45 protein-coding genes (2 of these 45 only partly in view) are annotated in these 57,671 nt (G+C 67.4%); 19 read left to right on the top strand and 26 right to left on the bottom strand.

What is annotated here, in order from left to right; genetic code table 11:
* Both AC56DV_RS02910 and AC56DV_RS02905 read right to left on the bottom strand, forming a co-directional pair.
* Positions 1–1,008: the 5' portion of a M1 family metallopeptidase gene (locus AC56DV_RS02910; RefSeq protein ID WP_496312797.1), read on the bottom strand. The gene continues 1,404 nt to the left of window position 1, outside the view; 1,008 of the gene's 2,412 nt are visible here — the first part of the coding sequence; the start codon lies at positions 1,006–1,008; the stop codon falls past the left edge of the window.
* 134 nt (positions 1,009–1,142) lie between these two features.
* Complete coding sequence (locus AC56DV_RS02905; protein WP_496312796.1) at positions 1,143–1,604, bottom strand: MarR family winged helix-turn-helix transcriptional regulator; 462 nt, start codon at positions 1,602–1,604, stop codon at positions 1,143–1,145.
* Between the two features lie 132 nt (positions 1,605–1,736).
* Between AC56DV_RS02905 and AC56DV_RS02900 the strand changes: the two genes are divergently transcribed.
* The 3 genes from AC56DV_RS02900 to AC56DV_RS02890 all read left to right on the top strand — a co-directional run bounded on the left by AC56DV_RS02900 (position 1,737) and on the right by AC56DV_RS02890 (position 5,336).
* Entirely contained in the window at positions 1,737–2,018 is a 282-nt protein-coding gene (locus tag AC56DV_RS02900; RefSeq protein WP_496312795.1) for a hypothetical protein, read from the top strand.
* Positions 2,019–2,115: 97 nt separating this feature from the next.
* Positions 2,116–3,213 carry an HD domain-containing phosphohydrolase gene (locus AC56DV_RS02895; RefSeq protein ID WP_496312794.1) on the top strand — a complete coding sequence of 366 codons (1,098 nt, stop codon included), beginning with the start codon at positions 2,116–2,118 and terminating at the stop codon, positions 3,211–3,213.
* Between the two features lie 107 nt (positions 3,214–3,320).
* Positions 3,321–5,336 carry a CHASE domain-containing protein gene (locus tag AC56DV_RS02890; RefSeq protein WP_496312793.1) on the top strand — a complete coding sequence of 672 codons (2,016 nt, stop codon included), beginning with the start codon at positions 3,321–3,323 and terminating at the stop codon, positions 5,334–5,336.
* Here the strand turns inward: AC56DV_RS02890 and AC56DV_RS02885 are convergent.
* Both AC56DV_RS02885 and AC56DV_RS02880 read right to left on the bottom strand, forming a co-directional pair.
* Positions 5,327–6,142: a sugar phosphate isomerase/epimerase family protein gene (locus AC56DV_RS02885; RefSeq protein ID WP_496312792.1), complete on the bottom strand. Its 816-nt coding sequence runs from the start codon at positions 6,140–6,142 to the stop codon at positions 5,327–5,329. The genes AC56DV_RS02890 and AC56DV_RS02885 overlap by 10 nt on opposite strands.
* Entirely contained in the window at positions 6,143–6,982 is an 840-nt protein-coding gene (locus AC56DV_RS02880) for a phytanoyl-CoA dioxygenase family protein (protein WP_496312791.1), read from the bottom strand.
* 106 nt (positions 6,983–7,088) lie between these two features.
* On the opposite strand from AC56DV_RS02880, the gene AC56DV_RS02875 reads away from it, so the two are divergent.
* Positions 7,089–8,009 carry a LysR family transcriptional regulator gene (locus AC56DV_RS02875; RefSeq protein WP_496312790.1) on the top strand — a complete coding sequence of 307 codons (921 nt, stop codon included), beginning with the start codon at positions 7,089–7,091 and terminating at the stop codon, positions 8,007–8,009.
* 4 nt (positions 8,010–8,013) lie between these two features.
* Here the strand turns inward: AC56DV_RS02875 and AC56DV_RS02870 are convergent, their stop codons facing one another.
* Both AC56DV_RS02870 and AC56DV_RS02865 read right to left on the bottom strand, forming a co-directional pair.
* Positions 8,014–11,508 (bottom strand): ATP-binding protein, encoded by a 3,495-nt coding sequence (locus AC56DV_RS02870; protein ID WP_496312789.1) that lies wholly within the window; start codon positions 11,506–11,508, stop codon positions 8,014–8,016.
* A 36-nt stretch (positions 11,509–11,544) separates the two neighbouring features.
* Positions 11,545–12,639, bottom strand: coding sequence for a M29 family metallopeptidase (locus tag AC56DV_RS02865; protein WP_496312788.1), 1,095 nt, complete (start codon positions 12,637–12,639; stop codon positions 11,545–11,547).
* 151 nt (positions 12,640–12,790) lie between these two features.
* Between AC56DV_RS02865 and AC56DV_RS02860 the strand changes: the two genes are divergently transcribed.
* Positions 12,791–13,246 (top strand): hypothetical protein, encoded by a 456-nt coding sequence (locus AC56DV_RS02860; protein WP_496312787.1) that lies wholly within the window; start codon positions 12,791–12,793, stop codon positions 13,244–13,246.
* 28 nt (positions 13,247–13,274) lie between these two features.
* On the opposite strand, the gene AC56DV_RS02855 is transcribed toward AC56DV_RS02860, so the two are convergent.
* Together AC56DV_RS02855 and AC56DV_RS02850 are read right to left on the bottom strand one after the other, a co-directional pair.
* Positions 13,275–14,777: a choice-of-anchor X domain-containing protein gene (locus AC56DV_RS02855; protein ID WP_496312786.1), complete on the bottom strand. Its 1,503-nt coding sequence runs from the start codon at positions 14,775–14,777 to the stop codon at positions 13,275–13,277.
* Entirely contained in the window at positions 14,774–15,898 is a 1,125-nt protein-coding gene (locus AC56DV_RS02850; protein ID WP_496312785.1) for a hypothetical protein, read from the bottom strand. The genes AC56DV_RS02855 and AC56DV_RS02850 overlap by 4 nt, the downstream gene beginning before the upstream one ends.
* A 203-nt stretch (positions 15,899–16,101) precedes the next feature.
* On the opposite strand from AC56DV_RS02850, the gene AC56DV_RS02845 reads away from it, so the two are divergent.
* The 7 genes from AC56DV_RS02845 to AC56DV_RS02815 all read left to right on the top strand — a co-directional run bounded on the left by AC56DV_RS02845 (position 16,102) and on the right by AC56DV_RS02815 (position 26,260).
* Positions 16,102–16,581, top strand: coding sequence for a cache domain-containing protein (locus tag AC56DV_RS02845; RefSeq protein WP_496312784.1), 480 nt, complete (start codon positions 16,102–16,104; stop codon positions 16,579–16,581).
* Positions 16,582–16,759: 178 nt separating this feature from the next.
* Complete coding sequence (locus AC56DV_RS02840; protein ID WP_496312783.1) at positions 16,760–18,355, top strand: hypothetical protein; 1,596 nt, start codon at positions 16,760–16,762, stop codon at positions 18,353–18,355.
* Positions 18,352–19,908 (top strand): hypothetical protein, encoded by a 1,557-nt coding sequence (locus tag AC56DV_RS02835; protein WP_496312782.1) that lies wholly within the window; start codon positions 18,352–18,354, stop codon positions 19,906–19,908. Before AC56DV_RS02840 ends, AC56DV_RS02835 begins: the two co-directional genes overlap by 4 nt.
* Before the next feature lie 36 nt (positions 19,909–19,944).
* Complete coding sequence (locus AC56DV_RS02830; RefSeq protein ID WP_496312781.1) at positions 19,945–20,406, top strand: hypothetical protein; 462 nt, start codon at positions 19,945–19,947, stop codon at positions 20,404–20,406.
* Positions 20,407–20,429: 23 nt separating this feature from the next.
* Positions 20,430–24,107, top strand: a complete 3,678-nt coding sequence (locus AC56DV_RS02825) for a tubulin-like doman-containing protein (RefSeq protein WP_496312780.1) — start codon at positions 20,430–20,432, stop codon at positions 24,105–24,107.
* Positions 24,108–24,330: 223 nt separating this feature from the next.
* Positions 24,331–25,527, top strand: coding sequence for a hypothetical protein (locus AC56DV_RS02820; protein ID WP_496312779.1), 1,197 nt, complete (start codon positions 24,331–24,333; stop codon positions 25,525–25,527).
* A gap of 13 nt (positions 25,528–25,540) precedes the next feature.
* Positions 25,541–26,260 (top strand): hypothetical protein, encoded by a 720-nt coding sequence (locus tag AC56DV_RS02815; protein WP_496312778.1) that lies wholly within the window; start codon positions 25,541–25,543, stop codon positions 26,258–26,260.
* Positions 26,261–26,303: 43 nt separating this feature from the next.
* Here AC56DV_RS02815 and AC56DV_RS02810 read toward each other — a convergent pair whose 3' ends face one another.
* The 6 genes from AC56DV_RS02810 to AC56DV_RS02785 all read right to left on the bottom strand — a co-directional run bounded on the left by AC56DV_RS02810 (position 26,304) and on the right by AC56DV_RS02785 (position 33,484).
* Positions 26,304–27,842 (bottom strand): cryptochrome/photolyase family protein, encoded by a 1,539-nt coding sequence (locus tag AC56DV_RS02810; protein WP_496312777.1) that lies wholly within the window; start codon positions 27,840–27,842, stop codon positions 26,304–26,306.
* A 232-nt stretch (positions 27,843–28,074) separates the two neighbouring features.
* Positions 28,075–29,442, bottom strand: coding sequence for a hypothetical protein (locus AC56DV_RS02805; protein ID WP_496312776.1), 1,368 nt, complete (start codon positions 29,440–29,442; stop codon positions 28,075–28,077).
* On the bottom strand, positions 29,439–30,269 hold the full coding sequence (locus tag AC56DV_RS02800) for an ABC transporter ATP-binding protein (protein WP_496312775.1): 831 nt from the start codon (positions 30,267–30,269) through the stop codon (positions 29,439–29,441). The genes AC56DV_RS02805 and AC56DV_RS02800 overlap by 4 nt, the downstream gene beginning before the upstream one ends.
* Complete coding sequence (locus tag AC56DV_RS02795; protein ID WP_496312774.1) at positions 30,262–30,657, bottom strand: GntR family transcriptional regulator; 396 nt, start codon at positions 30,655–30,657, stop codon at positions 30,262–30,264. The genes AC56DV_RS02800 and AC56DV_RS02795 overlap by 8 nt, the downstream gene beginning before the upstream one ends.
* Before the next feature lie 78 nt (positions 30,658–30,735).
* Positions 30,736–31,134 carry a DUF6404 family protein gene (locus AC56DV_RS02790; protein WP_496312773.1) on the bottom strand — a complete coding sequence of 133 codons (399 nt, stop codon included), beginning with the start codon at positions 31,132–31,134 and terminating at the stop codon, positions 30,736–30,738.
* 109 nt (positions 31,135–31,243) lie between these two features.
* A complete protein-coding gene (locus tag AC56DV_RS02785) occupies positions 31,244–33,484 on the bottom strand; it encodes a molybdopterin-dependent oxidoreductase (RefSeq protein ID WP_496312772.1) in 2,241 nt (746 codons plus the stop codon).
* Between the two features lie 112 nt (positions 33,485–33,596).
* On the opposite strand from AC56DV_RS02785, the gene AC56DV_RS02780 reads away from it, so the two are divergent.
* Positions 33,597–33,899, top strand: a complete 303-nt coding sequence (locus AC56DV_RS02780; protein ID WP_496312771.1) for an apolipophorin — start codon at positions 33,597–33,599, stop codon at positions 33,897–33,899.
* 104 nt (positions 33,900–34,003) lie between these two features.
* Here AC56DV_RS02780 and AC56DV_RS02775 read toward each other — a convergent pair whose 3' ends face one another.
* From AC56DV_RS02775 to AC56DV_RS02760, 4 genes are all read right to left on the bottom strand, one after another.
* Positions 34,004–36,103 (bottom strand): GGDEF domain-containing protein, encoded by a 2,100-nt coding sequence (locus tag AC56DV_RS02775; RefSeq protein ID WP_496312770.1) that lies wholly within the window; start codon positions 36,101–36,103, stop codon positions 34,004–34,006.
* Positions 36,104–36,375: 272 nt separating this feature from the next.
* Positions 36,376–38,166 carry an ABC transporter ATP-binding protein gene (locus AC56DV_RS02770; RefSeq protein WP_496312769.1) on the bottom strand — a complete coding sequence of 597 codons (1,791 nt, stop codon included), beginning with the start codon at positions 38,164–38,166 and terminating at the stop codon, positions 36,376–36,378.
* Complete coding sequence (locus AC56DV_RS02765) at positions 38,156–39,928, bottom strand: ABC transporter ATP-binding protein (RefSeq protein ID WP_496312768.1); 1,773 nt, start codon at positions 39,926–39,928, stop codon at positions 38,156–38,158. The genes AC56DV_RS02770 and AC56DV_RS02765 overlap by 11 nt, the downstream gene beginning before the upstream one ends.
* Positions 39,929–40,032: 104 nt before the next feature.
* Positions 40,033–40,803, bottom strand: a complete 771-nt coding sequence (locus AC56DV_RS02760; RefSeq protein WP_496312767.1) for a phasin family protein — start codon at positions 40,801–40,803, stop codon at positions 40,033–40,035.
* Between the two features lie 230 nt (positions 40,804–41,033).
* On the opposite strand from AC56DV_RS02760, the gene AC56DV_RS02755 reads away from it, so the two are divergent.
* The 4 genes from AC56DV_RS02755 (at position 41,034) to AC56DV_RS02740 (ending at position 45,155) form a co-directional block, all read left to right on the top strand.
* Positions 41,034–42,302, top strand: a complete 1,269-nt coding sequence (locus tag AC56DV_RS02755; RefSeq protein WP_496312766.1) for an amidohydrolase family protein — start codon at positions 41,034–41,036, stop codon at positions 42,300–42,302.
* Positions 42,303–42,375: 73 nt separating this feature from the next.
* A complete protein-coding gene (locus AC56DV_RS02750; RefSeq protein ID WP_496312765.1) occupies positions 42,376–42,891 on the top strand; it encodes a GNAT family N-acetyltransferase in 516 nt (171 codons plus the stop codon).
* Between the two features lie 19 nt (positions 42,892–42,910).
* Positions 42,911–43,429 (top strand): GNAT family N-acetyltransferase, encoded by a 519-nt coding sequence (locus AC56DV_RS02745; RefSeq protein ID WP_496312764.1) that lies wholly within the window; start codon positions 42,911–42,913, stop codon positions 43,427–43,429.
* A gap of 103 nt (positions 43,430–43,532) precedes the next feature.
* The gene (locus AC56DV_RS02740; protein WP_496312763.1) at positions 43,533–45,155 is read left to right on the top strand and encodes a methyl-accepting chemotaxis protein; all 1,623 of its coding nucleotides are present in this window, start codon (positions 43,533–43,535) and stop codon (positions 45,153–45,155) included.
* Here the strand turns inward: AC56DV_RS02740 and AC56DV_RS02735 are convergent.
* Positions 45,130–47,781 carry an alpha-amylase family glycosyl hydrolase gene (locus AC56DV_RS02735; RefSeq protein WP_496312762.1) on the bottom strand — a complete coding sequence of 884 codons (2,652 nt, stop codon included), beginning with the start codon at positions 47,779–47,781 and terminating at the stop codon, positions 45,130–45,132. The genes AC56DV_RS02740 and AC56DV_RS02735 overlap by 26 nt on opposite strands.
* Positions 47,782–47,901: 120 nt before the next feature.
* On the opposite strand from AC56DV_RS02735, the gene AC56DV_RS02730 reads away from it, so the two are divergent.
* Both AC56DV_RS02730 and AC56DV_RS02725 read left to right on the top strand, forming a co-directional pair.
* Entirely contained in the window at positions 47,902–48,858 is a 957-nt protein-coding gene (locus AC56DV_RS02730; protein ID WP_496312761.1) for an alpha/beta hydrolase, read from the top strand.
* A 265-nt stretch (positions 48,859–49,123) separates the two neighbouring features.
* Complete coding sequence (locus AC56DV_RS02725; protein WP_496312760.1) at positions 49,124–51,850, top strand: TonB-dependent receptor; 2,727 nt, start codon at positions 49,124–49,126, stop codon at positions 51,848–51,850.
* Between the two features lie 53 nt (positions 51,851–51,903).
* Here the strand turns inward: AC56DV_RS02725 and AC56DV_RS02720 are convergent, their stop codons facing one another.
* From AC56DV_RS02720 to AC56DV_RS02690, 7 genes are all read right to left on the bottom strand, one after another.
* Positions 51,904–52,134, bottom strand: coding sequence for a hypothetical protein (locus AC56DV_RS02720; protein ID WP_496312759.1), 231 nt, complete (start codon positions 52,132–52,134; stop codon positions 51,904–51,906).
* A complete protein-coding gene (locus AC56DV_RS02715) occupies positions 52,131–52,691 on the bottom strand; it encodes a hypothetical protein (protein WP_496312758.1) in 561 nt (186 codons plus the stop codon). Before AC56DV_RS02715 ends, AC56DV_RS02720 begins: the two co-directional genes overlap by 4 nt.
* 127 nt (positions 52,692–52,818) lie before the next feature.
* A complete protein-coding gene (locus AC56DV_RS02710) occupies positions 52,819–54,657 on the bottom strand; it encodes a M2 family metallopeptidase (protein WP_496312757.1) in 1,839 nt (612 codons plus the stop codon).
* A 28-nt stretch (positions 54,658–54,685) separates the two neighbouring features.
* Entirely contained in the window at positions 54,686–55,039 is a 354-nt protein-coding gene (locus tag AC56DV_RS02705) for a DUF3325 domain-containing protein (protein ID WP_496312756.1), read from the bottom strand.
* A complete protein-coding gene (locus tag AC56DV_RS02700) occupies positions 55,036–56,649 on the bottom strand; it encodes a PepSY-associated TM helix domain-containing protein (protein ID WP_496312755.1) in 1,614 nt (537 codons plus the stop codon). Before AC56DV_RS02700 ends, AC56DV_RS02705 begins: the two co-directional genes overlap by 4 nt.
* Positions 56,650–56,656: 7 nt before the next feature.
* Positions 56,657–56,968 (bottom strand): DUF3649 domain-containing protein, encoded by a 312-nt coding sequence (locus AC56DV_RS02695; RefSeq protein WP_496312754.1) that lies wholly within the window; start codon positions 56,966–56,968, stop codon positions 56,657–56,659.
* 4 nt (positions 56,969–56,972) lie between these two features.
* Positions 56,973–57,671, bottom strand: the 3' end of a protein-coding gene (locus AC56DV_RS02690; RefSeq protein ID WP_496312955.1) for a TonB-dependent siderophore receptor. The gene runs 1,422 nt beyond the window's last position; the window shows 699 of its 2,121 coding nt (coding positions 1,423–2,121); the start codon falls outside the window, past its right edge; the stop codon is at positions 56,973–56,975.

Below are 57,671 nucleotides of genomic sequence, written 5' to 3'. Positions count from 1 at the left end.
GTCCCAGATGAACTTGCGGCTGGAGGCCCAGGCGAAGTCGCGCACGTTCCTGGCCTTGAAGCGCCAGGTCTTGGTGGCGGTGCTGACCGATTTCTCGGCCGCTTCGGCCTCGGCCTGGGTGACGATGACCACCGGCTTGGCGCTGGTGCGGGCGCGCGCCAGGCGTTCGCGCTGGGCCGGGCTGAGCACCTGTTCCGGGTTCAGCAGCTCGCCGGTGCTGGCCACCACGTGGTCGGCCGGCACGGTCAGGCTCACGTCGTAGTCGCCGAATTCCAGGGTGAACTCGCCGGAGCCGATGAACTGCTTGTGCTGCCAGCCGGCCACGTCGTAGTAGGCGGCCATGCGCGGGAACCACTGCGCCACTTCGAACAGGGCGTTCTTGTCCTGCTCGAAGTACTCGTAGCCGGCGCGGCCGCCCAGCACTTTCTGCTCGTTGATGTTGTACTGCCAGTCGATGGCGAAGCTGAATTTCTCGCCCGGCTTGAGCGGGGTCGGCAGGTCGATCCGCATCATGGTCTGGTTGATGGCGGTGTTCAGCGGCTGGCCGGCGGCGGTTTTCACGGCGCCGATCTTGAAGCCGCCGTCGAACTCGCGTCCGGCCAGGATGCCGCGCATGCCTTCGAACTTCATGCCATCCTCGGCGCCCTTGGCGCGGGTCCAGGCCTCGCGCGAGGGCGCGGTGAGCATGCGGCGCGCATCGGAGTCCGGCTTGTAGATGTTCTGGTCCAGCTGCACCCACAGGTAATGCAGGGTGTCCGGCGAGTTGTTGTGGTAAGTGACCTGGCCGCTGCCGGTGATGGCGCGCTTGGCCTCGTCCAGGGAAGCGCGGAGGGTGTAGTCGGCGCGCTGCTGCCAATAGGCGTGGCCGGGCGCGCCGGAAGCGGTGCGGTAGGGCGTGGCGGTCGGCAGCAGTTCGTCGAGCTGGCGGAATTTGTCGTCGAAGGCATCGGCGGCGTGGGCCGACAAGGAGAGGCACAGTGCTGCAATACTGATCGGCAAACGCTTCATCTTCCGCTATCCCTGTTTTCTAATGAAAAAGTTAAGCGGTTATTCTAGAACGCCTATTTGCTCAGTTGTAATTTCATTTGTAAATTAGCTGATACATTGAAAGTTGCCCAAGGACGAAGCGGCGGGGCGCAAGCTCAGGCGTTTTTCATCAGGCTGTCGCGCAGGGCGGTCAGCTGTTCTTTCATGCCCATCACCTGGTCCAGCGTGCAGTTGGTGGCGCCAAGGATCTCGGGCGGCAGCTTGGCCGCTTCGTGGCGCAGCGCGTCGCCGTGCGGGCTGAGCGCGATGATCACTTGCCGCTCGTCGTTCGGGCAGCGGGTGCGCGTCAGCAGCTCGGCCTGCTCCATGCGCTTGAGCAGCGGCGTCAGCGTGGCCGAGTCCAGGAACAGGCGCTCGCCCAGCTCGGACACGGTCTGTTCGTTCTGTTCCCACAGCACCATCATCACCAGGTACTGGGAATAGGTCAGCCCCAGCTTGCGCAGTAGCTTGCGGTACAGCTTGTTCATGGCCAGCGAGGTCGAGTACAGGGCGAAGCAGAGCTGGCCGTCCAGGCGGGGCACCTGGCGCAGGGGGGTGTCGGTCGTAGTGGTATCCATGTGCACAGTATAGATAGTGCGCTATTTAATTGCAAGCAAACGCTCATAAAAAAGTTTCGCTTGTCAGTCAATCACGATTTGGCTAAGGTGAGAGAGCCCGCTTCCCCAGAAAGCGGCGAGGGGATGACGCTAATGAAACGGACACCGGATTTGCGGGGCGACGCCCCGTCCTTGTTGTTGGTTGAACTCGATCCCGTGACGGTGATCGACGGCGAGCGCTTCGACGACACCTATCTGGCCGGCGACGTGGCCGCCGTCGGCAGCATGCGCGAGTTCTGCCCCGCCTGCCGGCAAGGCCAGCTGCAGCTGGTGCCGCGCCAGGACAACGTCCGCATCGCCCACCTGTTCTGCTTCCACTGCACGCGCTGCTTCGGCGCGCTGTTCGAGGACGGCACCCCCGCTTTGTGTGAATAGTCTGTCGTCCTGCGCAGAATCGCCTTGCGCAGTTGTCCTGCTCATGGCCTGCTATCATGCTGGTTGGTAACTATCAGCTCCATAGAGGACGCAGTCCATGAACGACAACAACAAGGCCATCCTCCTGATCGCCGACGCGGTGCCGGACAACCTGCTGTGGCTGAGCGGCCTGCTGCAGGACCGCTACGAGGTCAAGCTGGCCGCCGACGGCCCGTCCGCGCTGCGCATCGCCCAGCAGGTTCCGCGTCCCGACCTGGTGCTGCTGGACGCCAACCTGCCGGACCTGGACGGCTTCGCCGTGTGCCGGCAGCTCAAGCGCAATCCCGACACCGCCGGCCTGCCGCTGCTGCTGCTGGTGCCGCATGGCCAGCACGAACTGGAGCAGCGCGGCCACTGCGACGGCGCGGCCGACGTCATCAGCCATCCGCTGATCGCCGAAACCGTGCTGGCGCGCGTGGCGCTGCAGCTGCAGCTGAAGCGCTCGGCCGAACTGCTGGCGCACCAGCGCCTGCACCTGGAAGAACTGGTGAGCGAGACCACCACCGAGCTGACCCTGATGGTGGACGCGGTGATCTGGGCGCTGGCCACCCTGGCCGAAACGCGCGACCGCGAAAGCCCCAACCACATCCACCGCGTGCAGCGCTACGTGGTGGCGCTGGCGCGCGCGCTGCAGCGCCACCCGCGCTTCGAGCACGAGCTGAGCAACCGCAATATCGATTTCCTGTACAAGGCGGCGCCGCTGCACGACATCGGCAAGGTCGGCATCCCGGACGCCATCCTGCTCAAGCCCGGCCGCCTCAGCCCCGAGGAGTTCGAGCAGATCAAGCTGCACACCGTGTACGGCCGCGACGCCATCGCCGGCGTGGAGCAGCACCTGGGCTTTTCCAACGACTTCCTGCGCTTCGCGCGCGAGATCGCCTATTCGCACCAGGAGAAATACGACGGCTCCGGCTACCCGCAAGGGCTGGCCGGCGACGCCATCCCCGTCTCCGCGCGGCTGATGGCGGTGGCCGACGTGTACGACGCGCTGATTTCCAGGCGCGTCTACAAGCCCGCCTTCACGCATGAAACCGCCATCGAGCTGATCCGCCAGGGCAGCGGCGAGCATTTCGATCCGGACGTGGTGGACGCGATGCTGATGGCCGAAGAGCAATTCATGCAAATCGCATCGGAATTCCGCGATCCAGTGCAATAACTGTTGCTTGGATGTATAGCTTCTGTTTCTGTAGCCACATGGCTATGCTATAGTCGATTCAGCCCTGCGGCCAGGCTGTATGGTCGCGCCCCTTGTCGAGCATGGACATGCATTTGCGCATCCACGGTTATCTGGCGTTCGTTGTCGGCATCTGCATCACCGTGTGGGTGTGCCTGTTCGTGTCCGATGCCCAGCAGCACAACCTGCGCACCACCTTCCAGCGCGACACTGACAAGATCGCGCGCGACACCGCCGTCCGCCTGCAAACCTATTTCGACACCCTGCTCAGCATCAAGGGCATGTACGCCGTGCGCGGCGGCCAGGTCAGCCGTAGCGAGTTCAACCGCTACGTGCACGAGCTGCGGCTGAGCGAGCGTTATCCGGGCTTCCAGGCCATCCAGTTCGTGCGCGCGGTGCCGGCCGCCGGGCTGGCCGGCTTCGCCGACGGCGTGCAGGCCGACACCAGCCTGCTGCCCGAAGGCTACCCCCAGTTCAACATCCACCCGGCCACCGTGCGCGACGTGCACTACATCATCGAATACAACGAGCCCATGGTGGGCAACGAGAACGCCTTCGGCCTCGACCTGGGTGCGCTGCCGCCGCACCGGCGCGCGCTGGAAATGGGGCGCGACAGCGGGCAGATCATCGCCACCGAGCGCATCACGCTGGTGCAGGACGCCAGCGGCCAGCCCGGCTTCGTGGCGCGCGCGCCGGTCTACCGCAACGGGCCGATCGAGACGGTGGAGCAGCGCCGCGCCGCGCTGATCGGCTTTGTCGCCATCGTGTTCCGGGTCAACAACCTGATGCGCGAAGTGATCGACACGCCGCTGCTGGGCCACATGTCGATCCAGATCCACGACGGCGGCTATCTGCGCGACGACAGCGTGCTGCCGCGCACCATGGACACGCTGATGTACGACAGCGCCGGCAAGATCGGCAGCGGCGAACGGGCCACGGCCTTGCCCGGCCTGAGCACCAAGGCCAGCCTCAACGTGGGCGAGCGGCGCTGGCTGATGGAATTCAACGGCCATGAAGGCACGCGCTACAGCACCGGCAACTTCCGCGTCGCCATGATCGCCGGCGCCGGCACCCTGATCAGCGGGCTGATCGCGCTGCTGCTGATGGCCTCGCAGCGCAACAGCGCGCTGGCCGAACAGCTGCGGCGCGACATCGCCGAACGCCAGAAGACCGAGGCGGCGCTGGTGCACACCCAGCACGGCCTGGAGCGCAGCCTGGACGAGCTGGCCGCGCAGAAAGCCAACGCCGAGCTGGCGCACCGCGACCTGACGCTGGTGCTGGCCACCCTGAAGCAGGCGCAGGCGAACTTGATCACGTCCGAGAAGATGGCCTCGCTGGGCGCGCTGGTGGCCGGCATTGCGCACGAGCTGAACACGCCGATCGGCAACAGCCTGCTGACGGCTACCGCGCTGAGCGACATGGTGGCCGACTTCGACCGCAAGCTGGCCGAGGGCGGCATCAAGCGCTCGGCGCTGGACGCCCACCTGCGCGACGCGCGCACCGCCTGCGCCATCATTGCCGGTTCGCTGGGCCGGGCGGCCGAGCTGATCACCTCGTTCAAGCAGGTGGCGGTGGACCAGACCAGCGGCCAGCGACGCCGCTTCCGGCTGGCCGGCGTGGCGGGCGACGTGCTGGCGACCTACGCCGCACAGCTGCGGCGCGCCAATTGCCAGGTTCTGCTGGAGGTGCCGGAGGAACTGGAGTTCGATTCCTATCCGGGCAGCGTGAGCCAGGTGCTGAGCAACCTGATCAACAACGCCATGCTGCACGCCTTCGAAGGCCGCAACAGCGGCACCATCCGGCTGCGCGCCGAGGCGCTGGACGGCTCGCAGGTGCGGCTCGAATTCAGCGACGACGGCGTGGGCATGTCGGCGCGCACGCTGCACCAGATCTTCGATCCCTTCTTCACCACCAAGATGGGGCAGGGCGGTTCCGGGCTGGGCATGAATATCGTGTACAACATCGTCACCGGCGTGCTGCACGGGACCATCGCCATCCAGTCCGAGCCCGACCGGGGCACCACCGTGACGGTGGTGCTGCCGCTGGCGGTGCCGGCGCGGGAAGGCGGGGATGAGGGCAGCGCCGTGGCCGGCGCTCAGGCGTAGCGGGCGCGCAGCAGCTGCAGCATGGCCACGTTCAGCTGCCACTGGTCCACGGTCGGCTGGCCGGTGTAGGGCAGCGTTTGCAGATAAGGCGCCGGACCGAATTCCGGCGTCATGGTCAGCAGCGCGGCGCCGGCGGCGCGGCGCAGTTCCACGATGCGGTCCCACCATTGCAGGTGCGCCTGCAGCGCGTCCGCCGCTTCCGGCGCGCGGAAGTCCGCCACCTGCGGCCCCTGCGAGTGGCCCACGCGGGCGTGGATGTGGCGCACGTGCGGCAGGGTGGCAGCCAGCGTGTCCGGCTGGTCTTCCAGCAGCGATTCGCAGGCGCAGCACCAGTGCGACAAGTCCGCCGTCAGCTGCAGCTGCGGCAGCCGTTCCAGATAGGGCAGCAGCAGCATCGGATGCCCGCTGAAGCGGCTGCGGTGGAGCTCGTGCACGATGGGCACGCCGTGCTGCTGCGAGATGGCGTCCGCCAGCGCGATCAGCTCCAGGTTCTGCGCCTGGCTGTAGAAGTCCTTGCCGGTGTGGGTGTTCACCAGCAGCGGACGCGCGGCGCAGGCGTTGTGCAGCAGCTCGGCCAGCGCGGTCTTGTGCGCGTCGAACTGCGGGTGGAACACGGTTTCCCATTGCTGCGCGATCAGCGCCAGGCCGGCGTCCGCGATGCGGCGGGTCCAGTCCCCGCGCGCGGCCGCGTCCAGCGGCAGCGACATTTCAATGCCGTCGAAACCGGCCGCCCGCACCTTGTCGATGAAAGCCTGCGGCGCCAGCTCGTTGCTGCCCCAGTGCGGGGCGAAAATCTTGATCTGCATTTAAATGAATCCCCGCACCGGGAAATCGGCGCCGCGCTGTATCCAGTTCTGCGGCGAGTACGCGGTGCGCGCGTCGGTGGCGTGCAGCGTGTAGGCGTGGCGCGACACCGGCGAGCGGTTCGGCGCGCTGTAGTGCGGCAGCAGGCCGTGGAAGCACACCAGGCTGCCCGCCTTGCATTCCAGCGGCACGGCGGTGGAATCGTCCGGCCACGGCATGGCGTCCAGCTTCTCCACGCGGATATCGTCGCCGTTGCGCACGAAGCGCTCGCGCAGCGGCGTGCGGTGGCCGCCCGGCTCGGCCCACAGGCAGCCGTTGTCCAGCGTGGCGTCCTCCAGCGCGAACCAGAAGGTGGTGACGCTGATGGGCGTAGTGTCGAAATAGGTGGCGTCCTGGTGCCAGCGCACCTCGCCGCCGATGCCCGGCTGCTTGAAGATGTACATCGACTGCCACACCTGCGCCTCGGCCAGGCCCAGGTCGCGCGCCACCTGCGCCAGTTTCGGGTCGGCCGAGAAGGCGCGGAACACCGGGTCCAGGTCGTGCATGGCGTGGCCGATCTTGTTGATCGACAGTTCCTTGGCCTGCTTCAGCTGGCCATCCGGGCCGAAGGCTTCTTCCTCGAAGAAGCAGCGGATGGTGTTGTCCGAACGCAGGAAGTACTCGTCGGCCTTCTTTTCCTGGTCCTTGGTGGTGAAGATGCCCTGCGCCACGGTTGGATCGAATTCGTTGACAATCTTCGCGGCCCGTTCGCGCAGCGCGGCGATCTCGTCCAGGCTCTTGAAACCGGGCAGGACGATGTAGCCATCGCGCTGGTATTGCTGCTTTTGTGCTTCGGTCAACATGGCGGGTACTCCAGAAGAATAGGGATGCGCTATTGTACGGGCGCCCCGGCGGCGTCACAATCCGCAAACGGTTGACACATTGTCGCCAAAGTGGAGACAATGGGCCATGGATCAGCTCAGGGCAATGGAAATTTTCGTCGAGGTGGCGCGGCTGCGCAGCTTCAGCGCGGCCGGCCGCCGCCTGGGGCTGACGCGCGCCATGGTCAGCAAGCACATCATGCAGCTGGAGGACAAGCTGCAGGCGCGGCTGCTGCACCGCTCGACCCGCGAAGTGAGCCTCACCGACATCGGCCAGGCTTACCTGGAGCCGTGCATGGCCACGGTGGCGCAGGCGCAGGAGGCCGCGCGCGTGGTCACCCATGCCGGCGGCGAACTGGCCGGGCCGCTGCGCATCCAGGCCCCGTCCAGCTTCGGCAGCGCCTGGCTGGCGGACGCCGTGGCCCGCTTCAGCCTGCCCCATCCCCGGCTCACGCCGCTGCTCTACGTGGACGACGCGCTGCTCGACCCCATCGAGCACGGCTTCGACCTGACGATACGGGTGGGCGGCATCCCGGACAGCCGCGCGCTGTCGCTGCGCCCGCTGGCGCCGTGCAAGGGCGTGCTGTGCGCCAGCCCGGCCTACCTGGCGCGCGCCGGCACGCCGGAGGTGCCGGAAGACCTGGCGCAGCACCAGTGCCTGCATTTCAGCCACCTGACCGACGGCGCCACCTGGCATCTCGCGCAAGGGGAAGAGCGCAGGCCGGTGCGCATCAACGCCGCCTTCACCGCCAACAACGGTCTGGTGCTGCACCAGGCCGCGCTGCGCGGGCTCGGCATCGTCTACAGCACCACGTTCCTAGCGTGCGACGCGCTGCTCGACGGCACGCTGGTGCCGGTGCTGGAGGACTGGGAACTGCCGCTCAACTATCTCAGCGCGCTGTACCCCGCCAGCCGCCAGCCGTCGCCCAAGGTGCGCGCGCTGATCGATTTCCTGGTGGCCGAGTACCAGCCGGTGCCGCCGTGGGATAAAGCGTTGCAGACCCGCTGAGCGCCTACAGCAGCTCCCACAATTGCCGGAACTCGGCCCGCTCCAGCATGGCGCGCAGGCGGGCGGCGAGGTCGGGGGCGGTGGCGCCCAGGGGTTCGATGAGGCGCTCGATGCGGGCCAGGTCGAGGTCGGCCACGGCTTGCTTGAGCGCGCTGCGCAGCTCGTCCGGCAGTGGCGCCAGGTCGGCGGTGGACAAGGGCGCGTGCGCGGCGGCGGCGGAGACGGACAGCGGCTCGCGCAGGAAATGCAGGCCGAGCTGCAGTTCCAGCATGGCGAACAGGTCGTCCTGTTCGAGCGGCTTGCGCAGGAAGTCGTCGGCGCCCGATTGCAGCGCCTCGCGGCGTTCTTCCTCGAACGCGCTGGCGGTCAGGATCACGATGCGCGGCTGCTTCAGGCCGGGCTGCTCGCGGATGCGGCGCGTCAGTTCCAGGCCGTCCAGGCGCGGCATGCGCCAGTCCATCAGCACCAGGTCCGGCTGCAGCGCCAGGATGCGTTCCTGGCCTTCCACGCCGTCGCGCGCTTCGTGCAGGTCGAAGCCGAGCGGCGCGAGCAGGGTGTGCAGCAGCTTGCGGCCGTCGGCGTTATCGTCCACCACCAGGATGGTCCTGCCGCGCTCCGATGCCGGCAGGCCGGCCACGCGCTCGCGCGCCTGCGCCGGCGACAGCGCGCCGGGGCGCTGCTGCACCGTCAAGGTGAAGCTGAAGGTGGAGCCCTGGCCGGGCGCCGTCTGCAGCTGCAGGTCTCCGCCCATCAGCTGCACGAATTCGCGGCTGATGGTCAGGCCCAGGCCGGTGCCGCCCTGGCTGCCGGGATCGCCGGCCTGGATGAAGGGTTGGAAGATGCGGTGCCGGTCGTCCTCGGCGATGCCGGGGCCGGTGTCGACGACGGCGAAGCGCAGCCGCACCGTGTCGCGCTCGCCGGCGCTGCCGCGCACCGACAGCGTGACGCTGCCGCGCTCGGTGAACTTGACGGCGTTGGAGAGCAGGTTGAGCAGCACCTGGCGCAGCTTGGGGCCGTCGGCCAGGATCACCTGCGGCACGCCGGCCGCCTCCAGCTTGAGCGCGACGCCATTCTGGCCGGCGCGCAGGCGCAGCATCTCGAGCACCGATTCGAACAGGCCGTGCAGGTCCACCGGCAGCAGCTGCAGCTCGGTGCGGCCGGACTCGATTTTCGACAGTTCCAGGATGTCGTTGATCAGGGTGAGCAAGTGGTGGCCGGAGCGGTTGATCATGGCCAGCTGCTCCTTCTGCTGCGCGCCCACCACCGGGTCGTTCTGCAGCAGCTGCGAAAAGCCGATGACGGCGTTGAGCGGGGTGCGCAGCTCGTGGCTCATATTGGACAGGAACACGCTCTTGGCACGGTTGGCCGATTCGGCGCGGCTGAGCGCCACCGACAGCTCGGCGGTGCGTTCGCGCACCAGTTCCTCCAGGTGGGCGCGGTGGCGGCGCAGTTCGTCCTCGGCCTGCTTGCGCTCGGTGATGTCTTCCACGCAGCCCTCGATGTAGGCCAGCTGCCCGGTGTCGGGATCTGCCACCGGGCGCGCCACCACGTTGACGTACATTTCCTTGCCGTCGCTGGGGCGGCGCATCAGCACGGCGGTGCGGTGCGAAATGCCGCCGTTGCGCTCCAGCTCCTGCTGCCAGCGCACGCGCCCGGCGCGGTCGGCGTACAGGTCGAGCACGTTTTGCAGGCGTACCTGCTCGCGGCCCTGCACGCCCAGCAGGCGCATGCCGGCGTCGTTGATCTCGTCCAGCATGCCGTCGCGGTTGGTGCGGAACAGCGGAATCGGCACGTCTTCGTACAGGTTGCGGTAGCGCCGCTCGCTTTGCTCGAGCGAGCGTTCGCGCGCGGCCAGCTGGTCGGCCATGGCGTGCAGCTGGTCGAAGGAGTTCTGCAGCCGTTCGGCCATGTTGTTGAAGGCGTGCCCCAGTTCGCCCAGCTCGGCCAGGCCGCTGACCGGCACGCGCTGGCTCAGGTCGCCCGCCGCCATGGCGCCGCTGGCGCGCGCGATGCGGCGGATGGGCGCCGTCACCACGGCCGACAGCAGGCTGGCCGCCACCAGCGACAGCAGCAGGGCCAGCGCCACCACCATGGCGGACTGGCTGTTGCCGGTGCGTACGCCCTCCAGGTACCACGCTTGCGGCATGGCCGTCAGCAGCAGCCAGTCGTGGCCGCCGTTGCGGTCCAGGTAGGGCGTGGCCTGCATCAGCCAGCGTTCGCGCGACAGCGGTTTGCTGGTCAGCACGTCGAAGCTCAGCTGCAGTGGCGCGTGGATTGCCGCGTAGCTGCCGGCGCGCGTGAGCAGCGCCTCCAGCGCGGCCTGCACCACCGGATCGGCCGAGCCGCCGTCCGGCTGCGGGTTTGGCTGCATCTCCGGCCGCACCTCTGGCTGCGAACGCGCGACCACGCGGCCCAGGCGGTCGATGACAATGGCGCGGCCGTGGGCGGCCAGCGGCAGGCCCTGCAGCACGTCGCCCACGGCCGGCGCCGGCGCGTCGCCGCCGGCCGCCTGGCGCGCGGCCAGGTGCTGGTCCAGCCGCAGGTTGATGTTGTCGGCGATTTCCTGGTGCAGGCGCGCAGCCAGCTTGTCGGCCGAGGTTTCCGCGCTGCGCAGCGTCAGGAAGGCGGTAGCGCCCACCAGAAGCAGCACCAGCACGATGAAGGGCGCGGCCAGGAAGGCGGGAATCGGCACGCCGCCGGGCGACCCGGCAGGCTGCCCCGCCGCCCCGGCTCCGGCCCATTGCCAGTGCGGCTGGCCGAAGCGGCGCTCTTGCACGTGCTGCGGCAGCTCGGCCCAGAACATGCCGCTGCGGCGCGCCAGCGGCAGCGCCAGCAGCATGGCGAAGGGCGCCAGGACCCAGGTGATGAGGGTGGTGAACGCCAGCGCCGGCGTTACGCTGCGGTAGGCCAGCTCGGGCGTGAACTGGGACGAGGTGATATAGCCCCACAGCATCGGTTCGATGGCCATGAAGGCCAGCACGAACAACGCGTACGCGCCCCAGGTGCGGGCGCGGCGGAAGTCGGGATCGCGCCCGATCAGCTGGTGCGCCAGCCAGAAGCAGGCCGGATTGATGAAGTAGCCGAACAGCCAGTCGCCGAGGAAGGCCGGCGGCACCCCTTCCACCAGGTCGGACAGGCCGTAGGCGAAGGGCGCCACCAGCAGCGCCGGATAGCCGAACAGCACGATGCACAGGAACACCGACAGGTCCTTCAGCGATTCGAAGGTCTGCGCGCCCGGCACCAGCACGATGGCCGAGCCGAGGTAGCCGGTGACGAAGATGGCGGTGAAGGTGAAGATGGCGGCTATCATCGCGCGGCTGTTCCAGCACTGGCTGGTGCTGCCCAGCGCCCAGCGCCCGCCGGCGCGGAAGGTCACGCCGCCATAGGCGCACAGCATGAGCGCGAAGCCGATCAGGTAGCCCAGCCGGCCCCACACTTCGAGCAGGCTGAGCGGAATCTGGTTGAACAGCGCTTCCAGCGTTTTGATCACTGCGTGCATGAGCTCCGTTCCCGTGGTGTGTGCCGCGCCAGACCGCTAGACTTGCCAGGCGCCGTCGCGGTAGACGGTTTCCTGGTCCAGCCAGACCGCTTCGGTCACCGCGAACACGTCCACATGATAGCGCGCATCCTTGCGCTTGAACTGCGGTTTCTGGTACTGCCCGTGCTTGGCGCCCAGCGACAGGTGGATGCCGCACATGCGTTCGAAGGTGCCGATGTCGTTGACCAGGCAGTGGCGCGAGAACGCGCGGTTCATGCCGAAGCCCAGTTCGCGCAGCCACACTTCGCCCTCGTGGGCGCGGATGATGGCCAGCATGTTGTCGAACTCCGGCGTGGAATCGATGGCGCCGGTGACGCGGCCCTGCTCGACGATCATGGTGATCGGCTTGGCCGGGTGGTTCACGTGGAAGGAGGTGTCGCCGAACACGAACACGCGCACCTTGCCGCTTACCGCTTCCAGGTCCTGCGCCTCGGTGAACACTTCGCCGATGGGGAACTGGCCGCCGACGTTGTTCATTTCGCTGTAGTCGCCGATGTTGAGCTTGGCCGGCTCCAGCGGCGAATCGAAGCGCAGCAGCGCGCCGTCGCCGCTGTCCACCACGGCCGACTGCGCCGCGTCGATGCGCGCCTTCAGGGCGCGGCCCACGCCGCGGTAGTAGGCCGGGTCGTAGGCCAGCGAGGCGATGTAGTGCAAGCCCTGCCGGCCCGGCATGCGCGACAGGTGCACGTGCTCGATCACTTTCAGGCCGCGCTTGAACAGCTCGATGCGGATGCGGAACGCTTCCAGGCGGAAGCTGGTGGACTGGATCAGCACCACCAGGTCGTCCTGCCCCAGTTCGGCGAACGCGGCCAGCACGTCGTCCGGGGCCACGGTGTCGAAATCGATGAAGCGGCCGTCCGGCAGGGCGCGGCGGTAGGCGTCGGTCAGCGCCAGGTTCAGTTCGCAGCGCGTGTCGTGCACCACCAGCGCGCGCTGCGGCGGCGCGTATTCGATGGCCATGGCCAGCAGGTCGGCGACGTTGCGCGCGGCCTGCTCGGCAGCGTCGGCTGTGAGCCAGGCTGAGCCGCATTCGGGGTCTGACCCCGAATGCGGCTCAGTTTGCTTGTTCTGGAAGTCGGACAACTGTGTCATTTTTTAATCAGAAGTAATACTTATTGGAGGCACGAGCATTATATGCCCTGCAATTTCCTTGTACAGCGCTGGGGAGGCGCGTAAAATCGTTGCAATATAGCCGGACGGCAACTTATAGATCCGGTGTCACACTACAGGCCAGGAGGCAGCGATGAGCTCAGTGAAGGGAATGGATTTGCCGCTGGAACGGCCTGACGACGGCGACGGGCGGGCGGCGCTGTTCGTGCCGACCACGGCCATCAAGGAAGAAGTGCTGCAAACGGTGCGCAAGGGCGCAGCCATAGTCGGGTTCGGCAACCATGACCGCACCCTGACCATCTATTATGAAAGCAACCGCTTCGCCGAGCCGGCGCTGGCGAAATGGGAGCAGAAGGCGCGCAAATGCTTCGAGCGCCTGCTGGACAACCTGCCGACCACCAGCAAGATGGTCAGCAAGCCGGAGAATTTCGAGCAGGTGGGCTATATCAGCAGCAAGGGCATCGTGATCCGCCGCATGGACGCGCTGCAGCGCTGGCTCGAGTATTCCGACGCGATGGACAGTGCGCCGGGCGGCGAAACGGTGGCCTTCGCGCCGCCGCCGCCGCCCAAGAAGATCGTCGCCGAGTAAGCCCGGCCTATCTGCCGGCTTTCCTCCCCTACACCACCATGATGCTGGCCTGCGCCTTCAGCGGGCAGGGCAGCGTATCGTCGAACGTGATCTCGATGGCGCTGGCAACGAAGAAGCCGCCGATGTGCTGCGCGGCGATTTTCGGCGGCGTGCCCGGCTTGGTCAGGTTCACGTCCTGCGCGAACAGGAAGAGGCGCCACATGCCGTACACCGTTTGCCCGTACTTGAGCAGGATGCGGTAGGCCAGCTCCAGGTTCAGGCTGCCCGCGTAGACGCCGTCGTTGGCGCCGGGGTCGAAGCCCAGGCCGTCGTCGGTGAGCGGGATCACGAAATTCAAGCCCTGCGGCGCCTGGAAGATGGCGAAGGCGTACAGGTCGGTGCCGTGGAACAGGCTGCCGTCCTCGCGGTGGAACTTGGCGCGCACCCACAGCGGGCTGAAGGCCTGCACCTGCGGCGGCGCTTCCACGTCCACCGGGCCGGCGGTGTGGATATTGGTTTGCGTCTCCGTCACGCTGTGGTTGTAGCTGGCGCCGGTGGTGAAGCGCTGGTAGGTCCAGCTGACGTCGGTGGCGTAGGGCACGCCGGCGTTGGGCGCTTCCAGCATGGTCCATTCGGCCACCACGCGCTCGCCCACGGTCAGCTCGCCGGCGGCCGGCGGGGTGGCTTCCTGGCCGCGCCAGAACGGGTCGGCCGCGTCCGAGCAGGCCACGGCGATGGCCACCGAGGCGATGGCCGACGCCACCCCGGCCACCGTGAACTCCGGCTCGCCCGAGGCGGCGCCGTCCAGCGAGCAGCAGGTGACGCTGGGGTCGGTTTCCTCGATGCTGCCGCCCACGTTGAAGCTGGCCTTGCCCGCCCCCAGCGCCGCCGCGATGATGGCCACCAGCGCGGCGATGATGGCGATGATGATGGCGAGGATCTTCCACCACGGGTCGGCGAAGGGCAGCTCGCCGTGCACGCCGGCGAAGGGCGGGTTCGGCGCCCACACCATGGTCAGCCCGGTCGGTACCACGGGGCCGCCGCCGGGCGGGCAGATGCATTCCTTGCCGTCCGGCCCGGTTTGGCCCCAGCGCTTGCCGGGCAGGTGGCCTTTCAGGCCGGACACCGTCAGCGTGCCTTCCTGCACGGTGCAGGTGTAGCTGTTGCTGGCGGCGTCGAAGCGGGTTTCGGAGACGAAGATCTGCTGGATCGAGCGGCGCGAGGTGAAGCCGTCGGCGCGCGCCAGGATGCTCACCAGCGGCTTGCCGGGGCTGGCGTGCTGGAAGTCGGCGTCCCACATCACCTGCATGGCGGCGCCGGCCGGTATGCTGGCGAAATAAAAGGTGCGCGCCACCGGCGCAATGCCGGGATCGCCCACGCTTTCCAGCCACACGGTGACGTCGGTCAGCGCGCTGGAGGACATATTGGTGATGTGGGCGGCAATGCGCAGGCCGTAGATGGCGTTGTCGAAGATGCCGTCCGGCAGCATGATGTTGGTCACGGGTTCGATGGCGAACGGGCGCGTGAGCACCTGCAGTGGGGTAGCGCTCATTTTTTCTCTCCTTGGACCACGACGTAGCTGACGCCCCCCACCACCTTGCCCTGGCTGCGTTCGATGATGTGCACCAGCTGGTACTGGCCGGGGCGCAGGCCGTCCGCGCTGAAGGCGGCGTACACCGGGGCGGCCGTGCCGCGCCGCAGGTTCACGCGCAGGCCGCGCCCGCCGTGCTCGCCGTAGTCCGCGCCTTCCAGCCCGCCGCTGTCGGCGGCGCCGCCCGCCGCCCCAGCGGCCCCCATGTCGTCCTCGACCACGCCGGGTTCGTGGCCCAGCGTCTCATCGCCGCCCACCTCGGAACCCGCCGCATAGGTCTTGGCCACGCTCACAGCCAGCACCTGTTCGTGGTCCGCTTGCTGCCCGCCGCGCCGGCCCTGCCGGCCGTCCCCGCCGCCGTCCTCGTCGCCGTCCTGGCCCTGGTCGATGTCCTGATCCATGCCGCGGCCGTGCCTGTGCTTGCCGCCGCAGATCGGCTCCCTGCTCAGTTCCACGCGCACGGCGCGCTGCGGCGCGGGGCGCAAGTCCATCTTGTCCAGCCCCAGCAGCACCATCTGCCGCTGGTCCAGTTCGCCGCCGTATTCCACGCTGATGAAGGCTTCCTTGTCCTGCCTGGGCAGCGCGCGCACGCTGATCACCATGGCCGCCGCCAGCATGCTGGCCATCAGCACCGTGATGTTGCGCTGCGCGATCTGGTCGTGCGCGGGCGGGTCGAACACATAGCCATTGGGCAGCGGATCGGGGATCGGATTGCTGTCGCCCGGACCGTGCGCCACCGCCAGCAGGCACTCGTGCCCGCCGTTGACGATGACCGGCATCCACGGCACCAGGCACAGCACGTCGTGCCCGGCCGGGTCCAGGTCCAGGTCCACGAAGGCCGAGCCGATCGGATTGGCGGTGCCGATGATCACCTGCGCGCTCGGGTCGGCCCAGTAGAAATCGATGCGGGTGCCGTTGGCCAGGGTGTTGCCGCTGTTCACGGCATGCGCCCAGAGGTAGGTCGGCTGGCCGGCAACCGGCGTGCCGGGTGCGCCGTTCGGGTCGGCGCCGGGCACGACCCAGATATCGGTGCTGGCCCACCAGTATGGCGAGCCGTCGCGGATGATGATGTGAGCAGGCATGGCAGTCCTTTCGGAAGCAGCGCGGGAAGACCCCGCAGTCCAGCTTATGCCGCTGCCGATGCCGCGATTTGATGTAAATCAGACTCTGGCGTCTGCTTTGCGCAACCCGCTTGCGGAAGTCTTAGTGTTGCTGTAAGGCATGTGCTATGTTGGAGCTGACGGACAGCAACGATCTGTCCGCGCCTATCCCCAAGGAGACGTTTATGATGAAACATGCATTCCAGGTCTTGTTCGCCGCCGTGCTGGCCTTGTCGTTGGGCGGCGCCGCCCGCGCGCAGGACGCCCATCGCGGCACGGCCGACGAAGCGGTGGCCATGGTGAAGAAAGCCGGCGCGTATATGGAGAAGAACGGCCGCGACAAGGCGATTGCCGCCTTCAACGACCCCAAGGGCGAATTCATCAAGGGCGACCTGTACGTCTTCATGTTCGGCACCACCGGCGAGCAGCAGGGCGTGGCGCTGGCGCACGGCCAGAACGCCAAGATGGTCAACAAGAACCTGACCGAGCTGAACGCCGGCGGCGTGTTCCCCATCAAGGAATTCCTGAAGGTGGCCAACAGCCCGGCCGGCAAGGGCTGGGTATCCTACAAGTGGCCCAACTCCATCAGCAAAAACATGGAAGACAAATCGACTTACGTCGAGAAATTCGGCGATGTGCTGATAGGTGTCGGCATCTACAAGTAGGCTGCCCGAAAAGTTCGGCTAAAATCCGCGATACAGCGCAATACGCCCCAGTAAAATGGGGCGTATTTTTTATAGTGTCTTGCCCGAACCGCAAGGCGCTGCGTTATGATGCAAAGAACAACTTGAGCTCGCCCAGGCGGAGCTCAGGTTCCGCAAGCGGATTAATTCGAGCACATACATGGCATACAGGTGGGAGACTTCCGACAGCGTCTGGCTGGAGGATGATGAAAGTGGGCAATTTCAGCTGGCGTCCAGCCAGGGCTTAAGCCGCATCGAGTGGCAGGCGCAGGCGCGCAGCCGCCTGCCGGACGTGGCGCAGCTATTGGGCGCGTCGCTGCCTGCGGGTTGCGCGCACGCGGCCATTTATCCGCAAGGTTTTGCGTACTGCCCGGAATGCGGCGCGGCGCTGCACGTGTGCGCGCCGCCAGCGCAGCGCCTGCCCGCGTGGTGGGGGCCGAGCAGCGCGCCGCTGCCCGTGAACGAGGCGCCACTGCCCCGGCACGCGCCGCACGGCCTGCCGCTGACGGCGCTGCCGCTGGCCGCCAGCCTGGAAACGCGGCCGCCGGAGCCGGAGGTGGGGCAGGCGGAACTGAAGATCCCGGCGCCGCCGAATGCGGTCTGCATGTTCGCGGCGGCGGACTTCGGCTTTGCCGCGCAGCGCTTGCTGGCGCTGGCTTACACCCGCAATGTGCTGCAGTACTGGGACCCGGCCGCCGCGCGCTGGCACGTGATGACATGCGAGGACCACCTGGCGGATTTGACTTTCAGCGCGTCCGCGTACGCGTGGCTGCCGGCCCATGGCGCGGCGCGGCGCGGCGAAGTGGCGCTGGTGCCGTCCGGGCAGGGGCTGGTGCGGCTGGTGATCAATCCGGTCAGCGAGAGTTTCCATACCGAGGTGGTGCTGTCGGCCCGGCTGGCCAGTTCGCCCGGCATGGTGGGACGGCGCATCGCCTGCCTGATCGCGGCGCCTGCCGGCGTGCGCCTGTGGACGGCGGATGCGGACGGGGCGGATGGCGAGACGCTGGAGATTGCGGCGCAGGCCATCGCGCCCGATGCCATTCCGGACCCGGATGCGGATCCCGCAGGGCTGGTTGACAGCCCGCCGGGCGTTGCCGATGGCGCCATCCCGGCCGAAGGCTGGTCGCGTCCCCTGAGCTACGACGGAAAACTGATCTGGCTGCACGCGCAGGGCCACTTGCAATGGCGTCCCGGCAGCGCGCCGCAATGGCTGCCGTGGCCAGCGGACTGGGCGCCGCGCCTGCAGCTGGGCGCGCCGGCCCGCAGCCGCGACGGCCGCCTGTGGCAGATCGGCCATCACCATGGCCAGGGCTATTCCTTCCGCGAACTGGGCGTGGCGCAGGCGCAGGAGCACGCGCTGCTGGACGGCGCGCGGCTCGGCTTCGGCACGCTGCTGTTCCGGCGCGGCCACCAGGTCAAGAACGAACCGTGGGACGTGGAGAACGTGGAAGACCAGACCCGCGATTCGGCGCTGGTGCTGCCGCTGCTGGAGAACGTCAGCAGCACGCGCAGCCAGCCGACCGGGCTGGTGCTGCGCATGGAGCGCCCGCCGGCCAAGGCCGAGGACGCGCTGGGTGGCGCGGTGATCCAGCGCACGCTGATCGAATGGGTGGGCCAGCGCAACGTCATCCTGGACGAAGCGGTGCGCCTGTCGCATCCGGCCGACTGCCAGCCCTTCGTGTACGACAACTGCCTGTGGCTGCACCACCCGAGCTGGAACGAGATTCGCGGCTGGCATGTGAAAGCGCTGCCATGACGCGGCCAGCCTTGTTGCCACCCCTGCCGCCGGCGCCGCGCGCTGCGGCGCTGGCGTTGGCTTGCGCATTGACTTTGCCGGGCGTGGCGCTGGCTGCGCCGGTATCGCACGTGTTCCTGGTGCAGAACTCGGGCTGGATGGAGCCGTTCTACACCGACCCCGCCTCGCAGTACAAGGCGCTGGTGACGGAAGTGGTGCTGGCCGCCATCCAGCCCGGCGACGCGCTGGTGCTGGCCGCCTTCAACCAAAGCCTGCCCGGCGCGCCGTCGCCGAAAGCGCTGCTGGCCGCGCAGGTGGACGACAAGCCGCAGCGCGCCGCCGTGGCAGGCGCGCTGGCGCCGTTGACCACCGCCAAAAAGCCGGGCAGCAGTGCACTGGCCGACACCGACCTGGGCGAAGCAGTCAGCGCCTCCATCTCCACCGCGCTGGGCGGCAAGCGGGGCCTGATCTGGCTGTTCACCAACAACAAGAACAGCCCGAACAACGACCAGGCCACCGCGCAGCGCAACCGCGAATTCTATGAGCTGATCCACCACGGCGGCAGCATCAAGAAGGCGCTGGCCTTCCCGCTGCACATGCCGGTGCAGGGCCGCTACAGCGCCAACGGCATGATGATCTACGTGTTCGCCATCGGCGACGAAGGCGCGCGCGAGCTGGATGCGCTGCTGCGCACCGGCCGCCTGCAGAAAGTCATCACCGAGCCGCCGGCGCGCCTCAAGCCGCTCGACAAGGACACCGTGCGCCTGTTACCCGCCAAAGTGGAGAACGTCCCCGGCGTCACCTTCTCCACCCAGCCCAGCGGCACCCTGCGCGCCGATATCGACGCGGGCGTGTCCGCCGCCGCCGCTGCGGGCGCGGTGGCCGGCGGCACGCCGCACGCGCGCATCCAGTGGCGGCTGGAGAACACCATCTACCCGTACACCATCACCAGCGCGCGCCTGGCCGCGCGCTCGGTGCTGGCCGGCGCCGAGAAGCCCATCGCGCTGGGGGCCGACACCGTGAGCGGGCTGGCGCCCGGCAAATCGCAGCCGCTGGCGTCCACCATGCAGTTGCCTGTGGCGCACCTGCCCGGCAAGTGGTCGCTGGAAGCGGTGAAGGCCGCCGGCTCCGCCGCCGTGCTGCCGGGCGCCATCGAAGTGCAGCTGAGCGAGCAAAAGCTGGAACTGTCGCAAGCCTTCCGCGAGCGCATGGCCACGCTGTTCCCCGGCGATCCGCTGCCCGACATCTTCACCCCGCCCAGCCAGGTGCAAGGCTCGCGCGCCGTGCTGCCGCTGGAAGTGCGCATGCAGTTCGGCATCGCGCCCTTGCTGGCGCTGCTCGGCGGCGTGGCCGCGCTGCTGCTGGCGGGCGGTGCGCTGGTGCTTGCCGCCACGCGGCCGCGCAAGGTGCAGGTCACCGTGGAAGGCGAACTGCGCACGCTGCACGTCAAGGCCGGCAACAGCCAGCCGCTGTTCGACAAGGCCGGCAACAAGGTCGCCGTGCTGAACACCAGCTTATTTGGAAACACGCTGACGGACCTGCGCGAAGGCGCGCAAGTCCGCCTCGGCCGCTAATCGTCTACATCGAGACCACATCGAGGATCAACCAGAATGCAAAACAATACCGACCCAGGCTTCAAGATCCCCGGCAACCAGGCCGACCCGAACGCCAAGCCGCCCGGCGAACCGACGCTGTCGCCCGTGCCGCCTGGCGGCACCCCCGCAGCCACCGCCCCCGGCGCACCGATTGAAGTGGCGCCGGTCCAAGGCGCTCCCGCAACGGACACATCCACGCGCGACCTGGCCATCGGCGGCGCCGTGTTCCTGGTGCTGCTGATCGTGTTCTTCTTCGCCCGCAATGCCTATTCCAACCACCTGGTGCGCCGCCGCGTGGCGCCGTCGTCGGCCGACACGGCGGGCTGGCTGATGTTCTTCGGCCTGGCCTTCCTGAGCGCCGCCGCCGTGCTGGCCATCCTGAACGCCGGCAAGTTCCTCACCGTGGCCATCACCGGCACCCTGCTCGTTCTCGGCATCGCCTCGCTGGCAGGCGCGCTGATGACCGGCCGACGTTAAACCAAGAGCCCAGGGGAGCGACCATGGCAGAATTCCAGAATAACGGCAGCGGCAACAACAAAAAAGCAGAACTCAAAGTCGACCTGCGTCCCACGCTGTTCATCGGCGCGGGCGGCACCGGCATGGAAGTGATGATGCGCATCCGCCGCCGCATCCTGTCGGCGGTGTGGAACCGCCGCCATCCCACCCGCGTGGAAGCCATCGGCCAGTTCCCGGTGGCGCGCTTCCTGCACGTGGACCTGGACAGCGGCGCCATCATCGACGAAGGCAAGTCGCAGCGCACCGACCCGTGGTACGAGCTGGTGAAACTGAGCGACGAGGAACGCCTGGTCGAATCGATCGACCTGCAGCAATACCACGAGTCCGACGACAGCCTGGCGCGCTTTCCGCTGATCGAAAGCTGGATGCCGCTGCGGCCGAAGAAACTGCGCTCGCTGGGCATCGATCCCTCCAAGGGCGCCGGGCAGATCCGCGCCGTGGCGCGGCTCTACCTGTACGACAAATACCCCAAGCTGCGCGGCCGCATCAAGGGCGCGCTGAACTTCCTGAGCAGTAACGCGGGCAACGAGCGCAAGGAAAACTACCAGCGCCTCGGCCTGCAGGTGGACACCTCCAAGTTCCGCATCGTCGTCATCGGCTCCAACGCCGGCGGCACCGGGGCAGGCACCGCCATGGACCTGGGCTGGATCGCCAAGGCCATCGCGCGCCAGGAAGTGTCCGACAGCCAGGTGGACCTGGTGATGTTCATGCCCTCCGGTTACGCCAAGGCCAACAAGGAGCGCACCGAGGCCAACGCCTACGCCACCCTGATGGAGCTGGAAACGGCCATGCGCGACATGAACGCGCAGGTGCGCTGGGCCGACCCGGACAGCCTCACCGGCCGCGGCGCGCCGTTCGACGACGTCTATTTCGTCGACACCGCCAACCTGGCCAACAAGGCCACGCAGGACGTGAAAGACGTCTACCAGATGGTGGCCGACTCGCTGTTCGAGGATTTCGCCTCGGCCGACTTCGCCAACCGCAAGCGCTCGGTGGCGGTCAACCAGCAGCAGCACAAGCTGGGGCCGTTCAATCCGCGCGTGCCGGAGCAGCGCTTCGGCGACATGCGCCTGTCCTACTCCAAGGTGTATTCGGCCTTCGGCCAGGCCGTGCTGGACACGCAGCAAAGCCTGCGCGAAGACATCCGCGCCTACGAACTGGCGGCGCTGATGGTGAAGGCCTTCTTCGGCCTGCTGGGCCGCGACGGCAGCAAGGCGCGCCGCGCCGGCGACCAGGAACGCGACGTCTTCATGCGCGAGCAGATGGCCATGTCCGAGCATCCGTTCGACGAGTTCCCGGACTTCAAAAAGGGTACGGTGGACGTCACGCCGTTCCAGGAATACGCGCTCACCGACCAGCTGCTGATGGACAAGGACGAACGCTCGCTGCTGGAGCGCGTGGAGAGCAAGGTGCAGCTGGAGATCGACCGCATCATGGGCGACTACGAGCTGAAACAGTGGCGCGAGAAAGTGGCCGAGCTGCTGCCGCACCTGGAGCGCGACGCCATCCGCGAAGCCGGCGCCACCGCCGAGACCAGCGAGGACCGCCTGAAGCGCCACACGGCCGAACTGCTGCAGCGCCTGAAAGGCCGCGCGCGCGAGCAGCTGTATGCGCTGCTGGACGACCGCAAGCAGGGCGGGCTGGAATTCGTGCTGTCGCTGCTGGAGCAGATCAAGGGGCGCATTTCGCAGCGCGACCTGGTGCACATGGAACGCAACGGCAAGCGCTACCGCGACATCCGCGACGCGCTGCGCACGCGCCAGGTGGAGGAATCGCTGAACAACCTGTCGCAGGCGGCGGCCAAGATGTTCGGCAGCGAAGCGCAATCGCGCGAAGTGATGGCGCACCTGAAGCGCGACATCGCCGACTATCTGCGCTTCCACATGCTGGCGGTGGCGGCGGGGCAGTCGGTGGAGCTGCTGCGCTCCATGTCGGCCTGGCTGGGCGACACGCAGTCGGTGGACGAACATGGCCAGGCGGTATGGAGCGGCATCGCCGGCGAGCTGCAGGAAGGCCGCCGCTGCGTGGAAGCCATGCTGGGCGCGGTGGACCAGCGCATTGCGCAGCTGCGCGCCGACGCGCAGCACGAACACGCCACCTACATGAAGCTGGCCAGCGACACGGTGCCGGAAGCGGTGAAGCTTACCGGCGACATCAGCGTGTGGAGCGAGGAAGTGCTGCTGGAGTTCGGCGGCTCGGCGCGCCTGTTCCCGCAGCTGGGCGACGAGAAGCTGCGCTCCACGCTGCTGCTCAAGCTGTTCCGCCGCGCGCAGACGCAGCTGAGCAGCGAGCAGCTGGAGGAGGGGCAGTCGCCGCCGGACCCGCTGCTGGAGCGGCTGATGGCGATGTCGCCGCAGGAGCGGCAGCATACTTTCAACGAATGGATACGCAGCGCCATGCCGTGGGTGAACGCGCGCTTCTCGGCCGAGTTCACGCCGAACGCGGACCAGTTCAAGTGCTTCATCGGCGTGGGCGACGCGAACGCGTGGCGCAAGCTGGAGGCCGAGATCAAGGCGGCGGTGCCGACCGGCTTCTTCCACGGCGACCTGGTGAGCATCGTCAACACCGGCATCGGCGGGCGGGCGGTGTGCTACATCGAGCTGTCCGGCGTGCCGATGACGGTGCTGCGCGGGCTGCCGACGTGGCGCACCTCGTACCAGATCGAGAATCCGAAGATACCGACGCATCTGCATTTCGATTCCACGCGCTTCCGGCATCCCATCGCGCCGTCGATGGATGAGCTGAACCGGCTGGCCGACGACTACGAGTGGTTCCTGCAGGCGATTGCGCTGGGCGTGATCAAGCGCAAGGCGGACCTGGCGGACCGCGAGGCGCTGTTCCAGCCGCGCGGGCAGTATCTGTTCGAAGTGGAGCAGGGTTCGGGCGAGTGGCTGCAGATCGGGAACGAGTTCGCCATCCGCTCGAACGGCCTGCCGGCCTATTACCGCGACCAGGTGATCGGCGCGGTGCAGCAGCGCCTGGCCCGCATGGGCGCGCACCAGTTCGTGCTGCTGGCGGCGCTGATGCGCTACTACCAGCACCGCGTGTATCAGCCCAAGCTGGAAGTGGATGAAACCGGCGCGGAGCTGCCGTCGCCGTCGCTGCCGAATATCACGGCCAAGCGTCTGCATGACGCGTGGGTGAAGCGCGCGCAGGCTTTGAATGCGGGCCTGCATGACGCGCCGGCGGCGCCGGTGGAGCGCGCGCTGGAGGCGCTGGCGGCGTGGAGCGATCCGGTTGCCGGTTCATCCACCGACGCGTACAGCTGGGAAGTGCAGCATGCGGTGGACAAGCGCGTGCTCAAGCCGGAAATGCTGGCCAGCGACGCGGCTGCGGCGAGCGTGTTCGCGCCGGCGGTGGCAGCGGCAGCAGCAACGGCAGCGGTGCAAACTGCGCCTGCACCGGCGGTGTTTGCTCCTGCGGGCGGCGCGCCGGTGCGCTACAAGGTGTTCGTCAACAAAACGCAGCAGGGACCGTACACGCTGCCGGAACTGGCGCAGCGCATCATGGCGGGCGAGGTGGACGGCAATACCAAGGTGTGGAACATGCAATGGGTGCCGCGCGTGGACCAGTGGAAGCTGGCCGGCGAGATGCCGGACATCGCGCCGCTGCTCGGCGCCGCGATCCCGGACCCGCATGACGACATCCCCGATCCCGAATAAGGAAGGCTGAGTAGTGGACGTAGCGACGTACCGATGCATCAATAGCGATTGTGGCCGGAGCTTCCCGCGCCAGGTGAACTTTTGCCCGTTCTGCGGCACGCGGCAAGCCGCCGCTGCCGCCTCTGCCGTTGCCGCTAAGGCCGCGCCAACGGCGGCACCGACAGCGCCGCCAACAGCACCGCCAACGCGCCCGCCGCGCCCGGCAAATGTCGGCGCGACAAAGGTGGCGCAGGCCCCCGATGCGCGCGAAGCGGCTGCCTCTTATGCCAAGGCGGGGCAGGAGGTTGTTCGCAATCCTGCGCCGGCCGGCGACGCGCCGGTGATGACGCCTGAGCAGATCGCAGCGGCACAGGCACGCCTCAACAAACTGCGCGGCGTGCCGGCTGCAGGTGGTGGCAGCCCGGCCGGAGCAGGCGCTACGGGCAGCGCCGCCGGCGCCGGACATGTACCGCCCGTTGGCGGCGCACGCCCGCAAGCCCGGCCGCCGCTGCGCCAGCCGATCGGCATCGGCACCTGGGTGCTGGTCGCCATGATCCTGGCCGTGATCTGGTATCTTGCCAAGCCCGCCAACAAGGAGGAGCGCATCGCCGAGCGCGTGGAGCAGGCCGAAAAATACACCGCCGAATGCAAGCTGGACGCCGCGCGCGCCGAACTGGCCTCGCTGCGCACCGACAAGGCACCGGCCGCCCAGATCCGGCGCGTGAACGAAGCCATCAACGCTGCCGTCCTTGGCTGCGAAAAGAAACGCCAGCGCGCCAAGGCCTGGGCCGACCTGAAACCGGTGCTGGACAACGCGATGGAGAAAGCGCCCCAGGCCGGCGCGCTGGACACTGCCGACAGCCGCCTGTCCGCCTTCACCAGGAAATGGGGCGCCGACGACGAAACCCGCGACTGGGACCAGCGCATCGACGGCAAGAAAGCGGAGCGCCTGCTCGACGAGGCCGACGCCTGCCTGCAGCGCTCCGACCGCGCCTGCCTGGAAGCCAGGCTGCTGTCCGCCGAGCGCTTCAAGCGCCCCGAGCTGGAAGAGCGCATCCGCGCGCTGCGCGAATCGTTGTCGCGTTTGCTGGAAGCCACGGTGCTGGAACAGAAGGCGCCGCCCGCAGCCAGCCAGCCGCCCGCCATCGCCAACCAGCCGCCGCGCGCCGCCGCCGTTGCCCCGCCGCCGCCCGTCATCAGCACGGTCCCGCAGGCCGCGCAGACGGCCCAGCAGGCGCGCAAGATCCTGGCCGATGCCGAGCGTGAACTAAATCAAGGCAATTACAAAGGCGCCATGGACAAGGCGGAGATTTGTGCGACGATGATAGATGTCGGCAACCGCGAATGCCTGGGCCTGAAACAGCGCGCAGAGCGCTTGAACCGCGAAATGCTGCGCTGTGTCGCCAGCGGCGCAGACTGGATCAACGATCGATGCCAATAAACACGGAGGCGTCATGAAACGCATACTCAGCTTAACCGTTCCCAGCACCCTTATCGCCGCGCTGCTGGCCGGCTGTGCCGCGCCGGACAGCGGTGGCCGCCACGGCCAGCGCAACGACGGCAGGGACGGCGGCGCTAGCAACACCGGCAGCGCCGCGCAGAACGCCGCCACCGGCGCGGCCATCGGCGCCGTGGCAGGCTGCGCGCTGGCCGCCATGGCAGGCAAGAAGTGCGCGCAAGGCGCGGCCATCGGCGCGGCCATGGGAGCCGCCATCGGCTGGACCACCTATTCTGAAAAAGTCGCCAACGCGCAGACCGTCAACAACGAAGCGCGGCGCGAAGGCCTGGCGGTGCCCACCAACGAAATCCGCCTCAAGCAGTACGATGTATTTTCCACCGCCAGCGTGGCGCGCGCCGGCGGCGAGCCGGTGCAGGTGGTCGGCAACATCAAGCTGTACGGCCAGTCGCAGCGCGTGCCGGAAGTGGTGCAGAGCATGACGCTGGTAAAGACCAACGGCGAGAAAGCGTCCGACAAGCCGCAGATCGCCCGCGTGGAGCGCATCGACGGCGCCGGCCACTACCGCGCGGTGGGCGTCTACAAGATCCCGCGCGGCATGGAGCAGGGCCAGTACACCGTGCAAAGCGTGCTGCTGCTGGACGGCCGCGAGGTGGCGCGCCGCACCGCCATGTTCCAGGTGGCGCAAGCCGCCGCCCCCGCGCTGGCGCAGCGCTGACGCCGCCGCAGCAGCCGCCGCAGCCGCCGCAGCAGCGCCGGCGCTACAGCTCGTCCAGCCTGCCGCGCAGCGCATCCGCCTGCGCGCGCAGCGCCTGCACGGCGGCCGGCTCCATCTTGCGCAACTGCGGATACACCATGCCGATGCGCGGATTGCCCGCCAGCGTGGCTTCATTGCGCGCGAAAAAATCCCAGTACAGCGCATTGAACGGGCAGGCCGTTTCTCCGATGCGCGCTTTCCTGTCATAGCGGCAGCCCTTGCAATAGTCGCTCATGCGGTCGATGTAAGCGGCGCTGGAAACGTAAGGCTTGGTGGCTAACAGGCCGCCGTCGGCGAACTGGCTCATGCCCAGCGTGTTGGGCAGCTCCACCCACTCGAACGCGTCGATATACACGCCCAGATACCACTCATGCACCTGCTGCGGATCGAGCCCCGCCAACAGCGCGAAATTCCCGATCACCATCAGCCGGTGGATGTGGTGCGCATGCGCGTGCTGCAGGGAGTCGCCGATGGCGCTGGCCACGCAACGCATGCCGGTGCGGCCGGTCCAGAACCACTGCGGCAGCGGCAGCGCATGCCCGAACACGTTCTGCTGCGCATAGTCGGGCATCCGGCTCCAGTACACGCCGCGCACATACTCGCGCCAGCCCAGAATCTGCCGGATATAGCCTTCGGCCGACGCCAGCGGCACACGGCCCGCGCGCCACGCCCGCTGCACCGCGTCCACCACTTCGCGCGGATTGAGCATCTTGGTGTTGAGCGCAAACGACAGCAGCGAATGAAACAGCCGCGAAGCGTGGCTGCTCATCGCGTCCTGGAATTCGCCGAAGTGCGGCAGCGCATGCGCTACAAAGCCATCCAGCTGCTGCAAGGCTTCCTGCCGGTTCCGCGGCCATCTGAACTGCGCCGCGTGCGGCTCGCCGAAGCTGCGCGGGCCGGACGCCTCGATCTCGCGCCACAGCGCCGAGTGGTCGTGGCATGGGCGGAAGTCTTCAGGCTGCGCCGGCGTGCCGGGCCAGGACTTGCGGTTATCGTGGTCGTAATTCCACTTGCCGCCTTCGGGCTTGCCCGCCGCGTCCATCAGCACGCCGTGCTGGACGCGCATGGCGCGGTAAAAGTGCTCCATCAGCCATTGCTTGCGGCTCTCGAACAGCTGGGCAGCCTCGTCGTGCCGGGTGTAGAAGTGTTCGCTGTCCACCATGCGGCTGGGGATGGGCAGGTTGCGCGCATAACGCGCCAGCTGCTCATCCAGGCGCCACTCGTCCGGCATCTGGTACTCGAATTCGCTGGCGCCGAACTGCTCGATGGCGTGGTCCAGGTTGGAGGGCAGCGACTGGCGGTTGGCGGCGTCGCCGATCTTCAGGTAGTGCACGCGGTGGCCCTGCGCGCGCAGCTGGCGCGCCAGCTCGCGCATGCCGGCGAAGATGGCGATGATCTTTTGCGCGTGGTGCAGCACGTAGTCGGTTTCCTGCCGCACTTCCATCATCACGTAGAGGACGTCGTCGTGCCGATGCCGGAACCAGCTGTGTTCCGGGTTGAGCTGGTCGCCCAGGATCAGGCGCAGGGTGGTGGTGTGGAGCATACCCGGACTCTAGGCCACCCGCCCCGCCGCGTCCAGCCGCCGCCTGCAGTGCAGCGGTTCAAACGCGGGTCGGGAGCGGCGGGCTGCTTCAGGTAGGACAGCATCCTGCGCGCCGCCGGGCTGCGCAGCAAACTCCGCGTTCATCACGAGGGCCTGCACTGCACCAGCGGCACGATCACGATGGAGGGTGTCTTTGGTTTTTTGACAGCGGGCGCTGTCATGTGGATAGGCGTCAAGCGAATACTCCTTGGGGCTGCGCATTGCGCAGCAGTTTTTCGGGCGTCCAGCGGCGGTTGGCAAGCCAGGTGCATGCGGCCGCGCCGGCGGCCAGGAACAGCACGTAGCCGGGGCCGATGGTCCAGCTGAGCGTCTCGTGCCCAACATACAGCGCACCCAGCCCGGCGGCCACGGCGGCGGCCACCAGCACGGCCAGCGCGAGCGGGCGCAGCGTCCGCACCAGCACCGCCGCGCTGGTGATGAACACCAGTTCCAGCGGCAGGATGGCGACATTCAGCACGTTTGCGAGCGCTTCCGCCGGCGCGGCGCCCAGGCCGATCCGCGCCGCCAGGTAGACGGCGGCCACCAGCAGCATGGCGGCCGCCTGGAACGTCAGCGTGGACAGCAGGATGTGCGTGCCGATGCGCTTGCGCTGCAAGCCGCCGGGCAGCAGCAGCCCGCGCCAGTGCAGGTCGCGCACACCCAGCTTACCTGTGGTCATCATGCAGACGAAGAACAGGCCGATGGCGCGCAGCGGCGTGGCCGGGCTGTTCCAGTGCACGGTGAGCAGTTGCAGCAGGATGACGTAGAACAGGATCTCGCCGTTCATCAGCATCGCCACTTTGTGCAATGGACCTGCGGCCTGCGGCGCGTCATCCTCCGCCGGAGCCTGCGGCTGCCATTGCAGCACCGTGTAGCGCTTCATGAAAGCGGCGGCGCGGTTGCTGCGCCGGGCCGCCGGCGCCACGCTGGCATAGGCCGGCAGCTTGCCGCCGTGGCGCCGCCATGCGGCCCAGGCCAGCGCAGGCCATGCCAGCGTGAAGGCCAGCAGCAGCGCGGCGGGCAGCGCGGCGAACCAGGCCAGCGCGGCACCGGCGCCGCTGCCCAGCGCCAGGTACAGGATGGCGCCCAATGCCGCCGGCTTTGCGGCGCGCCGCCAGGCGGGCGGCGCCAGGCCCGCCTGCGCCATGGCGTGCAGCGCGGCAAAGCACAGCAGCAGCGACAGCAGCGCCGGACCCGCCAGCCAGAAGGTGCTGGATGCCGGCATGGCCAGCTGCACGGCGGCGCCGGTGCTGACCGCTGCCCAGTAGCGGGTGACGGTAATCAGCCAGCTGCGCAGCCAGGCGCGCCACAGGGCCGCGGGCGCGCGCTGCGCGCCAAGCACGCGGACCGCGTCGCGCAGCCCCTGCGCATGGTAGTGGGCAACCAGCACCAGGAACACGCAGCCGGCGCCCAGCATGATCTTGATGGCGGTGTCGGCGCCGCCGCCCGGGCTGCCCGATACCGTCAGCAGGCTGACCCAGTACACGCCCAGGCAGGCCAGCATGATCTTGGCGGTGGTCGCAGTCAGCGGCGGCACCACGGCGAGGGGGGCGGTTTTCATGTGTTCAATTCCATGAACAGTTCATCCAGCGCCAGCGCGCGGCCGGCGTCGGCCAGGTGCGGCGCGCGGCGGCTGTCGACCAGCACCTGGCCGCTGGCGCGGCTGCGCCACAGCACCGCGCCGGCGGGCGCTTCGCTGCCTGGCGGCGCCAGGCGGTAGTGCTCCAGCATCGCGTCCCAGCTGTCGTAGGCCTGCAGGCGGCCCTCGCGGATGAAGGCCACGTGCGACACCACGCGTTCCAGGTCGCTCAGGATATGGCTGGAAATCAGGATGGTGCGCTCGCGCTCCGGTTCGCCGCCGCTGAAAATGGCGCGCATGAATTCGCGCCGCGTGAGCGGGTCCAGGCTGGCCACCGGTTCGTCGAACAGCAGCACGTCGGGATCGTGCGCCAGGGCCAGCACCACCGACAGCTTCTGCTGGTCGCCGCCGGACAGCTTGCCCACGCTGGTGGACAGCGGCAGGTCCAGCCTCAGCGCCAGCGCCAGGCAGCGTTCCTCGTTCCAGCGCGGATAGGCGCGGCCGATGGTTTGCAGGTGTTCTTGCACGCTCATCCAGCCGAACAGGTCCGGCGTCTGCGCCACGTAGCCCAGGCGTTCGCGCACCGCGTCGCTCAGGTCCAGCGAAGGACAGCCCAGCAGTTCGCTGTGGCCGGCGTCCGGCGCGGCCAGGCCGGCCAGGCATTGCAGCAGCGTGGACTTGCCGGCGCCGTTGCGGCCCACCAGGCCGACCACGGCGCCGGCCGGGATGTCGAAGGAAATATCGTGCAGCACGTCGAGCTGCTTGCGGCGCAGCGTGAGGCCACTGGCGCGGATGACGGAGTCAGTCATGGTTTTCCTTTACGGGAGAGTCGTGGAGGCACTGTTCAAACAGTTTGAGGGCGTCGGCCGGTGCTATGCCGAGCTGGCGCGCCATTTGCGCGGCCGCCTGCAGCGCCGGCTGCAGCATGGCCGCCTTGTCCTGCTGCGTGGAAGCGGGCTGCGCGTCGGCGATCACCATGCCCAGGCCGCGCCGGCGCGCCAGCAGGCCTTCGGCTTCCAGCAGGCTGTAGGCCTTGCTGACGGTCATGGGATTGATCGCATGGTGCTGCGCCACCGCGCGCACCGACGGCAGCTCGCCGCCCGGCTTGAGCTGTCCGCTGGCCACCAGGCGGCGCACCTGCTCCACGATCTGCCGGTAGATCGGGACGGGGGAGGTGGGGGCGATGTCGAAGTTCATGCGAATTAGTGTATCACTACATTAATACACTGTGCAAAGAAAAAAGCCGATCCGGGTGGATCGGCCTTGGAATCGGGATCAGCGCGGAAGCGGGGCGTAGGGCATGGCGCTGTCCGCCGTTGCCGGATGGGCGTCCAGTTCGTCCCACGAGGGCAGCGCGTGCACGCGCTTGCCGTAGGCGTAGTAGCCGGCCATGAGCAGGCCGTAGGCCAGGCCGGTCAGCGCGGCCACGGTGACGGCGCGCAGCGGCGCATGGTCGCCGCGCCACAGCGTCAGCCACATGCAGCCGCCCCAGACCAGGGCGAACAGTCCGCCGCTGAACAGCGCGTTGTACAGGAAGCTGCAAAAGTGCGGCGGGCGCGCGCCCACCCCCATGCGCCACAGCAGGCGCAGCGCCGGCGGCTCGAAATTGCCGGGTTTCATGGAAGTGCGCCGCAGCAGTTGCAGGGCGGCTTTCCGCTTGTCGAGATTAGTCATGGCTGCCACGGGGATGGGGTGGAGATGTTAAACAGTTTAGCAAGCTTTGTTTCCCGCAAAACTATTCAAATATCACGCTTTTCACTCGTGCTTGCAAGTCACTCCCCGGCTACGCCGGCGCCATTTCGATCGCCACGCCGGACAGCACCGCGTTGCCCGACAGCGGGTCGCGCAGGTTCTCGTCCAGCAGCACGTTCAGGTTGACGCCCGGCCGTTCGGCCGCCACGCCCATCTGCGTGCCGGGCAGGTTGTGGCCCCAGCCGTGCGGCAGGCTGACCACGCCCGGCATCATCTCGCCGCTCACTTCCACCTGCACCACGATCTGGCGCGCGCCGTTGCGCATGGTGGCCTGGCCGCCGTCCACCAGCCGCAGGCGCGCCGCGTCGTCCGGGTGCACCAGCGCCGTGCAGCGGTAGGCGCCCTTGGCCAGCACCGGCAGGTTGTGCATCCAGCTGTTGTTCGAACGCAGCTGGCGGCGGCCGATGATGACCAGCTCCGCCGCCGGCGAGGCCAGGTCGGCCGCCACCCGCGCCAGGTCGTCCAGCAGCATCTGCGGCGCCAGCTCGATCTTGCCGGACGGCGTGCGCAGCGCTTCGGGGATGCGCTGCGTCATCGGGCCCAGGTCGATGCCGGACGGCGCGGCCTGGATCTTGGCCAGCGTCAGCTCGCCCGGCGCGCGGCCGAACTGGTCGCCATACGGGCCGCTGCGCAGGCCCAGGTCCAGCAGGCGCTGCACGCCGCGCTGCGGCGCCAGCATGCCCAGCACCGTGTCGGCCAGCGGGCCGACGGACTTTTCCAGTTCCTCGCGCAGCAGCGCGTCGTCCAGCGCATCGATGTCGGCGCCCGCGCCCAGGCCCTTGACGATGGCCGCGAGGCGCAGCAGGGTTTCCCACTCGTCCGGCTGGCCGCCGCTGCGCGCCAGCACCGGCGGGCTGTAGCGCGCGTGGTTGCGGTGCGAGAACTGGGTGAAGGTCACGTCGTAGTGCGCGTCCTCCAGCGGCGACACGCCGGGCAGGATCACGTCCGCGTGGCGCGAGGTTTCGTTCAGGTAAATGTCCATGCTGAGCATGAATTCCAGCTGCTCCAGCGCGGCCGCCAGGCGCGGGCCGTTGGGCGCCGACAGCACCGGGTTGCCGGCGATGGCGATCAGCGCCTTCACCTGGCCGGGGCCGGGCGTATCGATCTCCTCGGCCAGGCAGGTGATGGGCAGCTCGCCCGCCACCTCCGGCGCGCCCGACACCCGGCTGCGGTAGCGCCCGCTGGTCACGCCGCGCCCGCTGCCCGGCTTGCCGCGCGTGTTCGCGGCGAAGGCGGCCGCTTTCGGGAACATCATGCCGCCTTCCTGGTCCAGGTGGCCGGTGAGGATGTTGACCACGTCGATCAGCCACGAGGCCAGGGTGCCGTACTGCTGGGTGCAGGTGCCGATGCGGCCGTACACCGCCGCGTGCCCGGTGGACGCCAAGGTGCGCGCCAGGTCGCGCATGGTGGACGCGGCGATGCCGCAGCGCGCCGCCACCGCCTCCGGCGCATAGCCGAGCACGGCGGCCTGCAACGCTTCCATGCCCGCCACGTGTTCGGCCAGGCGGCCCAGCTTGACCAGGTTCTCGTCGAACAGCGCGTGCACCAGGCCCAGCAGGAAGAACACGTCGCCGCCGGGGCGGATGAAGTGGTGCTCGTCGGCCACGGCGGCCGTTTCGGTGCGGCGCGGGTCCAGCACCACGATCTTGCCGCCGCGCGCGCGCAGCGCCTTGGCCTTGCCGCGGAAATCGGGCACGGTCCACAGGCTGCCGTTCGACACCATGGGGTTGGCGCCGAGGATCAGCAGGAATTGCGCGCGCTCGATGTCGGGCACCGGCACCGACAGCCAGGAACCGTACATCAGCCCCACCGACAGCATTTTCGGCACCTGGTCGACGCTGGACGCCGAATACATGTTGCGCGTGGACAACGCTTTAGCCAGTTTCGGGAAGTAAAGCATCAAGCTCATTTTGTGCGACACCGGATTGCCCAGTACAGTGGCTACGGCATTGGCGCCGTCGCGTTCGATGATGGGCAGCAGGCGGCGTTCGATTTCGGCATACGCTTCTTCCCAGCTGGCCGGCACGAAGACGCCGTCGCGCTTGATGAGCGGGGTGCGCAGGCGGTCGCCGTCCTCGTGCAGGTCTTTCAGGCCGACCGCCTTGGGGCACAGGAAACCGGCGCTGAACACGTCGGCCTCGTCGCCCCGCACGCGCAGCACGCGGTCTTGCTGGAGTTCCACTTCGAGGCCGCAGCTGGCCTCGCAGAATGGGCAGATGCGGCGGGCGGTGCTGGCGGGCTGTGCGGCTGGCTGCGAGGCTAGCTTATCCATGACGGCTTCCTTTAAAAAAGTGAACGCTCGTGCTATTGTCAGGATTTGTTACATTGATGTCAATCGTGTTTTACTTGCCCAGGTGTATGCTGGGTTCGTTAGGAGAACAATCATGAAACCAAGAAATTTATTTTACGCCGCGTTGGCGGTGGCCATCGTGGTCGCCAGCCTGACCGGATGCCAGAAACAGCCCGAAGCCGGTCCCGCCGAGCAGGCTGGGCGCAAGCTGGACGAAGTGACGCAGAAGGCCGGCGCCGAGCTGACCCAGGCCGCGCGCGAAACCAACGAGCAGCTCAGCGAAGCGGCCAAGAAGACCAGCGAAAAGCTGAACGAAGCCACGGAAGAAGCCGGCCGCAAGATCGAGAAAGCCGGCGAAAAAATCCAGGAATCGGCGCGCGAAGCCCGCGACAAATAAGCGCGCCTCCCCAAGAGTTGCTTTACCCCAAAATGGGGTCAGGGTTAATTATCTGTAGCGCAATTAGTTGCAAAATTAATTAACCCTGACCCCATTTGGGGGTTTTACAACTTGATGGCGGGTTTGAGGGGCACGACGTTGCTGTGCTCGCCCGGCGGCGGGGGCGCTTCGGGGGCGCCGCCCAGCACCACGCTGAGCTCGACGAAGCCGGCGCGCCAGGCCCGTTCCAGGTCTTGCTCGATGGCTTCCATCGAGGTCTGGTGGAAACGGTCGAAGCCGCGCACACCGTAGGCGCGGTTGCGGCCGTGGGCCTTGGCCAGGTAGAGCGCCATGTCCACCAGGTTGACCGCCCGTTCCCACGGCAGCGCCGTCTCCGCCGGCACCAGCGGGAACGGCGCGAAGCCCACCGACACGTTCACGCCGAAGCGGTGGTTCTGGTATTCGATCTGCTGCGAGGAAATGCTCAGCAGGATGCGGCGCGCGATCTCTTCCACGCCGCTGCGCGGTATCGCCGGCAGGAAGGCCAGGAATTCCTCGCCGCCCCAACGCACGATCATGTCGGTCTCGCGCAGCGCTTCGCGCAGGGTGGCGGCGATCATCTTCAGCACCACGTCGCCGGCCGCGTGGCCGTAGGTGTCGTTGACGTGCTTGAAGTGGTCCACGTCCAGCAGGAACAGGGCGCCGACGATGTCTTCGCCGGCCGGGCCGCGCTTGTCCACGTGGTGGTGGGTGCGCATGAATTCCTGGAAGTGGCGCCGGTTGTAGAGCGAGGTCAGCGGGTCGAGCGAGCTTTGCGCCTTCAGTTCCAGGTTCTTCACTTCCAGCTGGGCGTTGGCGTGCCGCACCTTGCGGTACAGCAGGCCGACGATCACGGCGGCCAGCGCGAACACCACGGCCAGCAGCCACCACACGCGCTGCTGCAGGCGCCGGTTGTCCAGCTCGGCGCTCTTGACCTGGTTTTCGCGGCTCAGCAGCTCGATCTGGCGCTGCTTCTTTTCGGTCTCGTATTTTTCCTGCATTTCGTAGACCGCCTTTTGCCGCTCCTGCTCGAACATGGCTTCCGAGATGGCGCGCTCGCGGTGGTAGGCCGACACGGCGCCGCGCAGGTCGCCGGCGCGCTCGAGCGCCTGGCCGTATTCCTTCAGGATCACCTGCAGCTCGGGCTGGTCGCCGGTTTTTTCGTAGTACAGCAGGCCGGCGTCGAAGTGCTTCTTGCCTTCGGCCAGGTGGCCCAGCCCCAGGTGCGCCTGGCCCAGGTTGACCAGCGCCGTGGCGCGCGTGCCGGCGTCGCGCGTTTCGGCCGACGCCGCCAGCGCTTCGGTGGCGTAGCGCTGCGCGCGCGCGAAGTCGTGCTCCTTCAGGTAGCTGTCCGACAGGTTGACCAGGGTGTTGGCGGTGAGCGTCTTGGCGCCCATCTTGCGCGCCACCTCCAGCCCGGCCTGCAGCGCGGCCAGCGCGCGCTTGGGCTGTTGCGAGTCGATCGCCAGGCCGTATTCGGTGCCCTTGGCGGTGGCCAGCCGGCCCGGGGAGTTGAGCTTTTCGGCCACCCGCACCGATTCGTCCAGCACTTCCCAGCCCTTGTCGTATTCCTTCATCTGCGTGTAGAGCAGGGCCAGCGCGTTGAGCGCTTGCGCCAGCGGCACCAGGTCGTCCAGCTGGCGGCCTAGGTCGACCGCGACCTGCAGCTTGCCCAGCGCGGCGGCGAAGTTGCCCTGCTCGGCGTAGGATTGGCCGGAGGTGATGGTGGCCTGCACCCGCAGCGCTAGGTCGTCGGCGCCGTTGGCCAGCTTTTCGGCCTCGAAGGCCAGCTGGTGCGAGGCTTTGCTTTCAGCCATCGAGGACAGCACATAGGCCTTGGTGAGCAGGCCCTTGGCCAGGATGGCCTGGCTGTTCTGGGCGCGGCCGAAGGCGATCAGTTCTTCCGACAGCAGCAGCGCCGTCTCGAGCTGGCCCAGCGAGCGCCAGGCGGAACTGAGCTGGGCCAGGAATTCGGCCTTGGTGGGCGCCGGCGCGGCGCGCGCGGCCGCTTCCATCTTCTGCAGCTGGACCAGGGCCTTGTCGGGCACGTAGCGCACCTGGTCGCGGATCTCGGCGATGCTGGCGTCCATGGCCGACTGGCTCCAGGCCAGCGCGGGCACCAGGACGCAACTGGCCGCCAGCAAGCGTATGCCGCGCGAAATCGACTTATTCCTCAAGCCAGCCAACGTGTTGTCCTTGTATGTGCACCGCAAGATGTCTGGACAATTATATTCTTGTTGCAGGCGAGAAATCAGCGATTTCGGGGAGATATTCTCCAAAATCGCACAGTTATTGCCGTATTTGCAAGGCGCCCGGGCGCGCTGCTGCGCAGATGGAACATGCTCACCGCGCGCGACAGCGCATGGGCTTGTTCCTGCAGGCTTTCGGCGGCCGCCGCCGCTCTGCCATGCCGGCGCCAAAGGAATGTGTCCTTTGGTGCTACCGGCAAACAGACAAGCTACACGGCCAGCTGCTGCAGCAGGTACAGGCGCTGGTACAGGCCGCCCTCGATCTGCATCAGTTCCTCGTGCGCGCCGGCCTCGGCGATGCGGCCGTGGTTCAGCACCACGATGCGGTCGGCGTCGCGGATGGTGGACAGGCGGTGCGCGATGGCGATAATGGTGACGCGCCCGCGCAACTCGTCGAGCGCGGTCTGCACTACCTGCTCGGTCTGGCTGTCGATGCGCGAGGTCGCTTCGTCCAGCAGCAGGATGCGCGGCTTGCCGGCCAGCGCGCGGGCGATGGCGATCAGCTGCTTCTGGCCGCTGGACAGGCGCGAGCCGCCTTCGCCCAGCTCGGTGGCATAGCCGTGTTCCAGCGCGGCGATGAAGCCGTGCGCGTGGGCCGCGCGCGCGGCCGCTTCGATGTCGGCGTCGGACAGGCCGCGTCCCATGTCGATGTTCTCGCGCGCCGAGGCGGCCAGCAGGAAGGGGTCTTGCGGCACCAGGCCCACTTCGGCGCGGAAGCGCTCGTTGGGGATGCCGGCCAGCGCTTCGCCCAGGATGGCGATGCTGCCGTGCTTGACCGGGTAATAGCGCAGCATCAGCGACAGCAGGGTGGATTTGCCGCTGCCGGTGTGGCCGACGATGCCGAAGAAGCCGCCCTGCGGGATGTCGAGCGACAGGTCGTGCAGCACGGTCTGCTCTTCGTTGTAGGCGAAGCTCAGGTGGCGTATCGACACCGCGGGCACGCCGGCCCGCATGCCGGGTTCTGCCTGCGCGCCACCCTGCGCGGCGGCGTGCTCGTCGGCCACCGGCTCGTCCAGCAGCGCCGACACGCGGGCGGTGGCCACCACCGACTGCTGCAGCTGGCTGAACTGCATGGTGATCTGGATCAGCGGTTCGATCACGCGCGCGATGTAGCTGATGAAGGCGTACAGCACGCCCACTTCGGCCGCGCTCATTTCACGCTGGCCGAAGGCGAAGATGACGGCGCCCAGCAGGATCACGTTGAGCATGTCGAGCGCCGGGCGCAGCAGCCAGGCGTTGGCGCGGATCTCGGCCAGGCGCTGGGTGTAGTGCTCGGCGTTGGTCTTGCCGAAGCGCTCGGCGAAGCGCGCCTCCGCGTTGTTGGCCTGCAGCACCGGCATGCCGCCGATGGACTCGGCCATCTGGCCGTTGATCTCGCTGCGCAGCTGGCGCGCGCGGGTCACCGCCGGCGCGCTCCAGCGCTGGTACAGCCAGACGATGGCCAGCACCGCCGGCAGCAGCGCCAGCACGATCAGCATCAGCCGCCAGTCCAGCCAGGCCATGGCGATCATGGTGCCCACCAGTACGATGGTGCTGTCGAGCATGACGAACAGCACCTGCACGTACAGCGTCTTGACGGCCTCGGTGTCGTTGGTCACGCGCGACACCAGCTGGCCGATGATGGCGCGGTCGAAGAAGGCCATCGGCAGGCGCAGCACGTGGCCGTAGACCTGCTCGCGCAGGCGCTGCACCGAGCGCATCGCCAGCCCGGACAGGCGCACCAGCTGCAGGTAGCGCAGGCCGCTGGCGATCCAGCCGGTCAGCAGCACGGCCGCCAGCAGCGTGGCCATGCGCGGCCAGTCCAGGTGGCGCGGCAGCAGGTGCTCGTCGATCAGCGCCTTGCCGGCGATCGGGCCCAGCACTTCGAGGAAGGCGGCGGCGATCAGCCACAGCAGGGCCCAGCCCAGGTGGCGGCGGTCCGGCAGCGCGGCGCGGTGCAGCAGGCCGATGGCCTGTACGGTTTGTTTGCGGGCGGAAGTTTCGTCCGGTTTAGAGAGCATCGAGGCTGGCCTCCAGTTGTTGATAGCGCCACTGGCTGGCGTACCAGCCGTCCTGTTCCAGCAGCTGGTCGTGGGTGCCGGTTTCGCTGATGCGGCCGTCGCGCAGCACGATGATCAGGTCGGCGTTGACCACCGCGCTCAGGCGGTGGCTGGCGATGATGGCGCTGCGCTCGGCGCCGCTTTGGTGGCCGGCGCGGCGCAGTTCCTCCAGGTGTTCGAGGATGCGCGTTTCAGTGCCGGTGTCCACCGCCGACAGGGCGTCGTCCAGCAGCAGCATCGAGTTGTTGGCCAGCAGCGCGCGGGCGATGGCCACGCGCTGGCGCTGGCCGCCGGACAGCGTGATGCCTTTCTCGCCCACTTCGGTTTCGTACCCCTGCGGGAACAGCAGGATGTCGTCGTGGATGGCGGCCAGGCCGGCGGCGTGCTCCACGTCGGCGCGGCTGGCGTGTTCGCGCGCCAGGGCGATGTTGTCGGCGATGGTGGCCGAGAACAGGAAGGACTCCTGCGGCACCCAGCTGATGGCGGCGCGCAGGGCGCGCAAGGTGTACTGGTCCAGCGTGTGCGCGCCCCAGCGCACCGTGCCGTGCTGCGGCGTGAGCTGGCGCAGCAGCACGCGCAGCAGGGTCGACTTGCCGCTGCCGGTGGGGCCGACCAGGCCCAGGGTCTGGCCCGGTTTCAGGCGCAGCGAAATGTCCTTCAGCGCCGGTTCGGCCCCGGCGGCCTGGCCGGGGTAGGCGTAGCTCACCCGGTCCAGCACCAGCTCGCCCGGCGGCAGCTGGGCGATCTTGCCGTGGTCGTCCACCGCCAGCGGCGCGTCCAGCATGGGCTGCAGGCGCGCGTAGGCGGCGCGGCCGCGTTCGATCAGCGACAGCACCCAGCCGGCCGCGAACATCGGCCAGATCAGCTGGCCCAGGTACATGCTGAAGGCGGTCAGCGCGCCGATGGTCAGCTCGCCCTGCCACACCAGGTAGCCGCCCAGGCCCAGGGTCAGGCCGGTGGCGGCGGTCAGGGTCAGGCCGACGGCGGGCTCGTAGGCAGCTTCCCACACTTGCGCGGTCAGGCTGGCCTTGGCGGCGTGGCCGGCCAGTTCGCCGAACTGCTGGCTGCTGCGCTGTTCCAGGCCCAGCGCGCGCAGCGTGCGCACGCCGGACAGGGTTTCCTGCACATGGCCGTTGAGCGCGGAAAAGCGCTTCAGCGAATCGGTGGAGGCGGTGTGGATGTGGCTGGAAATGCGCCAGAACGCCAGCGCCATCAGCGGGAAGGGCAGCAGGGCGATGGTGGCCAGGCGCCAGTCCACGCCCAGCAGCATGATGCCGAGCACCATCACCAAGGTCAGCGTGCCGTCGAAGCCGGCCAGCATGGCCTCGCCGGCCGCCATTTCGATGGCGTCGATGTCGTTGGTGGCCAGCGCCATCAGGTCGCCGGTGCGCTGTTTCTGGTAGAAGGCCGGGCCTTGCAGCGACAGGCGCGCATAGAAGCGCGTGCGCAGCGCCACGCCCAATTGGTAGGCGGCCGCGAACAGGCGCAAGCGCCAGCCCACGCGCAGGAAATAGATGGCCGCGCCGATCAGCAGCAGCTCGCCGATCTGCAGCAGCAGGCCGGTGCCGGACAGGGTGTGCGCGGCCAGGCCGTCTATCATCGCGCCGATGCGGCGCGGGACCAGGATGCTCAGGAAAGCCACGCCGGCCAGCATGGCGGCGGCGGCAAGATAAGCCGGCCAGTGCTGGCGCACAAAGCCGGCGATCAGCCTCGTTAAACTCATTGGAATATCCTTGCAGCGTTAAGCCCGCTAGGATACCTCAGTGAGGTCCGCCCTGCAGGGCGGCGCGTTTTGTTGCGCGGTTCTTGCCGCGCGTTGACTGCGGCTTACTTCTTGCCTGCCTTCAGCGGGATCGATTCGGCGGCGTTCGGCTTGGCGGCGGCAGCCTTGGCTTTGCCCGTTTTTGCGGCAGCCGCGGCAGGCGTCTCTTCCTGCACCGGCGCCACCGCTTCGGCCACGGCGGCGGCCACGGCTTTCGGGGCCGGCGGCGTGACCACGGTGGCCGGCGCTGCCGGTTCGGGCTCGGCTTCAGCCTGGACCTCGACAGGCGCAGCCGCCGGCGCCGGCGGCACGGCAGCGGCCGGCGCCTTGGCTACAGGCGCTGCGGGGGCTGCTGGCGCGGGCACCGGGGCTGCAACCGGGGCGGCGAATGGAAACTCAAACAACTTTGCAAACGGATTCGGGAAGGGGTTGGCAAACGGCGCGCCGGCGGCAGGCGACGGCAGCTTGGCGGCCACGTCGGCGCCGGCGGCGCTGACGTCCTTGATCTGTTCCTTCACCACTTCCAGCAGTCCGGCCTGGGTCTTGCTGGCGATGCTGGCCAGTTCGCGGCCATAGGCCAGGAAGTTGTCCAGATTGGGCGCCTGTACCGGGTTCAGCTTGAAGAACTCGGCCGGATCCCGGGCTTCGAACAGCTGCTTGGCGGCGGCCGACGATTTCTCCACCGAAGCCTTGGTGGCGCTGACATTCAGGGCAATGATCTGCTGCACGCCGTCGAAGGCCGTGGCGGCGTACTCGTTGGCGATGTTGATTTGCTTGTCCAGCTGCGACTTGGCAGTGGCGGTGGCGGCGGAAAATTGTTCGGTGAACGAAAACATGACTTCTCCTGGGAACGTTTATATTGCGCTGCAATAAAATCCATTCTAGCGGCGATTGTTGGCGAAGAAAAGTTATTTTTTTCGCTAGCTCAGCAGCTTGCAAGACGGTATTGACGCACTGCAACACAAACTGCAGCGCGACGATAGTGTTTGCGCCGCGGGCCGGCCTCTGCCTACAATCGGCCATCGCAGCCTTGGGGGACAGCATGGAAGCCACGATGGACGCAGTAATGGATACCGTAGTCAGGAACGCCAGCCTGCCCGACGGCCGGCGCGGCATGGACCTGGCCATCGCGGGCGGCAAGATCGCCGCCGTGGGCGCCGCGCTGCCGGTGCGCGGCGCGCAGGAAATCGACGCCGCCGGCGACCTGGTGTCGCCGCCCTTTGTCGACGCCCACTTCCACATGGACGCCACCCTCAGCTACGGCCTGCCGCGCGTGAACCAGTCCGGCACGCTGCTCGAGGGCATCGCGCTGTGGGGCGAACTGAAGCCGCAACTGACCCAGGAAGCGCTGGTCGAGCGCGCCATGCGCTATTGCGACTGGGCCGTGGCGCGCGGCCTGCTGGCCATCCGCACCCACGTGGACGTGTGCGACGACCGCCTGCTGGCGGTGGAGGCGCTGCTGGAGGTGAAGCGCCGCGTGGCGCCCTACCTGGACATGCAGCTGGTGGCCTTCCCGCAGGACGGCCTGCTGCGCAGCCCCAGCGCGCTGGCCAACCTGAAGCGCGCCATCGGCATGGGCGTGGACGTGGTGGGCGGCATCCCGCACTTCGAGCGCACCATGGCGGACGGCGCCGAGTCGGTGCGCATCCTGTGCGAATTCGCGGCGCAGCAGGGCTTGCGCGTGGACATGCATTGCGACGAATCGGACGACCCGCTGTCGCGCCACATCGAAACGCTGGCCTGGCACAGCCACCGCCTCGGCCTGCACGGCCGCGTGGCCGGTTCGCACCTGACCTCCATGCATTCGATGGACAACTATTACGTGAGCAAGCTGCTGCCGCTGATGCAGGAAGCGGGCGTGGCGGCCATCGCCAATCCGCTCATCAACATCACGCTGCAGGGCCGCCACGACAGCTACCCCAAGCGGCGCGGCATGACCCGCGTGCCGGAACTGATGGCGGCCGGCGTCGACGTCGCCTTCGGCCACGACTGCGTGATGGACCCGTGGTACAGCCTGGGCTCGGGCGACATGCTGGAAGTGGCGCACATGGGCTTGCACGTGGCGCAGATGACCGGCCAGGACGCCATGCGCGCCTGCTACGCGGCCGTCACCGAAACGCCGGCCCGGATACTGGGCCTGGACGGCTACGGCCTGGCGCCGGGCTGCCACGCCGACCTGGTGCTGCTGGACGCGGCCAGCCCGGTGGAGGCGATCCGCCTGCGCGCGGCGCGCCGGCTGGTGATGCGGCGCGGAAAAATCGTCAGCGAATCGCCGCGCGCGGTGGCCAGGCTGAACCTGCCGGGCCGCCCGGAACAGGCCGATTTTCGCCTGTAATTGCTGTTGCGTGATTGCGCCGCCAGCGAAAATACATGACAATCATGCATCAAAATAGTGAGCTGGGGGCGTTTTGAAAGAGATAGACATCCGTCCGATTGCGGAAGCCGATTTCGATGCCGTATGGAGCATCTTCAAGGAAATCCTCGCTTCCGGCGAACAGTACCCGTTCGACGACGCCAGCCGCGAGGCCTGCCGCGCCTACTGGTACGGCCCCGGCGCGAAAACCTGGGTGGCCGTGCTGAACGGCGGGCGCCTGCTCGGCATGTACCGCCTGGTGACCAACCAGGCCGACCGCGGGTCGCACGTGGCCAGCGCGTCCTACATGGTGAGTCCGGCTGCGCAAGGCGTGGGCGTGGGCAAGCTGCTGGGCCGGCACAGCCTGGAGCAGGCGCGGCAGGACGGCTTCCTGGCCATGCAGTTCAACTACGTGGTGAGCACCAACGTGGCCGCGGTGGTGCTGTGGAAGCAGCTCGGCTTCGCCATCGTCGGCACCCTGCCCAAGGCCTACCGCCACCAGAAACTCGGCTATGTGGACGTGTACGTGATGTACCGCCTGCTGGACGACCCGAACAACTGGCCGCTGTAGGCCGCGCTGCACTGACCTCATGCTGATCATTGAAACCGAACGCCTGCAACTGCGCACCGTCAGCCCCGACGATGCCCCTTTCTATCTCGAACTGGTGAACGAACCCTCGTGGATACGCTTTATCGGCGACCGCGGCATCCGCACGCTGGAAGCGGCGCGCACCGCCATCCTGGACGGCCCGGTGGCCATGTATGAACGCCTGGGCTATTCGCTGTACCTGGTGCAGCGCCGCAGCGATGGCGTGCCCATGGGCATGTGCGGCCTGATCAAGCGCGATGTGTTGCCGGATACCGACATCGGCTACGCCATTTCGCCGCGCTACTGGGGCCACGGCTACGCCTACGAGGCCGCTGCCGCCGTGGTGGCGCATGCGCGCGGCGCGCTGGGCCTGCCGCGCCTGATGGCCATCACCTCGCCCGACAACGACGCCTCCATCCAGCTGCTGGGCAAGCTGGGCATGCAGTTCGTCCGCCGCACCCAGCTGGAAGGCTGGAACGAGGACAGCAACGTCTACCGGCTGGAGTTCCGCGCCGCGTAACTTTTCATCCGCTATTTCTTCTTGGCTTTTTCCCTGCGGAAGCACATGATGTAATCAGGTGGCGCAGACCATCGGATTGCATTATTTCCAAGGGGGAATCATCATGAAGTTCTCGGATCTCAAGATCGGAGTGCGGCTGGGTCTGCTCAGCAGCTTCTTCTTCGGTGCGCTGCTGGTGGTCGGCTATGTCGGCTGGGACGCGCTCAATTTCATCAAGGAACGCAACGCCGAGGGCATGCAGCGCAGCGTCACGCTGACGGAAGCGGTGGACACGGCCCGCAGCTCGCAGGTGGAATTCAAGATCCAGGTGCAGGAGTGGAAGAACATTCTGCTGCGCGGCAATGATCCCGAGAATCTCAAGCGCTACTCCGCCGCCTTCGTCAAAACCGGCCAGCAAGTGCAGAGCGAGCTGCGCAAGCTGGACGGCGTGCTGGGCAAGCTGCAGCTGTCCACGCCGCTGGTGGCCGAGGCCATCAAGATGCACGAGGAATTGGGCGTGAACTACCTGGCTGCGCTCAAGCAATACGACCCCGCCAACCCGGACAGCGCCAAGCTGGTGGACGGCCTGGTCAAAGGCATGGACCGCGCGCCCACCAGGAAGATAGACGACATTGTCGTGTTCATCGGCGAACAGTCGCGCCGGCTGGCGGCGGAAATGGAAGTGGACAACCAGGCCGCCCACCGCAGCGCCAGCATCTCGCTGCTGGTGATGCTGCTGGCCACGCTGGCGCTGGGCAGCGTGCTGGTGACGTGGCTGATACGCGGCATCACGCGGCCGCTGAAGCAGGCCATCGGCATCGCCAAGACGGTGGCGGCGGGCGATTTGCGCAGCGGGATGGACGGGGCGGAAGTGACGCGCCAAGACGAGGTTGGCGAGCTGCTGGCCGCGCTCAAGCAGATGAGCGGCAACCTGGCCACCATCGTCGGCCGCGTGCGCGCCGGCACCGACACCATCGCCACTGCCAGCGCCGAGATCGCCACCGGCAACCTGGACCTGTCCTCGCGCACCGAGCAGCAAGCCAGTTCGCTGGAGGAGACTGCCTCGTCCATGGTCGAGCTGACCAGCACGGTGCGCCAGAACAACGAGAACGCCGGGCAAGCCCGCGAGCTGGCCCACACCGCTTCCGAGGTGGCGGTGCGCGGCGGCGCCACGGTGTCCGAGGTGGTGGCGACCATGGGGGCGATCAACGAATCGTCGCGCAAGATCGTCGATATTATCGGCGTGATCGACGGCATCGCTTTTCAGACCAACATCCTGGCGCTGAACGCGGCGGTGGAAGCGGCGCGCGCCGGCGAGCAGGGGCGCGGTTTCGCCGTGGTGGCCAGCGAAGTGCGCAACCTGGCGCAGCGCTCGGCGGCGGCGGCCAGGGAGATCAAGGAACTGATCGGCACCTCGGTGGCGCGGGTGGAAGCGGGCAGCCGGCTGGTGGGGCAGGCGGGCGTGACGATGTCCGAAGTGGTGGCCAGCGTGGAGCGGGTGAACGCCATCATCGGCGAGATCGCCCTGGCCAGCGGCGAGCAGCGCGACGGCATCGAGCAGATCAGCATGGCCATCAGCCAGATGGACAGCGTGACGCAGCAGAACGCGGCGCTGGTCGAGGAAGCCGCCGCAGCGGCGGACTCGCTGCAGCAGCAGGCGCAAAGCCTCACCGAAGCCGTCAGCATCTTCAAGCTGCAAGACGGCCAGGGCGTGCTGCAGCTTACCGCGGGGGGAAGAACCAGGTGAGGGGTTTGTCGACGCGCGCGGCCCAGGATTTTTCGTTGTGGATGCCGCCGGCCGCCTCGTGGTAGTACAGGTTTTCGCCTTCGCGCCAGCCTTGCGCCAGCATCACGGCGCGCATCAGGGCGGTGTCTTCCAGGCCGTCGTTGATGGTGCCGGCGTCGAGGTAGTACTTGACCGGCGCCACCGGCAGCTTGCCGATCAGGTTGCGCTGGTTCCACCAGAACGAACTGGACACGCCGCCGGCTTTGGAAAATACGTCCGGCCTGTGTTGCGCGATCAGCACCGAGGCGATACCGCCCAGCGATGATCCCATGATGGCGGTGTCTTCCTTGCCGGGCTTGGTGCGCAGCGTGCGGTCCACATAGGGCTTGACCGTGTCGGCCAGGAAGCTTTCGTAGGCGGCCAGCTTGCCGCCGCCGTATTTTGCGTCGCAGCAGGGCGTGTATTCGTCCATGCGGTCCTTGGTGTTGTCGATGCCGACCACGATGATCTCGGCCATCTTGCCTTCGGCGACCAGCTTGTCCACCGTTTCGTCGATGCCCCATTCGGCGCCGTAGGCGGCCGTCCTGGCGTCGAACAGGTTCTGGCCGTCGTGCATGTAGAGCACGGGATAGCGTCGCTCGGGATGCGTGGCGTAGCTGGCAGGCAGGTAGATGCGCAGCGAGCGGGTGTTGCCCAATTGCGGCGAGGCGAAATTCTCGACGATGCGCAGTTCGCCGCGCGGCACCGCTGCGGCGGCTTGGGCGGGGGCGCCGGCCGGTTCAAGCTCCAGCACCAGCGCGGTGCGTGCCGGCAGCGTCACTTCGCCGCTCAGCGCGTAACGCTTGCCGCTGATGACGTCCGTGCCGCCCGGCACGCCGGACAGCATTTCGTGGAAGCGCGCCGTCTGCAGGGTGACCGGCTTGGCGTTGCGGTTCAGCGCCACCATCACCTTCTTCTGGCCGTCGTAGCGGAAGTAGACGTAAGTGTCCTGCTCGGGGCCGTAGTGCATCAGCTGGCCGTTGTGGATCACGCCGGCGCCCTTGCGCCAGTTCAGCAGCTTCTTCATGAACGCCTGCGCGCTGCGCTGCTGCTCGGTCAGCCCGGCGCCGGTGAAGGCGTTCACCTGGTCGCCGGCCCAGCCGCCGGGGAAGTCGTGGCGGTAGGAGGCGTCGTCGCGCGCGCCGGTGCTGCTGGGCATCTGGATTTCGGTGCCGTAGTACAGCTGCGGGATGCGCGGCATGGTGAGCACGTAGGCGATGGCCATGCGGAACAGCGCGTCGTCGCCCTTCAGCTCGCTGAACAGGCGCGACATGTCGTGGTTGCCTTCGAACAGCACCAGCTTGTTCGGCATGGGGTAGAGGTGGTCCTGCGACAGCGTCTCGTACAGGTTGGTCAGGTTGGGCTCGCCTTCGCCCTTGCCGACCAGCGCCTTGCGCAGCATGTCGTTGAGCGGGAAGTCCATCATGCTGGGCATGTAGGAGGCGTAGCCGTCGTGGTTGCGCTTGCCGTACTGCCAGCGCGCCACCACCGGCACCTGGCTGCTCCATTCCTCGCCCACCAGGTTCAGGTTGGGATACTCGGTCATGACGGCGCGCGACCAGTTGCTGAGGAAGGCCGCGTCCGAATAGCCGTAGGTGTCCACCCGCAGGCCGGACAGGCCGGCGTACTCGATCCACCAGATGTTGTTCTGGATCAGGTAGGTGGCCACGTAGGGATTGGCCTGGTTCATGTCCGGCATGTTGGGCGAGAACCAGCCTTGCGTGAAGTTGCGCTTGTCTTCGGCCGCGCCGTACGGGTCGGCCACGGCCACCCGGTGGTGCTGAGTGGGCACGTACTTGCCGCCGTAGGTGATCCAGTCCGGCATCGGCATGTCCTGCATCCACCAGTGCTTGCCGCCGATGTGGTTCAGCACCACGTCCTGGATCACGCCGATGCCTTGCGCGCGCGCCTTGGCGCTGAAGCGGCGGTAGTCTTCGTTGCTGCCGTAGCGCGGGTCCACCTTGTAGTGGTCGGTGGCGGAGTAGCCGTGGTAGGAGTAGGCCGGCATGTCGTTTTCCACCAGCGGCGTGGGCCAGACCATGGTGTAGCCCATGGCGGCGATGTAGCCGAGCGCGTTTTCCATGCCTTGCAGGTCGCCGCCGTGGCGGCCGCCGCCCTTGCTGCGGTCGGCTTTCTCGGCCAGGCGCGGGCTGTTGTCGTTGGCCGGGTTGCCGTTGGCGAAGCGGTCGGGCATCACCTGGTAGATGGCGTCCTTGCCCGAGAAGCCCTGGCGCTCGGCCGAGCCGGGCTCGCGCGCGAGCAGCTGGTAGCTGTAGCTCACGCCCGGCCCAGCCTTGCCAGCCTTCGCGAAGCGGATCGCGAACTTGCCGGCCTTTGCGCTGTCGTCCAGCGCGAGGTCGATGAACAGGTAGTTGCGGTTGGCCACGCGCGCCACTTTCCGGATGCGCACGCCGGGATAGCTGATGCTCGGTTCCAGGTCGGCGATCTGCTTGCCGTGCACCATCAGCTGCAAGGATTTGCTGCGCATGCCCACCCACCAGTTCGGCGGCTCCATATGGTCGATGCGATAATCTTTGGCCGCCTCGTCTTTGGCCGTGGCGGTCAGGGCGCCGGCGGCCAGCAGGGCAGCGGCGATCAGGCGTTTCATGGGCGTCTCCGTTTTATTATTGCGTAGTATGGCTACACGCAGTGCGTCTTGATGGGCTATTTACCAGATAATACATGGGAAATGCCGAATTTTTAATCTAGTTTTGGTACAGGAGGTGTAATGGTGCAACGTGGGCGGCGAGTGATATTGGCCGGGCTTGGGCTGGCGCTGGCGGGCGTGGCGCCACTGGCTGGGGCGCAGGAGGCTGGCGGGGGCGGCAGTTTTGTCTCCCTGGGCGACTTCCCCTCGGCCCAGGTGGCGCCGCGCAAGGTGGTGGTGTGGCTGCCGCCCGGCTACGACCCCAGGGGCGAGCGCTACCCGGTGCTGTATATGCACGACGGCCAGAACCTGTTCGACCCGGCCACGGCCATGGGCGGCCAAGCCTGGGAAGTGCACAAGCAGCTGGCGGCGCTGGCGGCCACGGGCGCGGTGCGGCCGGCCATCATCGTCGGCATCGCCAGCACGCGCGACCGGGCGCGCGAATACGGCCCGGCGCAGGCGGTGGACGCGCTGGCGCCGGAGCTGCGCGCGGTGCTGCTGGGCGATCCGCCCACGCCGGGCGGCCAGCCCACCTTGTCCGAGCAATACCTGCGCTTCATCGTCGACGAGCTGAAGCCGGCCATCGACGCGCGTTTCCGCACCAGCCCCGAGCGCGCGGACACCTTCATCATGGGCTCGTCCATGGGCGGCCTGGTCTCGCTGTATGCGCTGGCGCGCTACCCGGAGGTGTTCGCGGGCGCGGCCTGCCTGTCCACGCACTGGCCCATCACCACCAACTTCAACATGCTGTTCGACAAGGAGGATGCGCGCCCGGTGCGCTACGCGGCCGCCTATTTCGACTGGCTGGCCCGCAAGCTGCCGCGCGCCGGGCGCCACAAGCTGTACTTCGACCATGGCGACGCCACCCTGGACGCGCTCTATGCGCCCTACCAGCAGCAGGTGGACGGCATCCTGCGCGCCAAGGGTTACCGCGCGGGCGTGGACTGGATCAGCCAGGTGTTCCCCGGCGCCGACCACAGCGAGGTGGCCTGGCGCGAACGGGTGGAGGTGCCGCTGCGCTTCCTGTTGTCGCGCTGATCTTGTCGCAATTCTGTAGTTGGACTACAAGACGGCAGGGTGCGGCCTGTAGCTGAAATACAACGAGGACAGCGTTTTCACTGGTGGAGCCAGGGGCGAAACGCATAATAATGAGTAGCATGGATGAACTTTAATTGACTTGATATCTAGTTTTAGTACAAAATTCCGCATAGAACGTCTTGAGAGCGTTTGCTTTGCTGGCTCCCGTGTAGTCGAAATAAACAGCCTGCGGGACTTTTGATCTGTCTAAAGAGGGGACATCCTTATGAAGAATTTCGCATCTGAGCGCTCGCAGCGCGCAGTCCTGCAACTGAGCCCGGTAGCCGCTGCCTGCGCCCTGTTCGTTTCCGCACTGGCCGGCTCGGCCCATGCACAAACCAGCGGCGAACAAGCATCCGCACCGATGGCCACCGTGACCGTGTCCGGTATCCGCCGCGGCATCGAAGACGCCATCTCGGTCAAGAAAGAAGCGACCTCCATCGTTGAGGCGATTTCCGCTGAAGACATCGGCAAGCTGCCGGACGTGTCGATCGCCGAGTCGATCGCCCGCCTGCCAGGCCTGGCCGCCCAGCGCGTTGCCGGCCGTGCCCAGGTGATCTCCGTGCGCGGCCTGTCGCCGGACTTCTCCACCACGCTGCTGAACGGCCGCGAGCAAGTGTCCACCGGCGACAACCGCTCCGTCGAGTTCGACCAGTACCCATCCGAACTGCTGAGCGGCGTCACCATCTACAAGACCCCGGACGCCGGCCTGATCGGCCAGGGCCTGTCCGGCACGCTGGACCTGCAGACCGTGCGTCCGCTGGCCTTCGCCAAGCGCACCTTCGCAGTCAACGTGCGCGGCGAGAAAAACTCGATCGGCAAGATCTCCAACGCCAACGACCAGGGCAACCGCGTCAGCTTCAGCTACATCGACCAGTTCCTGGACCGCACCCTGGGCGTGGCCATCGGCTATGCCCACTTGGAATCGCCAGTGCTGGCGCAGGAAACCGGCATCTACGAACCGTGGAAAACCGAGACCCGTCCGGGCATGACCCCGGGCACCACCATCACCGACGGCATCAAGGCGCTGGGCCGCAGCGGCTTCAACCGCCGCGACGGCCTGATGGGCGTGCTGCAATACCGTCCGAACAAGCAGTGGACCAGCATGATCGACATGTATGCGTCCCAGTTCAAGCATGAAGACACCGCCAACCAGTTCGAAGTGAACCTGAGCGGCTACAACGGCGGCCTGAATCCCGGCCTGGTGTTCACCAATGTCACCAACAACGGCAACGCCATGGGCAGCTCGGTGGCCAACAACGTGTACCCGCTGGTGCGCGGCATGTACGACAAGCGCAAGGACGACATCCGCGCAGTCGGCTGGAACAATGAAGTGCGCCTGGACGGCGTGACCCTGGTGGCGGACGCCAGCTACTCGAACGCCAAGCGCGACGAAGTGAGCCTGGAAAACAATCTGCAGCTGGGCGCCGTGAACTCGGTGCAGTACCTGGACAATGTGGCCCTGCTGTTCCGCAGCGGCGCCTTCCCGCAGATGGCTCCTACCCGCAACTACAGCGACGCTTCGCAGCTGTACGTGAAGGGCACCATCTACGGCTCCGGCTACGGCAAGACCCCGAAAGTGGAAGACACGCTGAAGAGCTTCAAGCTGTCGGCCAAGTTCGACGCGCCGGCAGCGGTGGAATCGTGGGTGTCGAGTTTTGAAGTGGGCGGCAACTACAGCGACCGCCAGAAGGCCAAGACCCAGCCGGAAGGCAACATCAACCTGAAGGGCAACCCGACCACGATCTCGAGCGACCTGCTGTACGCGCCGGTCGGCCTGGGCTTCGCCGGCGTGGGCACCATCCCTTCGTGGAACGTGCCTGCCGTGGTGGAGAAGTACATGACCTTCGCACCGAACGCCAGCGAGAGCTACCTGATCTCGAAGAACTGGGAAGTGTCGGAGAAGATCACCACCGCCTTCATCAAGACCAACCTGGAGCATGACTTCGGCAGCGTGACCATGCGCGGCAACGTGGGCGTGCAGGCGCAGCGCACCGAGCAGTCGTCCGACGCGAACTACTGGGACGGCACCGCCCCGGCCGGCCAGCAAGTCAAGCCTGTCCACGACGGCAAGAACTACACCGACTACCTGCCAAGCATGAACCTGGCGTTCGCCTTCGCCGGCGAGAACACGGTGCGCGTGGCGCTGGCCAAGCAGATCGCCCGTCCGCGCGTGGACCAGCTGCGCTCCGCGCTGGACTTCGGTGTGAGCGACGTGACCTTCAAGCCGGGCGCCAGCGGCGGCAACGCGCAGCTGGACCCATGGCGCGCCAAGGCGTTCGACATCTCGTATGAAAAATACTTCGGCAAGAAGGCTTACCTGGCTGCCGCGGCGTTCTACAAGAAGCTGGACACCTACATCTTCACGCAGACCAAGAGCTACGACTTCTCGAAGTACATTCCGGGCACCAAGGCCAACACGCCGATCGGCGACTACACCGCGCCGTACAACGGCAGCGGTGGCAGCATGAAGGGCCTGGAGCTGTCGGGTTCCCTGCCGCTGAACATGGTCAGCCCGATGCTGGACGGCTTCGGCGTGGTAGCGAGCCACACCTACACCGACAGCAGCATTGCGATCGAAGATCCAAGCGGCAGCATCGGCAAGAACATCCCGCTGCCGGGCCTGTCGAAGCACACCACCAACCTGACCTTCTACTACGAGAAGAACGGCTTCGAGACCCGCATCTCGCAGCGCAAGCGTTCGGACTTCGTGGGCGAGATCGGCAACTTCGCGGCAGAGCGTTCGCTGCGTTACGTGGTGGGTGAGAACATCATCGACTTCCAGATCGGCTACTCGTTCCAGAACGGTCCGCTGAAGGGCGTGGGCCTGGTAGCCCAGGTGAACAACCTGCGCAACGCCGCCTACGAAACCTACAACGGCAACCGCAACCAGCAACTGGAATACCAGAAATACGGCCGCACCCTGCTGCTGGGCGCGAACTACAAGTTCTAAGCCGGTTCAGCTGACGTGAAAAAGCCCGCCATGCGCAAGCATGGCGGGCTTTTTCATTCCTGCGCCGGCTGCGCGATCCTGGGATCGTCGGGCTCCAGCACTGTGCGGTAGTCGCCGGAAAAAAATGCCACGAATGGCTCGTCCGGCCGGAGTTGGGTGCGGGGCTTCCAGACATGGTGCCCGTTAATCAGGACAATTACGTCGTTGATACGATGCTCTGGCGGTATTGCGCGCGCGCGTATTTCTTCGAGCGTCGGCATGCGCTCGTCAAGGTACATGCTCATGATGCCTCCCTTTCATATTTCAGTTGCAGCTTGAGCGCCACTCGCACCCATGCAAGATGCAACATCTCTGCAGTCGCATAGGGCGATGCCAGCTCTCCGCTCTTGACCATTGTATCAACGTCTTTTTCGGCTGAGATGAGTGCCTTTGCGTACGTGCTGCTGATCAACCGCCCCGACGGCCACGCTGCAACGGGATACATGAAATGGCGATACCAAGGCGCTACAGCACGCACCTCTAGCAAATCAATTTCAGCGGCAAGGAGAATGTCGCCCCTTGAGAAGGTGAGTCCGAGCGGATGGTTATGGGTGAAGATGCAGTGTTTCATTCCCGAGAGTTCATGCGTATGAAAAGCAATGCGATCTGCCATTCCGGTTCGGGCTAACATTAATTTTCCGTTCTGGTTGAAGAATGCGCCCGACTCCAGCGTGTCATGACGTATTTTTTCTTCAAACCTGACGGCGGCCAAGCGGGCTGGCGTGGCGGTGTCTGGCGTGGTCCTGGGGTATCCAGGATCGTAGATTGTGAAGGTACCGCTGGGCTGATTGAATGGCTCCATGGCTGCCTCACTGAGCTGAACGGAAATGGTCAGCTTAGCGAAGCAGTCGGCCTGCGATTTGATATCGGTCAGCCAAATGGAAGAGAGGGCGGCTGCGCCTGCGGGCGCAGCCGCCGATGGTGCGGGCTTACTTCTTGGCGGCTTCGGCGGCGGCCAGCTGGCGGTTCTGGTCGTCGAGCCAGGTCTTCAGCGGGGCGAAGTAGTCGAGCAGGGCGGAGCCGTCGATGCGCTCTTCGCCGGACACCGCTTTCAGCGCTTCAGGCCATGGCTTGCTCGCGCCCATCGCCAGCATCTGCTGCAGCTTGGCGCCGGCTTTCTGGTTGCCGTACACCGAGCAGCGGTGCAGCGGACCGGTGTAGCCGGCTTCGCGGCACAGCGCGCGGTGGAACTGGAACTGCAGCATGTGGGCCAGGAAGTAGCGCGCGTACGGCACGTCGGCCGCCACGTGGTACTTGGCGCCGGCGTCGAAACCGCCGGCCGCCATCGGCGCCGGACGGCTCACGCCCATGTACTGCTCGCGCAGCTGCCACCAGGTCTTATCGAAGTCGGCCGGCTGGGTCTTGCCGGCGTAGACGTCCCAGCGCCATTTGTCCACCGAGTAGGCGAACGGCAGGAAGGCCACCTTGGCCAGCGCGCGCTGCAGCAGCTCGCCGATGTCGGCGTTCGCCTCCGGCTCCTGGTTCATCAGGCCGATCTTCTTCAGGTAGTCCGGCGTGATCGACAGCGCCACGGTGTCGCCGATGGCTTCGTGGAAGCCGTCGTTGGCGCCGCCCTGGAACAGGAAGGACTGCTTGTTGTAGGCCAGGTCGTAGTAGATGTGGCCCAGCTCGTGGTGGATCACCTTGAACTCTTCGTCGGTCGGGCGGATGCACATCTTGATGCGCACATCTTCCTTGCCGTCCATGGTCCAGGCGGACGCGTGGCACACCACTTCGCGGTCGCGCGGCTTGGTCAGCAGGGAGCGCTGCCAGAACGATTCGGGCAGCTTCTGCATGCCGAGCGAGGTGTAGAAGCGCTCGGCGTACTGCGTCATCTGCTTGGCGTCGGTCTTGCGCTCTTCCAGCACCTTGGTCAGGTCGAAGCTGCTGGCGTTGTTGGCCGGCTTCAGCAGCGGGTAGATGTTCTCCCAGCTCTGGCTCCACATATTGCCAAACAGGTGGGCCGGGATCGGGCCGGTGGCGGGCACCACGTCCGGGCCGTAGGCGGCGCGCAGCTTGTAGCGGGTGTAGGTGTGCAGCGAGTCGTACAGCGGCTTGACCTGCTGCCACATGCGTTCCATCTCGGCCGAGAAGGCTTCCGGCGGCATGTCGTACTGCGAGCGCCACAGGGCGCCGGTGTCGGCGAAGCCCATTTCGCGCGCGCCCTTGTTGGACAGGGCCACATAGTCGACATACATCTGCTTGTACGACGGCGACTGCGCGTGCCAGCCGAGCCAGGTTTCCTTCAGCTTGGCCGGGTCGCGGCTGGTGGCCAGCGTTTTTTCCAGTTCGCCCAGCGGCAGGCATTCCTGGCCGCCGGTGGGGCAGTATTTGGCCTTGCCGTAGGCGGCGTTCAGCGCGGCGTTCTTGGCGGCGTAGGCTTCGCGCTCTTTCGGGTCGGACAGCATCAGGGTCAGCTGCAGCAGCTTGAGCTTGCGCGCGTAGTCTTCCTTGAGCTTCAGGCCGTTGTAGCGGCGCGCGCCCAGGGCGGCTTCGCCGGAGGCGCTCAGCTGGCGCTCGCCGAAGTAGGTGGCCAGCGCTTCGGTGTCGTCGGTGATGAAGTTCTGGGCGACCCACTGCGCGCGGGCGCTGTCCAGGTTCAGTTTTTCCAGCTTGCTTTCGGTGTCGTTCAGGAAGCGTTCGGCTTCGGCGACGGTCGGCTTGCTTTTGGCAGGCGTTTTGGCCCCCTCGGCCTGGGCCGGCTGGAACGCGCAAGCGGCCAGCATCACGGCGGCGGGGATGGCTTTCATATACAGCGGTTGTGGCACTGCAGTCTCCTTCTGGTTGGTGAATTGACTAATATACACCGGCCAGAAGGTAGGCGACAGATCCACCGGCGTAGGCCGCCACGCCCAGCAGGGCGGCCAGGCGCAGGGCGTAGGACAGCAGCAACACCAGCAGCAGGCAGGCGCCGGTGAGCGCGCCCAGCCACATCAGCAAGCCGTGCGCGCCGCCCAGCGCGTGCACCGACGCGGCCATGGCCAGCGCCAGCGCGGCGGCGCCGCCCAGCTGCAGGCGCCTGCGCAGCGCGGGCGGCGGCTCGGCGCCGCGTCCGCGCAGGTCGGCGTAGTGGCGGTCCATCGCCATGCTCAGCGCGAACATGCCGCCGTAGCTGAGCGCGAACAGCGCGAGCAGGTAGAGGGCGGTCATGTGGCCTCCGGCATCGGCGGGGCGCCGGACGTGCGCGGCTTGGCCGGAGCAGGCGCGGCTTGTTTGGCGCCGCGGCCAAGGCGGCGGGCGGCGCAGGCCAGCAGCAGGCCGAGCGCGAACACGGTCAGGTCGAAGCCCGCCACGGCGACCGGGCCGCGGCTTTGCAGCATGGTCACGCCCAGGTGCGAACTGGTGGTGAACACGTTTAGCACCGGGATACCCATCAGCAGCAGCGCGCCCGCACCCAGCTGCAGGCGCCACATCAGGCGGTCCGGCCGGATTTGCGCCAGCGCCATGGCCGCGCCCCACGCGGCGAAGAACCACGCGATCTCGGTTTCGGGCCGCTTCTCGATCCCGACCGGCACCAGCCGGTTGGCCCAGAAGTAGGCGCCGTAGGCGATCGGCAGGCCGGCGATGGCGCCCAGGTTGAGCGCTTCCACCAGCCGCGTGCCGAAGCCCACCTTGCCGCCCGCCTTGAGCGCCTTGGCCTGCCGCTGGCGGCTCTTGACCGCCCACAGCAGTGCGCCGGTGGCCACCATGGCGCATCCCGCCAGGCCGGAGATAAAGAAGAAGCCGCGCAGCAGCGGCCCGGCAAAGCGCGCGATGTGCAGGCCGTACATCACGCCGTGCGTGGCGGCGGCGCCGGTCGGGTCGTCGCCGGCCTGCGCCAGCAGCGCGCCGCTGGCGCCGTCGAACTGCATCGCAGGCTGTTTGTTCGACAGCTCGCGCCCGGCCGCGCGGGTCACCGAAATGCGGGCGTTGGCGTCGTTCGGGCTGGTCACGCTGAGGGCGCCGGCCGCGCGTCCGCCCCAATGGCTTTCGGCCCGCTCGACGATGGGACGGATGGCCGCCAGCGGCGCGTGCACGCCGGCCGCCTTCACCGGCTTGCCCGCGTTGGGGAACACCTCCGCGTTCATGGCTTCGCGGTCACCCTTGTACACCGCCTGCGTGGCGGCCGGCATGTACAGGAACATCAGCGTCACCAGGCCGGTGTAGGTGATCATCAGGTGGTAGGGCAGGGCCAGCACGGCGGTGGCGTTGTGCGCGTCCAGCCAGGAGCGCTGGCCCTTGTTGCCCCGGAAGGTGAAGAAGTCCTTGAAGATGCGCTTGTGCGTGATGACGCCGCTGATAATGGACACCAGCATGAACATGGCGCAGAAGCCGACGATCCAGCGCGCCCAGATGGCGGGCATGTAGTGCAGGTCGAAATGCAGGCGGTAGATGAATTCGCCGCCGCGCGTTTCGCGCGGATCCTCCAGCTCCACGCCGCTGGCCGGGTCGATCAGCGCCGATTTCAGGCCGCGCTTGCCGCGGTCCGGATCCGTCCACGCGATGCGGATGGCCGGCGTGCGCCCGGTGGGCAGGGTGATGAACCAGCGCCTGGCGTCCGGCGCGCGTTCCTGCAAGGCCTGCACCGCCACCGTGGCGGCGGTGGCCGCAGCCACGCCGCGCACGTGGACGGCGTGCAGCTCGGGCTTCATCCACAGGCTGATCTCGTCGCGGAAGTAGCTCGCGGTGCCGGCGGTGAACACCAGGAACAGGATCCAGCACACCAGCAGGCCGGACCAGGTGTGCAGCCATGCCATCGACTGGCGGAAGCTTTCTTTCATCGGAACCTCAGGAGAGGAAGGTGGCGGCGCCGGCCAGCGCCGCTGCTGGCAGCAGCAATCCCAGCCAGGCGCGCGCCGCGCTGCGGGCGGCGAACACCCACAGCACGGCGCAGGCGTAGACAGCGAACGAGAACAGCGTTGACGCCATGACGGCGTCGGCGCGGCTCAGCGACAGGGCCGGCAGCAGCAGCGCCAGGAAGGCCGTGGCCGCCGCAGCCAGCAGGTAGCCGCCGAAGATGGCGGCCACGGCGCGCGCGCCGACGCCCAGCCGATGGGCCAGCCGATGAGCCAGCGCTGGGGAGAGGGTGGGCACGCGCATGGTCTTACCAGGCGTAGCGCGCCGTCAGCGCGGCGGTGCGGCGCTGGCCGTAGAAGCAGTCGCCGCGCGAGAGGCAGGTGGAAATCTGCACCTTGTCGGCCAGGTTGGTGACGTTGAAGGCGAAGCGCCACGGGCCGCTGCTGTAGGACAGCATGGCGTCCAGCAGCGTGATGCCGGGCGTTTCCAGCGCGTCCAGGCCGTCCCACGAGGACGACAGGTGGCGCACGCCGGCGCCCGCGCTGACGCCGGTCTTGCCGGCCACGGCGAAGCGGTGCGTCAGCCAGGCCGACACGTTATGTTCCGGCACGCCGCTCAGGCGCTTGCCGTTGTCGGCGCCGTTGCTGCGCGCAACCTTGGCGTCGGTGTAGGCGTAGCCGGCGGTCCAGCTCCAGTCGCGTCCCAGGCTGCCGCCGCTTTCCAGCTCCAGGCCCTGCACCTGCACTTCGCCGATCTGGATGCTGTTCAGCGGGTTGGCCGGGTCGGTGGTCTTGCGGTTGGTGTCGCGCAGGTCGTACACGGCCAGGGTGGTGTTGAAGTCGCCGCCCTGCGGCTGCCACTTCACGCCCGCCTCCCATTGCTTGCCGCGCTGCGGCGCGAAGGCCTTGCCGTTCAAGTCCACGCCGCCCAGTGGCAGGAAGGATTCGGAATAGCTCACGTACGGCGCCCAGCCCTGTTCGGACAGGTACAGCAGGCCGAAACGCCT

The sequence above is a fragment of the Massilia sp. BGA-UO-ETr-WB1 genome (assembly GCF_059567845.1).
Note: the sequence above shows the minus strand (reverse complement) of the source record. Positions and strands in the feature narration are given on the sequence as shown.

Bases quoted from the DNA above. Each gene is read 5' to 3' on its own strand.
- AC56DV_RS02905 (WP_496312796.1), bottom strand. From the start codon at position 1,604: ATGGATACCACTACGACCGACACCCCCCTGCGCCAGGTGCCCCGCCTG.
- AC56DV_RS02900 (WP_496312795.1), top strand. From the start codon at position 1,737: ATGAAACGGACACCGGATTTGCGGGGCGACGCCCCGTCCTTGTTGTTG.
- AC56DV_RS02895 (WP_496312794.1), top strand. From the start codon at position 2,116: ATGAACGACAACAACAAGGCCATCCTCCTGATCGCCGACGCGGTGCCG.
- AC56DV_RS02890 (WP_496312793.1), top strand. From the start codon at position 3,321: ATGCATTTGCGCATCCACGGTTATCTGGCGTTCGTTGTCGGCATCTGC.
- AC56DV_RS02885 (WP_496312792.1), bottom strand. From the start codon at position 6,142: ATGCAGATCAAGATTTTCGCCCCGCACTGGGGCAGCAACGAGCTGGCG.
- AC56DV_RS02880 (WP_496312791.1), bottom strand. From the start codon at position 6,982: ATGTTGACCGAAGCACAAAAGCAGCAATACCAGCGCGATGGCTACATC.
- AC56DV_RS02875 (WP_496312790.1), top strand. From the start codon at position 7,089: ATGGATCAGCTCAGGGCAATGGAAATTTTCGTCGAGGTGGCGCGGCTG.
- AC56DV_RS02870 (WP_496312789.1), bottom strand. From the start codon at position 11,508: ATGCACGCAGTGATCAAAACGCTGGAAGCGCTGTTCAACCAGATTCCG.
- AC56DV_RS02865 (WP_496312788.1), bottom strand. From the start codon at position 12,639: ATGACACAGTTGTCCGACTTCCAGAACAAGCAAACTGAGCCGCATTCG.
- AC56DV_RS02860 (WP_496312787.1), top strand. From the start codon at position 12,791: ATGAGCTCAGTGAAGGGAATGGATTTGCCGCTGGAACGGCCTGACGAC.
- AC56DV_RS02855 (WP_496312786.1), bottom strand. From the start codon at position 14,777: ATGAGCGCTACCCCACTGCAGGTGCTCACGCGCCCGTTCGCCATCGAA.
- AC56DV_RS02850 (WP_496312785.1), bottom strand. From the start codon at position 15,898: ATGCCTGCTCACATCATCATCCGCGACGGCTCGCCATACTGGTGGGCC.
- AC56DV_RS02845 (WP_496312784.1), top strand. From the start codon at position 16,102: ATGATGAAACATGCATTCCAGGTCTTGTTCGCCGCCGTGCTGGCCTTG.
- AC56DV_RS02840 (WP_496312783.1), top strand. From the start codon at position 16,760: ATGGCATACAGGTGGGAGACTTCCGACAGCGTCTGGCTGGAGGATGAT.
- AC56DV_RS02835 (WP_496312782.1), top strand. From the start codon at position 18,352: ATGACGCGGCCAGCCTTGTTGCCACCCCTGCCGCCGGCGCCGCGCGCT.
- AC56DV_RS02830 (WP_496312781.1), top strand. From the start codon at position 19,945: ATGCAAAACAATACCGACCCAGGCTTCAAGATCCCCGGCAACCAGGCC.
- AC56DV_RS02825 (WP_496312780.1), top strand. From the start codon at position 20,430: ATGGCAGAATTCCAGAATAACGGCAGCGGCAACAACAAAAAAGCAGAA.
- AC56DV_RS02815 (WP_496312778.1), top strand. From the start codon at position 25,541: ATGAAACGCATACTCAGCTTAACCGTTCCCAGCACCCTTATCGCCGCG.
- AC56DV_RS02810 (WP_496312777.1), bottom strand. From the start codon at position 27,842: ATGCTCCACACCACCACCCTGCGCCTGATCCTGGGCGACCAGCTCAAC.
- AC56DV_RS02805 (WP_496312776.1), bottom strand. From the start codon at position 29,442: ATGAAAACCGCCCCCCTCGCCGTGGTGCCGCCGCTGACTGCGACCACC.
- AC56DV_RS02800 (WP_496312775.1), bottom strand. From the start codon at position 30,269: ATGACTGACTCCGTCATCCGCGCCAGTGGCCTCACGCTGCGCCGCAAG.
- AC56DV_RS02795 (WP_496312774.1), bottom strand. From the start codon at position 30,657: ATGAACTTCGACATCGCCCCCACCTCCCCCGTCCCGATCTACCGGCAG.
- AC56DV_RS02790 (WP_496312773.1), bottom strand. From the start codon at position 31,134: ATGACTAATCTCGACAAGCGGAAAGCCGCCCTGCAACTGCTGCGGCGC.
- AC56DV_RS02785 (WP_496312772.1), bottom strand. From the start codon at position 33,484: ATGGATAAGCTAGCCTCGCAGCCAGCCGCACAGCCCGCCAGCACCGCC.
- AC56DV_RS02780 (WP_496312771.1), top strand. From the start codon at position 33,597: ATGAAACCAAGAAATTTATTTTACGCCGCGTTGGCGGTGGCCATCGTG.
- AC56DV_RS02770 (WP_496312769.1), bottom strand. From the start codon at position 38,166: ATGCTCTCTAAACCGGACGAAACTTCCGCCCGCAAACAAACCGTACAG.
- AC56DV_RS02765 (WP_496312768.1), bottom strand. From the start codon at position 39,928: ATGAGTTTAACGAGGCTGATCGCCGGCTTTGTGCGCCAGCACTGGCCG.
- AC56DV_RS02760 (WP_496312767.1), bottom strand. From the start codon at position 40,803: ATGTTTTCGTTCACCGAACAATTTTCCGCCGCCACCGCCACTGCCAAG.
- AC56DV_RS02755 (WP_496312766.1), top strand. From the start codon at position 41,034: ATGGATACCGTAGTCAGGAACGCCAGCCTGCCCGACGGCCGGCGCGGC.
- AC56DV_RS02745 (WP_496312764.1), top strand. From the start codon at position 42,911: ATGCTGATCATTGAAACCGAACGCCTGCAACTGCGCACCGTCAGCCCC.
- AC56DV_RS02740 (WP_496312763.1), top strand. From the start codon at position 43,533: ATGAAGTTCTCGGATCTCAAGATCGGAGTGCGGCTGGGTCTGCTCAGC.
- AC56DV_RS02735 (WP_496312762.1), bottom strand. From the start codon at position 47,781: ATGAAACGCCTGATCGCCGCTGCCCTGCTGGCCGCCGGCGCCCTGACC.
- AC56DV_RS02730 (WP_496312761.1), top strand. From the start codon at position 47,902: ATGGTGCAACGTGGGCGGCGAGTGATATTGGCCGGGCTTGGGCTGGCG.
- AC56DV_RS02725 (WP_496312760.1), top strand. From the start codon at position 49,124: ATGAAGAATTTCGCATCTGAGCGCTCGCAGCGCGCAGTCCTGCAACTG.
- AC56DV_RS02720 (WP_496312759.1), bottom strand. From the start codon at position 52,134: ATGAGCATGTACCTTGACGAGCGCATGCCGACGCTCGAAGAAATACGC.
- AC56DV_RS02715 (WP_496312758.1), bottom strand. From the start codon at position 52,691: ATGGAGCCATTCAATCAGCCCAGCGGTACCTTCACAATCTACGATCCT.
- AC56DV_RS02705 (WP_496312756.1), bottom strand. From the start codon at position 55,039: ATGACCGCCCTCTACCTGCTCGCGCTGTTCGCGCTCAGCTACGGCGGC.
- AC56DV_RS02700 (WP_496312755.1), bottom strand. From the start codon at position 56,649: ATGAAAGAAAGCTTCCGCCAGTCGATGGCATGGCTGCACACCTGGTCC.
- AC56DV_RS02695 (WP_496312754.1), bottom strand. From the start codon at position 56,968: ATGCGCGTGCCCACCCTCTCCCCAGCGCTGGCTCATCGGCTGGCCCAT.